The organism is Paenibacillus oryzisoli, from assembly GCF_001653565.1.
Classification (GTDB): Bacteria; Bacillota; Bacilli; order Paenibacillales; family NBRC-103111; genus Paenibacillus_E; species Paenibacillus_E oryzisoli.
The window spans coordinates 126,321-183,991 of the sequence record NZ_LYPB01000071.1 but is presented as its reverse complement, the minus strand read 5'-3'; the positions used below and the strand labels follow the sequence as shown (position 1 = coordinate 183,991).

Sequence of the window (57,671 nt, the reverse complement as noted above, 5' to 3'; positions counted from 1 at the left end):
CGACAGTGCGAAGTTCCGCGGCCATTGGCCCCGCGTCGACTGCCAGCCCACGACCGACAGCGTGCCGCTGTCTCGGTCGACCCCATAAACCGCGACACTGTCGTGTCCGCGGTTCGATGCATACAAGAAGCGGCCATCCTCTGCGAGGTGGATGTCCGCGCAATAGCTGACACCGCCGAAGTCCTCCGGCAGTGTCGACAAGCTTTGGACCGCGGCCATGCGGCCCGCGTCCGCCTCATAAGACAACACGGTGACCGTGTTGTCCAGCTCATTGATCGCGTACACGTACGTACTGTCCGCGTTAAACACCACATGGCGCGGGCCCGCGCCCGGCTTAACGTCCGCTCCGCCATGCGGCAGCAGGTCTCCGCTCTCCGCGTCAATGCGGCTAATGACTAGCCGATCTAGGCCGAGATCGGCCGATACAGCATAGCGATTATCCGGAGACGGGATAATCGAATGCGCATGCGGCGCCTCTTGGCGATCCGCTTGCGGTCCAAGCTCGCCTTCATGTTTGATCAGTTGCGAACGCTCACCCAAACCGTCGCCAGCCTCGATGGGAAACACCGTTACATCGCCGCTGAGGTAATTCGCCACATACACCATCCGGCCTGTCGCGTCCAAGCTAATGTAGCAAGGCGCAGAGCCATCTGCCGGCTGTTGGTTGATTTTGCTCAACCTCCCCGTACCCACTTCAATCGCATAAGCTGCTGCCGAACCCCCAAATCGTCCTTCGTATGAATCCGTTTCGCTTACAGCGTACAAGACGGTTTTCTCCTTGTTCACCGCTATAAACGAAGCATTCGGCAAATCGCTATACGTTTCAACCAGCGTCAACTCACCATTTTGCCTATTAAAACGATATAAAGAAATGCCCACGGGATGCTGTTCATCCGTATAGGAACCAACATACACATATGTCTGTGCATTTTCATTAGCACTTGCACTTGCACTTGCATTCACTCTTGCCTCTAACTCTTCACTTCCCATCCAATCCTACCTCCCATATTCCCCTATCATTTATCTACCACATTCCTTCGCTTCCCAAAAGCCGTCACACACATCGCAATAATCGCTCCATATAGGGCAAGTTCCATATCATGTTGGGCATCCCACGGATCCCCTTGCGCACCAACGAATAAAGTGCCGAGCTCAGGTGCTACGATCATGGCAACCCACATTTCGATAAGCTCATAGAATGCGCCCATAGCCAAAACGATAACACACGTCATCACATAAATCCATCTTCTACCAAGCGTTGTCAGGCACCTTAAACCTTCATAGATGGGATAGGCGCACAGCAATCCGAAACTGAAATGAACTAGCCGATCGAAGTGGTCCCGTTCAGACCCAAATACACTGCGCAGCCAGGGATCAAACCACGTCCCATTATATGAAAAGTGCGCCCCTACGCTATGCAACAACAGGAAACTGGCCAATAAGCCATATGTTAAATTTGAAAATGCAAAAAATCTATATGTTACGATACATCCAAGTAATGCTGCCCATGTCAACAGATTTTCTAGCACCCAATCCCCACGACTATGCGGCGCAATCGCCAACCATCCCCACACAACAAGCCAGACTACCAAGATCATATGCAATATCCAATTGGTTTGAAAAGATTTCTTACTCGCTTGACTATCCATCTGCGCAGCCCCCTTATCGCCTTGATAGACTAAGGGTACCGTTCAGTCACCACTTCCAAAAGTACTAACTTTCTCTAGTACCAGCCAACACATCCAACCCCCATCCTCAACTATAAGGGGCCTTTCATATATAAACTGCGAAACTCACTCGGTGTCATGCCTTCATGTTCATGAAATCGCTGATTGAAATAGCTTGCAGACGTATAACCCGCTTCTATGGCGATATCCTTGATCGGCCAATTTTCCTTCTCAATTAACCGCTGCTTAGCGAATTGGATTCGGCAAAGTGTGATGAACGATAGCGGTGTCATCGATGTGGCTTTTCGAAATATTTTGCAGAAATAATACGTACTGACCCCCGTCTGCTCCGCCCACTCCTCCAGATTAAATGGCTCGCAAGCTCTACGCTGCATCTCTGGAAGCAAGGCTAGAATCCGATCTACGGATTCCGTCCCTCGATTGACCGTTAAGGGTGAAGCATAGCTCATGAATTCGCACAAAATCATATACATCAACGTGCTCAATTGCGTCGGTCGAAGTATTTGATGTGCTTCCGCTTCTACGAGCAGTTCATTGAATGCTCTTTCAAGCTCAGCACTTCTTTTTAACGTCCATAGATTGCGTAGAAATCCTTTCTCCAACAGGAACTCCTTGATCTGATCCCCATAGAAATGTACCCAACGAACATCCCATGGATCATCTTTCGAACTATAATAACGCTGCTCTTGATAGGGCGGAAATAAGAAGGCATCCCCCTTTTGCAAGGTGTACAGTTGGCCCTCAATCTCCACATAACCTTTGCCCGAGATGACAAAATGCAAACTATACGTTGACCATAAACCCTCGGGACGTTCAACGTCATGTTGGGGCTCTTCGTTATACCAGCCGACGGATTCAGGGAATATGAAATACATAGATTGCTGTAATTTAGGTAACATAACATGTCGGCGCATCGAACGACCTCCATCTCTAATGACAATATTACGATAGTTGATTCAATATATTGTTATATTCATTTTAAATAACTCATTTTATAATAGCAATATAACGTTACACATTCCGTTAACAAAAAGGAGAAATACGATCATGACGAAACTACGTTGGGGAATTCTGGGCTGTGCGGGTATTGCAATCCGTGCCTGTATTCCGGGGATTCAGCAATCGCAAACAGGTGTTGTAAGCGCAATCGCAAGCCGCAATTTGGAAAAATCACAAGAAGTAGCCGCCAAACTTGATATCCCGACAGCTTATGGCAGCTATGAAGAATTGATTGCCGATCCGAATATTGATGCGATCTACATCCCACTCCCGAACCATTTACATAAAGAGTGGACGATTCGCGCAGCACAAGCAGGAAAGCATGTCCTATGTGAGAAGCCGGCTGCACTGACGGCAGCTGAAGTTGAAGAAATGGTTACCGTTAGTGAAGAAGCTGGCGTCCTGTTCGCTGAAGCTTTCATGTACCGTCATCACCCACGTTACGAGCGTGTGAAGGAAATCATGCAATCTGGCGAAATCGGAGATATTCGCGGTATTCACGGTACATTTACATTCAGTAATCCAAATGATAGCAAAAATGTTCGTTTCGTCCGCGAATGGGGCGGCGGTTCGGTCTATGACGTGGGTTGTTACCCACTAAGTGCTGCTAGATTTTTGCTGGATCGTGAACCTGAGGCTGTTACGACGCATGCATTCTTCTCACCTGAACATGACAATGTCGATATGATGATGTCCGGACTTGTTGAATTCAGTGGCAATGTAGCACTTACATTCGATTGCGGGATGTGGGCATCGTTCCGGAATACACTTGAGATTCTAGGTTCCAAAGGACGAATTGTGATCCCATCGGCATTCGTTACACCAACCGAAGAATCGGGTCATTTCCAAGTTTACGCTGGCAACGAGCAACGGGAAGAAAAAGTTCCTTTCCTTAACCAATATGCTCTGCAAGTTGACGATATGGCCTATGCGGCTTGGGGTGAGAAACCGCAACGCTTCCCTGCACGTGATGCGATTCTGAATTTGAAAATCATCGACGCTTGCTTGCAATCCGCAACAGAACGCGCGCGCGTTCAGCTGTAATCATTCATAACGAGAGGCTGGGGATGAACTATGAAGCATATTCAAATAAAAGGATTAGATAAACCCGTATCCAAATTGGTAATGGGATCTGACTTTTTCAGATTAGACAACCCGCATGAAGTCAGCGAAATCCTCCATCATTATTTGGCTATTGGTGGAAACACGATTGATACTGCTCATGTTTATTGTGGTGGGCAAAGCGAACAAGCCATTGGTATTTGGTTAGAAGAAACGGGCAAAAGGGACGAGATGGTGATATTCACCAAAGGTGCTCATCATGATAGCAAAGGACCTCGCGTGAATCCGGAAGCTATTCATCAGGACTTACAGACAAGTTTAGATCGGATGCGTACCGACTACATCGATTTGTACGGTTTGCACCGAGATGACCCGGCAACACCTGTTGGTGTCATCGTTGAAGCGCTGAATGAACATTTGGAAGCTGGCCGCATTCGTGCTTTCGGCGGATCCAACTGGACGCACCAGCGTTTGCAAGAAGCCAATGAATATGCCGCGAAGCATGGCTTAGTTGGCTTTAGCTTCAGCTCGCCTAATCTTAGTCTCGCTAAACCGAATGAGCCGTTCTGGGCTGGCTGCGTGTCAGTCGATACAGAGGCCTTGCGCTGGTACGAAGAGCAGCAGTTTCCACTGCTGTCGTGGTCTTCGCAAGCGCGCGGTTTCTTCACGGGCCGGTTCTCGCCAGAAATCCGCGATAACGCTGATCTCGTTCGCGTATTCTACAGCGACGAGAACTGGCTGCGGTTGCAGCGTGCACAGCAACTCGCACAAGAAAAAGGCGTGAGCGCCATCCAGATCGCTCTCGCCTATGTCATAAGTCAGCCGCTTCCTGCGTGCGCGCTGATCGGACCTCGCACCGAGGCCGAAATGGTCTCCTGCCGCGACGGCGCAGAGCTCGTATTGTCGGCAGAGGAACTTGCATGGCTTGATTTAACTGCGGCTGCAGTATAACTCTAGCAGGGTCAAGATTCGTTAGTACATTGTGAAACCTAACAATGGCGCATATGGTTTAAATAGGATATATCGTTTACGTGGTCGATAAAGCAGATGAAAAAGTTGCGGAACATTCATTCCGCAACTTTTTTTATTTACTATAAACAACTGGGAAATCTGCCCCAGTCAAAAGTTCACCTGGCTGAACATGGATATGCTTGTTCATAGGATGGTTGCCGATGGGCTCATAACGAATGTTGCCCGGCATATAATGAACTGCAATCGCACGCCGTTTCATCTGGGAGTTGTTAGGCAGAGATCCGTGCCAGGTCATACAGTGATGGTAGCCGACTTGACCTTTCTTGATCTCGAAGGGTACCGGTTTGATCTCCACACCTTGGGGCAACAATTCTGGACGCTTATGCTGCGGCATATGGTCTTGACCATGAAGCAGGTGCCTTTGATGATCTCCCCACCTATGACTACCAGGTACCATCCACATGGAACCGTTCTCAACAACTGCATCATCCAACGCCACCCAGGCGCTAATCAGATCCGCCGGTTTAATAATCGGCCATAAGGGATGATCTTGATGCCACTTCGTTGGCCCACCTGTGACAGGCGGTTTGTATTGAATTTGATCATGCCAAATACGTAAGGTATCTGTTCCCGCAAGTTGTGCAACATCCTCACATAAGGTGCGATTTGCTGCATGCTGTAAATAAAGATCACTAGCCATCCAAATGTTAACAACTTGAACGATGGTTTCATTCGCTTCCATGCTCATTCCATAGTCACTTTTATCTAATAAATTACGACTCAGCACTGGTTTCTTCACGGTTCCCCCTTCCAATACGAGATCCAGCTCATGGCGTAAAAGCTCAACCTCCTCGTCGTTTAGCACTACTTCACCTTTTACAAACCCATCACGTTCAAAAGCCTCTACTTGTTCCACTGTCAGCATGCTTAATCCCCCATCCACCATGTGTTGATAACCGTTATTGCTCTTTACACATGTAAGTCTAACAGGGCATCATTCTAAAGTCGTTGCAGGAAAGGGTAGAATTCGTTGCACTTTTCAAAGGTATTTAACCGGGGACAGAGAACTATTTAGGAACAGAAATCAATAAGGAGAACGACACACATGGAACAATGCCGCTCGCTCGGGCCGATGGGTTTATTACTTCCTGCAGTGAACTATGCGAACATTCAGAACGTTCCAGCACGTATCGTTTACGGGCCTCGCACCATTCCGGATTATCAGCTTGTCTATGTAGTGTCTGGACGCATGGATTTATTTATCGGCTCCGATGAATACGTGATACTTCCAGGTGAATGTGTTTATTTGGGAGCGGACACGCCACACAAGCTTGCCGTTCATGCGGATAAATCAGCCACTTTTATCTCTCTACACTTCGACTGGCATCGACTGTCTCCAGTGCCTATTCATCCAGGTCCTAAGATAATAAACCTTAGCGAGAATCCCCCATTTGAACGTGCGCACAGCGATACAGTTGAAGTGGAGGGTTATGGCAGCGTCGCCATCCCCATTCATTTCAGATTCATAGAAGGTGAGCGAATGCTTCATCAGATTGTCCAGGAATACAAGGAAGAGGAACATGGATACTCGTTCGTATTAAGGGGACTACTCATGCAAGTTATATCTGACATCATACGTCGTGAGTTAGATGTTTCAGCCGCACATAACTCTAAACGAAGCATGATTCGCAATGCCCTGCAGATGATCGTGGAGCACCCTGAACGTGCATGGCGTATAACCGAATTAGCTGAGAGCTGTGGTTATCATCACATCTACTTTTCCCAGTTATTTAAGGAAGTCATGGGTTTGTCTCCGAAGCCTTATATGATACATAAACGCATGCAATTAGCTAAAAAACTGCTGCTAAAAGAAGTAAAAGTAGAAGTTGTTGCTATCCAGCTTGGCTATACGTCTATTCATTACTTCAGTCGGCATTTCAAATCCATGACAGGGATGTCACCGTCTTCGTTTCGACTGTATGGTGCTGAAGATGATCCTAAGATCGAATAGCTTTTCTGATTTGAACAGCAAGTGTGTTACACTGGTTGGAAAATAGTGTTAGAGGTGATTCTATGCGCAAAATCGCAGTCATTACTGGCGGAGGGCAGGGTATTGGACGAGCCATTGCTCTTTCTTTTGCCAGAGAAGGTTATGGCATTTCTATAGCGGATATTCATCAAGATAAAGGTCTGGAGACCATTGAGCTCCTACGTGCCTTTACAGACGATGCACTTTTCATGCAAGTGGACGTCTCTCGGACAGAGGAAGTCGAGCAATGGCTGGCACATACCTCCCGTGTTTTGGGTAGTATTGATGTCTTAGTGAACAATGCAGGAGTCATGCATAATAAGGACGTGTTGGAACTGCGTTCAGATCAATTTATGCACGTTATTGCTGTCAACTTGGGTGGTACTTTTCATTGTTCACAAGCTGCAGCCCGCATCATGAAAGCGCAAGAGCGCGGCGGTGCCATCATTAATATCTCGTCAACTAGAGCCGTCATGTCAGAGCCTAATACCGAGGCTTACTCCGCTTCCAAAGGAGGTATCTCTGCGCTGACCCATGCGATGGCCATTAGTTTAGGCGGTTACGGCATTCGCGTTAACGCGATATCTCCAGGATGGATTGAAGTAAGGGACGATGGCAGCTATTCCCATTCGGAGGCGGACCGCAACCAGCACCCCGTAGGCCGAGTTGGCAGGCCCGAAGATATTGCCGCGGCTTGTCTTTATTTGGCTAGCGAAAAGGCAGGATTCCTGACAGGTCAGAACCTAACGATTGATGGCGGTATGAGCGTTAAAATGATATACGCAGAGGAATAATTACCGTTCGTATTGCATTCATTGATAAAGAGCCAGGGCCACACATGGCAGGCAATGGATAGCATATAAGATATAGGAAATCCTAATCCCTAATAAGAAAGGGGTGGGCAGCATGAACGATGAGACCAAAATTCCTCAGGAACAAGAGTCTGCACGCGGAGCTGAGCTTGAGTTTAATCACGATTACGATCTGATGCGTGCCTATGCTGAACAATTGAATGGCGTAGCCGAAACAGAAGAGTAACTGCTTGACGTGATCAGGAGTGCCGCAGATTATTGCGGCATTTTTTTGGGTTTCACTCCTATTTCTTCGTACTTTTTCCCACAATTAAAACCGATTTCTCCTCTCCCTCGTTACCTTTATTAGAGTACCTATGAAGGAGTGGACGCAATGAACAAATGGATGTATGCAAGCATCTTCGTGATCGTCATTCTCGCTGCTACAGGATGCAGCAAACAAGAAGCCCAACCCGTCGTCAGCTCACCATCCCCTACCGCTGTAAGTGTCGCAAGTTCACCAACGCCAGCTCCTGCAGCGACAGTAGCTCCAGCTACGCCGACTCCAGTGGCGACCGCAACAACTGCCGCAACAGTTGCACCGACGGCGTCGGTAAGCCCTGCGCCTTCAGCCGCCGAAGCGCCAAAGCCTCAAGCTACAGTGACAGCTGCAACGCCTGCGCCAGTTGCTACAGCAACACCGGTAGTCGCGACACCTGCTCCTACGCCTGCTCCAGTGGCAACACCTTCACCAGCGCCTACAGCCAAGCCGCAGGCAACGGTAAGTGCGGCTGACTCCAGCGAGCAAGCCCAGCAGCTGTACAAAAGCAACTGCCTATCCTGCCACGGCGCTGGCCTCAAAGGGGATTACGGACCGAATCTGACGAAGGTCGGTGCGCGTAGAACGAAAGAACAAATTACCGCGCAAATTATGAACGGTAAGGTCGAGATGCCCCCTTTCAAAGACAGCTTGAAAGCCGACGAAGTCGAAGCCTTAGCGGTTTGGCTGGCAGCCATGAAATAAGTCATGGACTAGTTAGCTCTTGGAGATTAACTGGATTTCCTACATCTATTTTCGAGGAAAACTAGCTTAATGGGAGTTTAGATGGATTTTCTGCATCTATTTTTGCCCAGAATTACCCGATGGCCGATTCTAGTCATAAATAACGGGAGGAAATCCAGTTATTTCACGAAATCACGGGATTTAACTTGAATTAGCTGTAGAAAATCCAGTTATTCGACGACACTACCGTCCTTTGGGGACATAATTTCACCCGTAGCGCGATACGCTGCCACTCAGCCCACCAAAAAGCGGGCATCCTCTCTTGAACCTAGAGGAATGCCCGCTTTTCTTCACTGCTTAAACCGACCCCAACACTTTCTTCCCTCGCGGTTGGCTGCCATTAGGATCCGGTTCCAACGTTACACCGATGGAATCGATATTCAGACTTTTGGCATGCACATCATAAGACAGTACGCCTACCCCTTTGTCATCCACGCGCAGTGTTCCGCAGTTGTACTTTTTCCCATTGTGATTCAACCATACTTGATAGGTCCAATCGCCACTCGTTTCATTCAGTCCCGACAAGTTCACGACAACTTTATGAACATCGCCGTACTGCACGACCCAGGCTGTTCCCGAGGCTGCTGGCATGGACGTATCTGCTGATTTCAAAGTGAAGGTATTAACAACCTTGGAAGGTTCACTCACTTCACTTCCTGTTTCCTTGGTATGAAAAACATCAGAGTTCCATACAGCACCTACAACGATACCAAGCAACACTACGGCAGTCGCACCATACAACCATACAAAGGAACGCCGCTTAGGAGTTGCATTTGTCCGTGTCTCTACTTTTTCGAATTTTTCTTTTTTTAATTTTTCTTTTTGGAATTCTACTTTTGGGATTTTGTTTTTATGATTCTCTTCTTTAGCAATCTCCTCTTTACGAATCCGTTCAATACCAATCTCCTCTTCGTGGATTGGCTCTCGACGAATGGCCTCCATCACTTGCTCCTTCAAATCCAGCGGAACTTCCACTTCTTCCATTTGGTAAGGGAGTGATTGCCAGACCGCCTGTAGATCAGGCAGTTCTTCACTGCAAGAGACACAAGTGCGCAGATGCCGTTCGAAAGCCGCACGCTCCCATTCGGTACATTCGCCTGTTAAATAATTGATCAGATAGCTGCAATCAACAGGTTGCTGCTCTTTCATGTGTCATCCCCCCCTCACTGCTGTCAGATGTTTGCGAAGTATTTTTAAACATTGATGAAGCCTGCTTTTCACAGTTCCTACCGGTTCATTCTTCTTTGAAGCAATTTCGCTTAGCGAGTAGCCTTCCCAATACATCATCTCTATCAATTCAATTTGATTCGTAGATAAGTGCACATAAGCTTCTTGTATCTGCTCGACGACCCATTTGCTGGACACAACCGACTCTGGATCGGGTTCTCCGGATACGAGCGATTGCTCCCACTCTCTAGGCTCAAATCGAACAATTTGGTTCTGTTTACGATTCTTGCGGACATAATCAATCGTAATATTACGGGTGACTGTAATCATCCAGTTGACGAATCCGCCTTTACTGGCATCATAGCCTGTTTCGGTTGTCCAGAGTCGCATAAATACCAATTGCACGATTTCCCTGGCTTCCTGCTCATTCTTCATAGATTTCATGGCAAACGAATACACGAGCTTGGCATAACGATCGTAGAGCTCTTCTAAGGCAGGATGCTCTTTGACCATAACCAGCTTCATGAGCTCCCCATCTGTTCGATTTCGCATAACGTGGCACTCCCCGAGTCGAAATAGAAGACAAATTCACTCTACCAACCATATCATATTTGGCGCTACAATGGACAAAACACTTCAACCTTTCTGCCTAAGCAGTCGGTTGAAGTGCAGTTTTATTTCACACATCTTCAATTCTTCACTTATCTGCTTTCCGTTTGAACTGGATTTAGGACGAACCATACTTTCCCAACATTTTGCCCCGTCGTCTCGCCAGGGTTCGCATCCTTAATCCAGTAGTACAACGGCCAGCCTTTGTACGTATTCTGCATCTTGCCATCGCTACGCGTAAACACGCCAAAATCATCCGCATTCAAATCGCTCGACACGGTTAGAGGCTCATCATAGTAGATCGGCCAATTGACCAAACATTGCCCCACACATGAATTGACATCCCCTTTATCCTTCGTGAATAGATAGAGCGCCATACCGTTACTATCAACGAGATACGTGCCGAGTTCATCGGATTTGCTCGTTTTCACCGAACTGTTAACCGCCTTCGTACCGCTGAATTTCACGGGATCCACCACGAACCAGACATTACCTACATTTTGTCCCAACGTATCGCCCATCTTCTTATCATCTACCCAATAATACAAAGGGAAGCCTTTATACGTCGTTTGTTTCTTCCCGTCAGCACGCACGATTGTCCTGAAATCAGCCGAATTCACTCCCGTTGGTGCAGCCACATGATCCGCATAGAACAACGGCCATTTTTCCAAACATTTTCCAGCACAGTTGCTTACGCCCTTCGTGTCTTTATCATAATAATACAGCGTCAGGCCATTCGTATCCGTCAAAAAGTTGCCAAGATCCGCCTTGGTCCCCAAAGCGATTCCCGCCGAAGGCTTAATGACATACCAAATCTTCCCTACCCCATCACCTAACGCATCGCCCGCCGCCTTATCACCTGCGAAATAGTATAACGGCCAACCTTTGTAAGTCAACTGCTTCTTGCCGTCCGCACGTACGAATGCGCTAAAATCAGCCGAGTTAAATCCCGCAGGCACGATTAATGTATCACTATAATAAATCGGCCATTTGGCCAAACAAGCATCCACGCAAGAATTCACATCTGCAGCATCCTTCGTGAAATAATAAAGCGTCATGCCTTTGGAATCACTCAGGTAGTTCCCTAGTGCCTCATTTTGCTTCAATTGCAGGGATGCATAAGTCAGCACGTTCAGCTTATCCACAGCAATGATCCCTTTTTCTGATAAAAAGGTGGCTAACGTTTTGCCCCCGCCCTTCAACTTGGCCTGCAAGCCTTCGATCGTTGCCGTCGCAATGTTCATGTTTACGACATGCTGAACGCTTGCGATTCTGGATAAGCCCTTCTGCCCTGCAAAATCAATCGCTTGAGCAAACTCGAAATCCACACCTTGCTTGTACCCTAAAGCCTCCAGCAAAACCTTGTAATATGCGCCAGCGGTAATACCAGCTGCCGGATCAAACAGATCGCCGCCTGTTCCTTGCCAACCGAGCTCAGGATGCGCTTTCAAATAAGCAAGTACGGACTGCCCTTCCTTGTACACAAGGCTCGCATCTATGAAATTATCCGTTCCACGATACGCTAGTGCCTCAGCTTCCAACCCTTTTAGACGAAGATACATAATGGCTGCTTGATATCTCGTTGTCGATTTCCCCAAATATTCAGGCGTGAGCCCGCTTCCCTCACCTTGGAGAATACCAAGATCACCGGCAATATCGGTTTCCGATTTGACCTGCACTTGCTCTGCTGCAAAGGCTGTCAAAGCTGTCAAACCCAAGACAACGCCTAAGAGCACAATAACTGAAAGTACGGCTACTTTTAATTTTCTCATTCTGGCTATACGCCTCCTTAGATGGGATGAAGCAATACCATTTCTGTTTGGAATGCTTTTCCTCTTAAGGTAACGAGCCTAGAATGAGTTCGGTTTGACCCCCTTCAAGATTTTTTTTAGAATTGCACACTTCAAGCAAAAATAATCACAAAAACGGTCGATATAAGCATCCCCAGATGGACGAGCATCATTGACCATGATAAAATAAAAGGAAGTAGCAAGCTTCCCAGATCGGGAGCTTTTAGGGGGTACACCATGGGAAAGACCGATGTTCGCCGAGATGCCATTATGCTTGCGATTAAAGATAAAGGCTCCATTGCTTTGACAGATATTGTGAAGCAATTCAATGTCTCTGAAGCAACAGCACGACGAGATCTAGAAATTCTCGAAGGAGAGAAACGTTGCATCCGCACCTTCGGCGGGGCCGTACTTGAAAGCTTGAAAGTGGAAGTCCCCTTCTTTAATAAAATGGACCTTTACACAGATGAAAAGAAAGAAATCGCGGACAAAGCCCTTCGTTACATCGAAGATGGCGATATTATTGGGCTGACAGGTGGTACGACAACGACCTTCATCGCCAAAAAATTAAACCAATTCAAAAATTTGACCGTCATTACGAATGCCGTGAATATTGCCTATGAGCTCATCGGTACGCCTGGGTTGCAGCTGATTCTTACGGGTGGTGTGATTCGCACACAAACCTTCGAACTATCTGGCCCACTGGCCAATGCGACACTTGAGAATCTTAGTATCCGCAAAACGTTCTTGGGGTGCGATGGGATTTCCCTCTCCCGCGGCATAATGATCTACAACGAGCTTGAAGCCGAGACGAATCGCCGAATGATGAGGCAATCCATGGAAACGTATCTTGTGGCCGATCATTCCAAGTTCAGCCGGAGCTCCTTGTTTGTGATTGGCGAGGTACAGGAAGCCGTCGGCATCATAAGCGACTCCTCCATTACACATGAAATGAAGCTGGCTTTTAAGGAGTCGGGAACGCCATTTCTTTAAATTGAAAAAGCGATATCACTGGCCACCAGGCCTAGGGATATCGCTTTTTTGCCTATTATTTCAGTTCACTGCTCGGCTGTGGAATTGGGGCGGACTTCATTTTCAAAGACGGCACCATAATCAAGACACCGATAACAAACAGTAACGCTGACGTTATATAGATGGATTCAAGGGAGAATGACGCTTTAATCGAACCCGCCAGACTCATCGTAATGACCATGGATCCCATAAAGAGCGGCGTTAGAATACCATTCACGCGCCCAACGAAAGATTCTTCGGTATTCCCTAGAATCAATGTACTAATTCCGATCTGGATAGCTGGCATCACAAGTCCTGAGATAAACTGCATCAGAAGTGCCAACCACACCAAATGTGTCATACCGATCATGGCAAACGTAACTGCGCTAACCGCCATGCCGACCGCGAGCATTGCTTGCGGGGATATTTTCTTAGCAAAAGCCATCGTTACGCCTCCGCCTATGATCATCGCAGCCCCGTTCGCCACCATGAACCACTGCAAGTTCGACTTCTCTAGTCCCAAGTGTTCGGTAACTAGAAAAATACCTAGTGGACTGATCAAACCAATCGCTAGACCCGCAACGGCAAAACAACCACCTAGAATAACTAACATACGGTTTCTCAATACATAACGGAAGCCTTGACCCATTTCCGTGAAGATATGCGTAGTGCGCGGCTCTGAGGAATCTTCCTTAAGATCCTTAGGCAAGAACGTAAGAACTAGAGCTGATAACAAGAAACATGCTCCCATGATCGCTACGGCTGTTTCGATCCCGAAACGATAATAAATGAAGGAGCCTAGCATGGGTCCCAAAATCATGAAAATCGCCATCATCGATTGAAACATTGACATGCCTAATTGCATTTGCGATGCAGGGACATGTACCTTGAAGAGCTTCATGTTGGAAGGTTGGGAGAATTGCGAGAGAATTGAAGATACCAGCGTAGCAAAGAAGATCGCTTTCCATGACCCCATATACAAGGTGATCAAGATAACAAAGACGGACGCCGCGCTTAGTAAATCACACCACACCATCGTCAGCTTCGGCCTCCAACGATCGGCGAATGCCCCGCCAATAAAGGAGAAGATAAATATCGGCGCAAACTCCGCTACGGAGATTAAGGAAAGTGAGTATGGATCATTATTCGTCATGTCCGTCACATAGAGCAGAATCGCAAAGTTACGTATCCAGATACCGATTTGAAGCAAAATGCCTGAAAGCATAATCGTCTGAACGAATCGATTGCTAAAAAAGGATCGCATCGTTGGCTCAGATTGAGCACTTGCTTGACTCATTTGAAAAAACACCCCTTTGAATTAGATCGCTGGTGAAATGCGTGAAATGTGCGCATTGTTCCTACGTAATAGGAAACGAAAAGTTTCACAAGCCTTTCTGATTTTACTAGGAGATGATACAAGTTGCTAGTGATAAATTCTGTATAGTTAATTTCGCCTAGTCCTGTCTCCAACCTATCGGATATTGCTCGGAAAGCGTCACAGGCAACCGCCCGACAGCTGCTTCACGACCAAGCAATACATTGGCTAGTGAAACCATCGCCAGAGGGCGATTCTCATAACAAGCATAATACGTTTTCACTTCAGGGAACTGGAGCAAATCATACGGATTACGTCCAGCAGCTACAATCAGATGCAGTCCATCCAATTTAGCCAACGCTTTGACCAACGCAGTTTGACCCATGGAGAAGGTCGCATTGTAGGTGACGATAACGACTTGCTCTGCGGTTCCACAAACCTTGATCATCTCTGCAATATCCTCATAGCTTGGTTGTAGCCCTATGTAAACTTCACGGACTGGCTGCCCAGTCATCTCAATCAATACGCCCCCCAGCGTTCCCTCTCGATCAACAACCTCATCGATTTCCGTCCCTGATTGGACTTCGGTCCAGATCACCAGCGTTTTATCATTCATTTGGAGGTTCTTATCGACTTCGTCCTTGACCTTCGTGATGCTTTTGCGACTCAGTTCTTTCGCTAGCGCCTGATGCTCAGGTGTCGAGATCGGCCCATCCGGAACTTGCGTTAGTGTTTCAAAACGAATATCACGCTTGTATTTATACGTCATAATGCGCAGTAGAGACTCATCAATGCGCGCTTCCGATACACGCCCACTTTCCACCGCGGCAACGACAGCTTCCATCGCTGCGACTTGACGCTCCAACTCATGGCTGACTAGCAAAATATCCGCGCCAGCTTCCAGTGCACGAACTGCCCCTTCCGCTACGCCAACCCCTTCGGAGATCGCCTTCATCTCTAAGCAATCCGTTACAATCAGCCCCTTGAAACCTAACTGACCGCGCAGCAATTCCGTCAATATTTTATGGGATAGCGTCGAGGGTACACTGCTGTCTTCTAAGGTTTCGAAGACCACATGTGCAGACATAATCGCATCAACGCCGCCTTCAATCGCTGTGATGAACGGAGCCAGCTCCAGTTCCATCAATCGCTCCATGCTATGCGGAACCACAGGTAAATCATGGTGCGAATCCGCTGTGGTATCCCCATGACCAGGGAAATGTTTCACAGTCGCGATTACGCCCATATCTTGCAGGCCTTTGACCGCATGAGTACCCATATCAGAGACAATCGCAGCTGTTTCACCATAAGAACGGACCCCAATAACCGGATTAAGCGGGTTGTTGTTAATATCTAAGCAAGGGGCTAAGTTCATGTTCACGCCCATTTGACGAAGCTCTTTGCCCATCACTTTCGCGCTGGCATAGACGCCAGATGGTGCAAAGGCAGCACCCAGCGCCATATTCCCCGGCAGCAATGTCGCCACTTTTTCCACGCGTGAAACCATTCCGCCTTCTTGATCTACAGAGATAAACAGCGGTTGCCCACCGCTTCTTAACGAAATAGCTTGCAAATCGGCAGACAGCTGAGCAAGCTGATGGGCGTCCTTCACGTTACGACGGAAATAAATAACACCGCCAATGCCGTACTCCTCGATTAATCGCGTAATATGAGGATTCGGTTCCAAGGCATCAAACCCACAAGCGAATAGTTGTCCTACCTTTTGACGTAACGTGAGTGGCTTGTTATTCGAGTTTCCTGCTGATGACATGTAGCGCACGCTCCTTGGGAGATTAATTAGGCTTTGATACTTTCGATGATACGTCTCTGAAGCAGAAGATACATGATAACCACCGGAATAATGCTGATCATAATCGCCGCGCATAACGAACCATAGTTCATATTCAATTGGTCATAGAAGGCCACCATACTCACAGGGAGCGTCCTCAGCTTCTCTTTGGTCAGAAATACATTAGCCATGATGAATTCGTTCCAACTCGTGAGAAAGTTCAACATGAACACACTAAATAGGGACGGCATTGAAATGGGCACGATGATCCGACACAACAATCCGTAAATGGAGAGTCCATCCATGATACCCGCTTCTTCCAGTTCATTCGGTATAGAGGTCAGGAAACTGCTTACCATGAATACGGTCCAAGGCAAACCCAATGTCACATATGGCAGTATCAAAGCGAAGGGTGTGTTATACAGATGCAAGCTCCTAAGCAGCATATACAAAGGGACAAGCAAGGAAGCGGCAGGCACTAGCAAGGCCCAGATCAGAATCCTTTTCAGAACAAGACTTAGCTTTGGAAAAGACATCCGAGTCAACGCGTAAGCGGTCGCAGTCCCTAGCGAAAGTGAAACAATAGCTGAAACCGTCGAATTGATCACACTATTCATAAAATAATGGCCTACATGTGCGCCCGTCCAAGCATTCCAATAATTCGTCAGCGAGAGCTCGCCTGGCAAAGACCAGGGGGATGTAATGATTTCTTTGTTCGATTTGAAGGATGAATTCAGCGTCCAACCCAGTGGAAATAGAATGAACCCGATGTAAATAAATAACACGGCATGTGGGACAACACGTCGCAGAAGGCTTCCTCTCATAAGCGCACCTCCTCCTGTTTGCTAGTGAACCAGCCGAAGATGGACGTCAAGATCGCTGTAAAAAGGAGGATCAGCACCGCAATACTGTTCGCGTAGCCATACTCACCGATCCGATAGGCTTTCTTGATCATATACGAAGCCATAACTTCCGTGCTCCCATAGGGATTACCGCCCGTCATGACAATCACAATGTCCATGGCTTTCATGCCGCCTGTAATGGATAAGAGCATCATAACAACAATCACTGGTCTTAACAGCGGCAGAATGATCGACCATGCTTGGCGGATGCCCCCTGCACCATCCATTTGAGCAGCTTCCACGAGATGTTTCGGAATGGCATAGATTGCCGATACCACGAGCACCACATAGAACCCCATCCATTGCCAAGCATTGGTGATCAAAATGGCGAGCATTGCTGTCGCTCCATCTGCCAACCAAGCATGCTGCCAACTGGTTAAACCGACAGCTTCTAAGACTTGGTTCAGCAGCCCCGCTTGTGGATGATAAATAAATTCCCATAGTACGCCAACGACCGCAGTCGATAGAATGGTTGGAAGGAAAATCAACGTTTTGTACATCGCAATCCAATGCTTTAGTTTACTCACTAGGAGCGCGATACCCAAGATTATGGGAATTTGAATCCCCATGGCAAAGCCAATAAAGGACATATTATTTCGCACAGCAATCCAGAAATAAGGATCTTGCAATGCTGCAACGAAATTGTCCAGCCCATTATATGTTGCTGGGGAGATGCCATTCCACGCAGTAAAACCGTACCGCAGCGACATCAGCATGGGATAGATGAAGAATATCGCAAATATGAGCATCGTCGGCAAAGTAAACAGCGTATAGGCCCATGCATGTCTTCCCATTCGGTTCATATGTCATCCTACACTATTTGGCATGGGTTTCTTCTTTATTCGAAGCCTCTTGCTGCTTCTGTAATTCGTTCATCAGCGAGGCGGGATCTGTTCTTCCACCAAGCAGCTCCTGCATCCCACGCTCCAGCTTCTCGCGCACCTTGGTTTGAATGCGGGAATCGAAGGCCGGGAAAGTTCCTTTACTATTCGCAAACACATGCAAGATCTCCGTAATCAAGGGGTTTACTTGACTCGTATCCTGCAGTTTCATTGCCGGTGGCATCCCTTCTTCAACGAGCTGCCGCTTCTGCATCGATTCCGTATACATTTGCTTAATGAATTCTTTAATCGCCAGCAATTGTTCAGGGGTTACCTTTTTGGAGAAACCATACGCATTAGACCAGCCCCCATTGATATACCCATCGCCTGGCCCGCCCATGGAAGGAAAGTTCATAAATCCGACGTCTTGGGCAATGACGGATTTCTCAGGATCGAGAAGCGGCGTATTCGCCCAACTGCCATCAAACATGAAAGCGGCGTTTCCACTGCTGAATGTATTCTGTTGTTCGGCATAGGCAAGCGCTAGGCTGCCTTCTTGGAAATAGTCTTTCTGAATGAGCGATCGATACTGTTCAAAAGCTTTCAATACCTCTGGGTCCGTCCAATGCTGACTCCCCTTCAGAAAGCCCTCGATCGAATCCGCGCCGGACGTGCGCACCCACATCGTATTAATCATCATATTAATAACCCAGGAGTCTTTCGCGGCCATGGCAAAAGGGGTGATTTTGGCAGCCTTCAGCTTCGCAGCTGCGGCTACAAGCTCGTCCCAAGTTTCGGGCAGCCTGATCCCCTGCTGGGTCAAAATCTTTTTGTTATAGTACAGGCCCTCCACGTAGCCGGCCATCGGGATCCCATAGATTTTGCCATTCACCGTAAACTCTTCGAAGCTATAGAACTTATCTGTTAACCCAAGCTCTTGTAGGATAGGGGTAAGGTCCAGCAGTCGATTCGCCTTCACATAATCCTTCGTATCCGTGCCTCCGAACAAGTCGAATACCTCTGGTGGATTCCCGGCAGCCATTTCTGCTCGCAGCTTCTCGAAGCGATTCACTTTATCCTCCACACCATCTAAGGTAATCGTCAATCCAGGCACCTTGGCTTCGGTCGCTTTGACTACTTCCTGCAGCATGACGAGTCGTTTCTTCTGCGTATCCTTTACCTGTGTATGCCGAATCGTGAGTAGAATGGGAGCATGTTGATCACCTTTCCCGCTAGACGTATCACGTCCTGGGTCCGATTTATCGGAAAATATACTGCAAGCCGACAGCATGAACGTGAGAGCCACGGCACCTGTGCTCACAATCAGTGTTCGTTTTCTCATCCGTTTGGTTCTCCTTTGAGCCTACCATTTAAGTATAATTGAACCCGTATGCATGCTAAAGACAGATAAATTCCTAATCTAGGGGCAAATTCCTCTAGTTCCCTTCCTTGCGTTTATCCCGATACTCGGAAGGAATTTCACCTGTAAACTTCTGAAATACCTTGGTAAAATAGCGCCGTTCGATATAGCCTACGCATTTCCCAATATCCGTTATACTTTTGTCACTATGAAGCAACAAAGACTTTGCCTGCTCCATCCGATGTTTCGTGACATGCTCGACAAAGGTTTCCCCGAAGTGTTGTTTGAATAACAAGCTAAAATAACTGGAGCTAATCCCTAAGGAACTAGCAATATCCTCAATGCCGAAATCCGTTGAATAGTGCGCTCGGATATATTCTTTGGCGGAAGCCATGAGCAGCTCGCTATTTTTCTTCTTGTTCGTACCTTCGAGCCCGTTCGATACAAGTTGTACCATAACCTGCAACAAATGCGGGATACTCTCGCTTTTATCCAGCTCACGCCAAATCTGTTCTTCTTCCTGGCTATCCAGCGCATTCATCTCACGCAGCTCGCGCAGCACATGCAGGATCAAATAGTGCAGCATCTGATAAGCGCGCGCGAATGAGCCCTCTGATAGACTCTCCAGCAATACTTTAAGGCGATTCAGTGCATCCTCCGTCTTCGGACGATTCAACTGCTTCATCCCTGTAACTATTTCCTCTACCAAAAACCAAAGCGAACTATTCGCGTCCAAAGATTCTTTGGCCTCTTTATAAGGCAGCACGGACTGCTGCTTATCTAGATTCAACTGCATGAATCTCTGCAGCTTTCGATACGTATCCGCTAACTGTTGCAGCCCTACAGGCCCTGGATAATAGCCCACGCTAATACCAAGCTTCACGGATTGGCTGACATTGCCTTGCAGTTTAGCGGCCAGCTCACATAGTTGTGTGCCTATGGAATCAGGGTCTGCCCCCTCCCACGCCATGAGCAGTGACCATTCCCCTTCCCGCATCTGGAGCACGGTGTGGTTGGATATCTCATCCGCCAAGGAATCCTGTAGAACATTCCGCACAGCGAAATTCCACAGCTTACGTTCTTGCTCGGTCCATAACATTGATTTCTGTGAATAATTATCCACATCAATAATCGCGAACACATAGCGCAGCGTCTCCAAATCCCCTTGATCAATCGGAAGCTGTGTACTGGCTGTAATATCCATATAGTCCATCATAATATCTTGCAAGATCTTCTCGTAAGCCAAACTTGTAATCTTTCCCCACTTCAGGAGTTCATCCTGCTGGCTCTGTTTCTTCGCACGAATGTCATCAGCGAACTTACGAATCGAACTCTCAAGCTCTTCATAATTAATCGGCTTTAATATATAATCACTAACCCCAACGCGCAGGAGCGAACGCACATAGTCGAAATCCTGATATCCCGTCACCATCAGCACCGTGCAGTTCTCATTGATTTCTCGGAGTTTATGGATGAACGTAATCCCGTCCATTTGCGGCATCCGAATATCACTCATCACGATATCGGGAATATGCGCAATACACAGTTCCAAGGCTTCAAGCCCATTCTTGGCAGTGCCTACAATATCAATCTCGAGCTCTTCCCAAGGAATGACCGCCTGTAAATTCCGTAAAATATTAGGCTCATCATCTGCCAATATCGCTTTTAACCTCACCTTTCATCCCTCTTCCCTTTCGGAATAATCACCTTCATCGTCGTACCATGACCCTCTTGGGAACAAATAAACATCCCATAGTGCTCGCCATATTGAATTCGAACGCGATCCGCCACATTACTTACACCAAGTCCTCTTCGCTCTTCATTTGATTCCAGAATTTCATGAAATGGCGTCTCCAGCTCGGTTTTATAGTGGAATTTCGCTAACTTGTCGTTACTAATACCAACACCGTTATCCGTCACATATAGCCCGATGCGATCCCCTTCATCCACAACCTTCACCGAAATCAACCCCATGTAATCAATCGGTTCAAAACCATGCTGTAAGCTATTCTCGACGAGTGGTTGCAGCGTTAACTTTAGAATTTGGTCATTGTGCAGCTCTGGCGGCGCTTCAATGGTGTATTGGAATTGATCCTCGAAGCGGAACTCCTGAATTTCCAAATAGCTGCGCAGATGCTCCAGCTCCTGCTTCAACGTGATCTCTTCGCGGTTTTCCATCCCGATTCTCAACAAATTCCCCAGACGGATCACCATCTGACTCACTTTCTTCCCTTGGTTTTGAATGGCTAGTACATTGATAGACTCGAGTGTATTAAAAAGAAAATGAGGCTTAATCTGCGCTTGCAGCAGCATAAGCTCGGCTTTGTTCTTGCGGTCCTGCTGACGCTTCACTTCCTCGAGCAGATCCTCGACCCTGACAACCAAAGAGTTAAAACCTCTTGCTAATGCTGTGGTTTCATCCTTGCCACTCACTTCCATGCGGGTAGACAGATCTCCACGCTCCACCTTTTTCATCGAGGACAGCATGCGGAGAATCAATTGAATAATACGTCTGACGAAGACGAGGTTATACACCAGGGCAAAGAATAAACATATAAACGTTATGCCTGCAACCAGCTTCATAATCGTCTCGATTTCACCGGCGACATACTTCCATGACGTGATCGACACGACGCTCCAGTCCTGAACGCCCATCCCATTGATATTCAAATGATAGAGAGATATGAGGCTTTTTTCATTTTGGAAATCTGCCTTGAAACTGTAATTGTTGTATCCCAGATCCAATTTCCCTTGCGTCAGTTGCAGGACATTAGCCCCTTCTAAGCTTTGTTTATTATCGTAGAAAATAAGTCCGGTTTTGTTGATCAATAGATACCTTTTGGAGTTTTGCTCGCTCGTATTGAAAGACTTGAATATGAGGTCCAGCTCATTAAATTTAAATTTCAACAGCATATAGCCTAGATTATCCATCGTCCAAAAATCTTTCACAATGCGCGCTTGATAGAATTCGCCGCGGCCTGACCCGAACTCCTTGAACTCAGAGGGTCCAATCCAGAGTGGACTGCCATTGAGTTCCTGAATGTGTTGGAAGGCCATGCTTTGCCCAATCGTTGGCCACGGAATCGAACTTCCGCTCGTTCGCCCGGCGCTAAAAGATTTACCGCTATTGTTGTAAATAACGACAGATTGAATAGGCGAATAGGTAAGAATCGAGCCGCGAAGCAGCGTATCGAATGTGTTCAGATCATACGAGGAAAGGGGATCCTCGTTCGGCTTCGCCGCGTCAATCGTACGATAGATGCCTTGAATGCTGTCTTTGACCATCCAGAAATCGGAGAAATAGTTCGCTTCCTTGAACATGTAGTAAATATTACGGGAAATCGCTTGCAGCGTGACTTCTGTTAGATCTCCATATTTCTTCTCAATCAGCTGCTGAGAGACCGTGTACACCGCTGACCCTAGGACGAATAAGGGGATGATGATGAAAAGCAAAAAACCGATAAATACCTTCTTATTCAGATTCATCGCTGTACTGCGCTCCTTCAAAATCGAATCGGACGATGGACTTTACCCCTCACCTTGAGTAGGAGTGTTTATGTACCCAAGATTTGTATCTCGGGCTCGACGCTTATATGTACATTCCCTCGTAGTGCTTTACTAATCATGCAAGTTTGTTCCGCACGGAATGCGGCTACTCTTATTTTATCCAGTTGAGCTTCGCTCCTATGTGGTGTTACACAAATACGAGGCTGATGAACAATCGCATTTACTTTCATCGTTGGACGGTTCTGGACATAAATGTGGGAATCGAGTTCAAGGGATACAATGCCTTCTCTTGCTAGCAACGTTCCTAGTGTGATAATGTAACAGGTTGCCGCGGCACCAAGCAGTAATTCTTCCGGGTTCGTTCCCACACCGGGACCATCAAATTGACTTGGGACGGAAATCGATGTCCGTAACCCATCTGCTTGGAGTTGGCCTATCCCATCCAGACCGCCTGTCCATGTGGCCTTCAGTTCAAATATGTGTTCTGGCAAGGGGGGACCCTCTTTCTATGTAGAGTGAGACGTTCTATACCTTTCATTAAGACAAGCTAACAATTCGCTTGGAAGATTCGGTAGAACTTCTGGAAATTTTTAAAACTTAAGAAACTTTAAAACTTGATAACCTTTAAACATTGAGAACCTTTAAAACTTGAGAACCTTTAAAACTTGAGAACCTTTAAAACTTGAGAACCATGCAACTTTGCAATCCTTGTATACTCTGCAAACCCTGCTTTCCATGCATACCTCGCACCATCTTGCAAACTCAGCTCACTTGGCAATTCTTGCTTACCTTGCATACCTTGCATACCTTGCAACTCTGCTCACTCCGCATTTCCTGTTTAACTCTCACATCATGCAAACTCTGCTTACTTGGCAATTCCTGCTTACTGTGCATACCTCGAGACTCTTCTCACTACGCAATTCCTGCTTACCTCGCACCATCTTGCAAACTCAGCTCACTTGGCAATTCCTACTTACCGTGCATACCTCGCACACCCTACATACCTCATATCAGACCGTTGGTTAGTTTGCTTTAATTGTAAAGGAAGAGAACAGGATTCACCAGCAAAGAACAACATAAAAAATCGTTCCCGCACCTAATCAGCACGAAAACGATTTATCTTACTTCAATTGATCTCTATGAAATTGCGTAATTCATGTGTTGGAATATCAAAACAATGAAAGCCCTACCTCTCTTCCATCCTTGCGGCTCCAATGACCGCGCCAGTGCGAATTGCGTTACAAACACTTACTGCCGAAACACTTACGTTGCCTCGGGTTTACCATAAATGAGCTGATGGATTGCGCATTGGGAGAAAAACAAACAAGGAGAGGGGGTTACTTTCTTCTCGCTAATCGTTCGTGTGGGGTAAATGAGGCTAAATATGAAGTGTTTATATGTTTTCATTTCAATCAACTCCAGTATTATATAACGGTAGTACAAATTTGTCAATACGATGGTGATATACATTGAGTGTGTGCTACAATATAGAAATAGTTGGTCGTAAAGCATACGCCGCTTTTCTACTTTCAGCCAAGGCTGATAGAGAGAAGCGGCTTTGTTTATTTTAAGGAGGCATCCACATGAAAATTGAATTTGAAGTTGCACATAACAGCTATATCGCGTACCACGCATCTACTCGAAAAGGTGACTCACTCCGCAGACTGTTAGAGGGTCACAGTCATGCTGAGAAACTATTTCTTTTGCATGTTTGGTGGCCAGCCTTTCAGCACTTCAACAATCTTTATCCTGAATATGAGGTGAAGGACTTTCGAGATGGAACTCGATTCCTTGATTTTGCTTTTATCAAACATACACTCAAACTTGCCATCGAAATCGACGGTTTCACCACACACGCCTCGCAAATTAGCCGCTCCCAATTCTCGGATCACCTCATTCGTCAGAATCACCTCATCATCGATGGTTGGAGAATCCTCCGTTTCTCCTACGACGATATCAAAGATCGCCCCCGCATGTGCCAACAAATCTTACAACAGTTTATGGGACGCTATCTGGGTATGAACGATGTTCCAGTCAAATCGATTAGCTACATGGAAAAGGAAATTTTGCGTTATGCGCTGCACAGCGAGAAACTCCTTACAACTCATGATGTTTGCCAGATTCTGTGCATTAAGGAACAGAAGGCGCGCAAACTGCTTAAGGTCATGCTTGAGAAAAAGCTACTTGAACCCGCTGGCAAAGGGACCGAACGAATCAGATCCTATCGAGCAACAGATGACATCCTTCTACAAATGTTGGGATAATCTAGAAACTCCGCGGGCTCGCACCAATTCAGCTCAGTTAGTGATGTTTTTCATCACTAACTGCAGCTCTTTCCGCGGGCTCGCACCAATTCAACTCCGTTAGTGATGTTTTTCATCACTAAACGGCAGCTCTTCCCGCGGGCTCGCACCAATTCAACTCCGTTAGTGATGTTTTTCATCACTAAACGGCAGCCCATTCCGAGGGCTCGCACCAATTCAACTCCGTTAGTGATGTTTTTCATCACTAAACGGCAGCTCTTCCCACGGCTCGCACCAATTCAACTCCGTTAGTGATGTTTTTCATCACTAATGGCAGCTCTTTCCGCCGGCTCGCACCAATTCAACCCCGTTAATGATGTTTTTCATCACTAAACGGCAGCTCTTCCCACGGCTCGCACCAATTCAATTCCGTTAGTGATGTTTTTCATCACTAATGGCATCGCTTCCCCAAGCTCGCCCCGCGCCAGCCCGCACCAACAACCAAAAACCCGCGGCACGCGCCCGCGGGTCCTCTTCTACACCTTAAATTTCTGCAGCGAAATTTGCAATTCTTCCGCAAGTCCAGCCAGCGACTTTGCGGAGTTCTCGATTTCCTCCGTGGTCGACATTTGCTGCTGGCTCGCAGCGGATGTCTCTTGGCTGACGGAGATTCCCGTCTCAGACACGGAGCTCACAATGCGCATCACCTGCTCGATGCGCAAGTTCGCATCGACGAGCTGGTGGATGTTCCGGTTCACATCTTCCACTTTCGTATTCACTTTCTCGACGGAAGTCTCGATGTGTACGAACGATTCTTGCGCTTCCTCCGAAATCGTCAAGCCCTCTTGCACTTTCCCTGCTCCTGCTTGCATGGAGCTTACAGCATGATTGATCTGCCGCTGGATCGTCGACACCAGGTGCGTAATATTTCGCGCCGAAGTGGACGACTGCTCCGCAAGTTTACGCACTTCCTCAGCAACAACAGCGAAGCCGCGCCCAGCTTCCCCAGCACGTGCTGCCTCAATCGCTGCATTCAGAGAAAGCAGATTCGTCTGCGTCGAAATCTCGTTAATCACATTAACGATTTCACCAATTTTGTGTGCATTTTTACCCAATGCTTCAATAACAACATTAACTTCACGAACCGCGTCTGAAATCTCAGACATCTGGCCCGCGATCGATACGACCGATTGCTTGCCATGCTGAGCGGCCTGAGTCGCTTGATTCACAAGCACTGCAACCACTTGCGCCGACTCATCAATTTGCTTCGTGCTCGACAACATAAGGCCAACCGCCTCATTCGCTTGATTCACACTAGCAAATTGCTTATCAAAATCCTCCGAAAGCTGCTGACTAGAAGAAGCAACTTGTCTTGCCGCTAGAGAGCTTTGTTCCGAGCTGGCGAGAAGCTCTTCCGAACTCGCTGAAAGCGTCAAAGCATTATCTGAGATTTGCATGACGAGCCCCCGCAAGCTTCCTGTCATCACATTAAAAGAATTCGTTACTTTACCTACCTCATCCTCATAAGGGTAGTCCCCTTTAACGGACAGGTCTCCACCAGCTGCCTTCTCCATGCTTTCTTGGAGTTTGCGAATCGGTGTAGAAATGATCGCATCGAGCGTCAATGCACCCAAAGTCATCACAATAATCGCTATAATAATCGTCAGTATGATGACCCAATGCGAAATTGCTGAATCCGAACTACTAGATTTCTGGAATTGTTCAGCTGCGGATTCTTTAAGTCCTACGAGCTTAACTAATGCTTCTACCGTTTTATCACCTTGCGGGGAGACTTCATTATTGTAAACCTGATAAGCAACTTGATTATTTTGCGTCGCTTGATCAATCGTTTTAGTGACAACATCACGATACTTCACATTCAGTTCCTCGAAGCTAGCGAAGGCACCAGTCTCTTCCTGATTAAGCGCAACTCCTGCAATTTTCGCGACTAATTCTTTATTAGTACTTGCGTTTTCATCCAACTTGGCTTTGAGCTTAGCCTTATACTTCACATCCGTGGATAGCATCATCTCTAACAAATTAGATTCGGTTTCATTGAAATTTGTTTGGAGTTGATTAATCCATTTGACAGAAAGCAGACTTTCCTCGTACATTCTAGTAGAGTTACTAGACATCTTGTCCATATAATGATAGCCCGTGATCCCTACAATTAATAAAAATAAAATGGCAATCGCATTCATGAACAGCAATTTAAAACGAAGTTTCAGATTACGAAGGATGGACAGGTTGACGTTGAGCTTTCCTGTGCCTTGCATGCTGTTCAATTTTGATTTGGATTTCAAAGTTACCCATTCTCCCCCCGAGTGTAAATCAACGATCAATCTGGCTTATGGCACTAAACCTAACATAAGTAAAAATTAATTTACCCATGGTTTATTTTACAAAACAGACTCCCTTATGTAAAGAAAAATTCGTATAAACCTTACTATACCAGGCATTTCATCTACCAAATACTACCACCTCAACGAAAAGATAAGGGGCAAATAGACATGGAATTAATCGGAATCATTGTGAACCCGCTTTCAGGCAATGGCAGAGGATCTCACATCTGGGGAGAAGTCCAAGCTTACCTCCAAGAGAATCACATCGCTTATCTAGCCAAATTAACAACTCACGCAGGTGAAGCGACGCAACTTGCCATCACACTGATTCAAACTCATCATGTACAGCGTATCATCATCATTGGCGGAGATGGCACCGTCCATGAAGCAGCTTGCGGAATTTGGCAGTATCAGAAGCACCAGAATAGCAACGACTCCTCCCCGGATTGCGCTATTGCCGTGATTCCAGCAGGAACAGGTAATGATTTTGCCAAAGCCTACGGCATTCCCAATCATCCACTTGAAGCACTGCACATTGCTCTACATGCTGCCTACACCTTGCAAATTGACCTTCTTCAAGCCAGTCAGATGCAACAAGTTGCGGTGAATAGCATTGGGGCGGGTTTTGATGGGATGGTTGCCAAGATCACGAATGAAGCCAGCTACAAAAAGTTCCTCAATCGTCTAGGACTAGGCAAGCTATCCTATTTCATTTCTATACTTCGTGTGTTTGCAACCTATCAACCTTCTACCGCATGGTTAGAAGTCGATGGACTTATAACGAAGCTACCGAACATGTGGCTAGCTGCCGTAGCCAATATTCCTTTTTACGGAGGCGCTATTCAAATTTGCCCCGTAGCTAGTCCAACAGATGGCATAGCTGATGTTGTTGTTATTCAGAGCAAAAGCCGGCTTCGCCTCCTGCCCGTACTTTTCACCGTGTATCAAGGCAAACACACCCAGCATCCTGCCGTATCCTTTTACAAGGGGAAATCGATTTCAATACAGACAGAGCATCCCTTGCTTGTCCAAGCAGACGGGGAGTTCGCTGGCTCCACGCCTCTTCAAATCGAACTCATCCCCGCCGCCATTACCGTCATCCGTGCAAAACCCACAGCCTAAGCTGTGGGTTTATCTTCATGATCTGCATCTTTGCGCACCCCATCACTCATCAATGCCCATTGTTTCATCGTTACATAATCAACCTTGCCACTCCCGAGTAGCGGCAGCTTCTCGATGTAACGAAATTCGGAAGGCATATAAATCGCCGGCTGCCCCTCTTGCCTCATCAACTCGCGAAGTGCTTCAAGCGGATTCACTTTACTTGTGTGATAGGCAATGATTCGCTCACCTTTTCGTCGATCCGGCACATGAACTGCTGCGCACACCGCAGGGGCCGCCAAACACCTAGATACGAGCTCCTCCACCATGAGAAGCGACACTTTTTCGCCACCGATTTTAGCAAAAGATTGCAAACGCGCTTGAATGAACAAGAATCCTTGATCATCCAATGTCACAATATCCCCGGTGCTATACCATTCCGATGCAGGGACGAACCCTCGACTATGAATCAAATACCCCTTCATCACGTTCGGACCTTTAACGAGCAAATGCCCGCCTGAAGGAATCCCATCCACCGCTTCTACGACAGCTTCGATGCCTGGCAGCAATTGACCGACAGATCCTTTCTTCGCATGCATCGGTGTGTTCAGTGAAATAACCGGCGTCGTCTCCGTCGTACCATAGCCCTCTAGAATGCGAATTCCGAATTTATCCTGCCAAAGTTGACGCACTTCCTCCTTCAGCCTTTCTGCACCAGCCACAACATAGCGTAAGGAATGGGCAAAATCATAAGGATGCGCCGTTCTTGCGTAAGCTCCAAGAAACGTGGACGTACCAAATAATATCGTAATATTCCGATCATAAACGAGCTCTGGAATGACTTTGTAATGCAAGGGATTGGGATATAACACCAGCTTCATCCCCGAGAGAATCGGCAGCATCGTCCCCGCTGTAAGACCGAATGAGTGAAACATCGGCATGCTGCCAAGCACACTATCTGAAGAATTGAAGGCAATAACTAGCCTCGCTTGCTGGATATTCGCGCTAATATTTCGGTGCGTTAGAACGACACCTTTGGGTTTACTCTCGCTACCTGAAGTGAATAATACTGCTTCGTTCTGCCCAGCACCAACTGGCCCTTTCTTCCGCTGCACCAAGTGGAGCAAACCATGCACCTTATCTTGTATAGTTAGCGCTTCCTTCACATCTTCCAGATACATAAGCGTGAATAGACCACTAGCACTCTGGATAAAATCCGATAGCCCCGCCTTCTCGATAAACACGCGAGATGTCAGCACAGTCCGAACTTCAGCTGTCTCACACGCATCCAGCATTGCCTGCTTGCCAGCAGAATAATTCAAGATAGCAGGCGTAACGCCTAATCGGAATAATGCAAATAGCGTGACCACATGCCCCGCGGCATTGGGCAGCAACAATCCAACCCGCTTCTCCTCAGCGACAAGCTTCCCCAACCGAACTGCCAGTGTATAGCTGCTCAACTGTAGTTTCCGATACGTCAATACAGAATTACTCATGGCATCTTCGCAAATGACCCTCGATTGCCCATGCCTCTGAGCAGCTGCCAGCAGTTCGTTGAATAAGTTAACCTCAGGCTGCAGCCGACTTTCCAGCAAATGACCTAACAGCTTAGCGCGGATCTCCTCTGTCGCCTGCTCTTTCTGGACTTTTCTTGTAAATCGCACATCGCCTGGCGGTACTTGAAAAGCTTCGCCAAACGCTATATTCACCCGTGGGAACCAGCGTTGCTTTATTTTTCCACGCAAATAGGATAGCTTCGAATACTCCAAACCCTCAATTGAAATCGGCACAATACGCGCTTGAGATCGAAGGGCAAGATACCCAATGCCGCCATATATTTTCATCATGCCACCTGTTGTCGTAATCCTTCCTTCTGGAAAAATGACGAGAGGTGTTCCACTTTGAATCGTTTTTAGCATCGTACGAACGGCATAAGGATTCGAAGTATCCACCGTAATATGAGCCCTGAAATGGAGGACCCACGGGAATCGCTTCGCAATGTTCGTATTCACCACAAATGCTACATCTGTAGGTAAAATTAATGCCAGCACTACGGCATCCAACAACGATACGTGGTTCGGAATAAGAACTGTTTTTCCCCTCATATCGAGCTTCTCCATGCCTGTCACTCCCACCTTAAAAGCAAGCAACACAAACAGACGCAAGCACGGAAGTAAAAGCCTTACTAGCGTAACGAACATCCATTTAAACATGGAAATTCCCCCTATTGGTATCTCATTCGAGTCTGTCAATAGTTCATTGTATGCGGGGAAAAGAAATAAGACCTCAGCATGTGTATGCCTCGGTCTATTTATTCTTGGTTATGGATTCGAATTATGAATTCGAGTTCAAATATGCTTTCAGCCTGCCAGGAAAATCTGTAATAATCCCCGTGACACCTGCATCAATCATCCGTTGATAGTCTGAGAGTTCATTCACTGTGTAGGGATAGACAGCTAACCCATCTGCGGTAGCCAAAGCGATATCTGACCCTTCAAAAGAGTGATGATGTGGATGCAGGGAATAGACTTCAACCTCGAGCAGTTTGGCATACGCCCCATGGTCAATAAGATTGGCTGCATACAGCAAGCCTACCTTCAACGCCGGTTCTGCCCGCTTCAAGCGCTGAATCACTTTATGGTCAAAAGAAGAAATAACGACATCTTCGTTCCGATCTACTCCTCGCAAAAATGCCAGTAGTGCACTCTCCATCCGACCTTCGTAGGCATATTTCACTTCCACATTGATGAGCGTTCCCTTCGGCACCAGATCAAAAACCTCGCTTAGAAGAGGAATGCGTTCACCCGCGAACTTGTCCGAAAACCAAGCCCCAGCGTCTAACTTCTGTATATCTGCCCATTGTTGTTGACAAATAAGTCCTGAACCATTCGTTGTGCGATCCAATGTTCCATCATGGCAAACGACGATTTCGCCATCCTTCGTGATATGTACATCCAGTTCAATCGCTTGTGCGCCTTGCTCCAGTGCTAATTCAAATGAAGCAAGTGTGTTCTCTGGAGCTTCGCCCGCCGCGCCGCGGTGACCAATGATAATCGGTTTCGGTGTATGCATCTTCAACGCTCCTTACATTTTGGCTATCATGAATTCATCTTCAAATTATATAAGCAGCCGATTCCGGGCGTCAATTCAAGTTTTAGTAAAACTAAAAGAGTCCCGTAGAGCGGCTCTTCAGCCAAACTCCCGGGACTTTTATCTAAAGGTATCGATATAACCGTTATTACACCTGTAACTTACTTACCAAGTTGATGAATTGGATGACCTAGTGCACCTTCAGCAGCATCCATAATCATTTCTGTCAATGTTGGATGTGCATGAATCGTAAGTGCGATATCTTCCAGATTGGCACCCATCTCAACCGCTAGAGCAAGCTCACCGATTAAGTTCGAAGCTTCTGGTCCTACGATTTGACCACCAAGCAATTGGCCTGTTTCTTTGTCGCCGACAAGCTTCACGAAGCCTTGCGCCGCGTTCAAGGAGTTTGCGCGCCCGTTAGCCGCATAAGGGAATTTACCAATGGTAACATTGATTCCTTGCGCTTTCGCTTCGGTTTCGCTTAGACCTACACCTGCAATCTCTGGATCGGAGAAGACGACAGCAGGCATTGCTTTGTAATCAACGATACTTGGTTGTCCAGCAATCGCTTCAGCCGCGACTTTGGCTTCATAAGAAGCTTTGTGTGCCAAGGATAAACCAGGGACCACATCACCGATTGCAAAAATATGAGGAATGCTTGTGCGACCTTGGTTATCGACTTCGATCAAACCGCGGTCCGTCATTTTCAAGTTAATAAGGTCTAGACCAAGCTCGCCATCCGTGTTCGGACGACGACCAACCGTTACAAGAACGTAATCAGCCGTGACTTGTTTCTCTTCACCTTTCACTGTGAAAGTAACCGTAACATCGTTGTCAGTTTTGGTACAGGATTGCGCCAACGCTTCCGTATGAACCTCTACGCCAACTTTGTCTAAACTCTTAGCTACCAGCTTCGTAAATTCTTTCTCGAAGCCTGGAAGTACGTGATCAGAGCCTTCCAAAACAGTTACTTTAGTACCGAATTTCGCGTACGTTTGACCAAGCTCGATCCCGATATAGCCACCGCCGATAACGATCATGCTCTTCGGAATTTCAGGCAAGTTCAAAGCTTCTGTCGAGGAGATAATTCTTCCCCCGTAAGGGAAAGCTTTCAACTCAATCGGACGGGAGCCTGTTGCGATAATGCAGTTTTTGAAACGGTAACGCGGCGCTTCTGCATCATTGAACACACGTGCTTCGTGCTCGTTGATAAACATCGCTTCACCTTGGAACGTCTGGATCTTGTTGCCTTTGAGCAATGCGCTAACGCCGCCAGTTTGTTTGGCAACGATGCTGTTTTTCCAAGCTTGTACCTTCGCAAAGTCCACTTTCACGTTCTCCACGGAGATCCCGATGCTGTCAGCATGCTGTGCATGCTCATATGTGTGCGCAGCTGAGATCAAAGCTTTGGACGGGATACAACCACGGTTCAAACACACGCCGCCCCAAGCATCCTTATCAACAATAAGAACACTTTGACCAAGCTGTGCTGCGCGAATCGCAGCCACGTAACCGCCAGGACCCGCACCAATAACCAACAAATCTATATCTAAAGAAGCATCTCCTACAACCATGATGTTACACCTCCAAGACGAGAAGCTCTGGATCAGCCAGAAGCTGTTTGATGTAGTTCAAGAAGCTTTGTGCTGTCGCTCCGTCAACGATACGGTGATCGAAACTCAAGGAAAGCGCCATAACATGTCCAACCGCGATTTCACCGTTTTTCACAACTGGTTTCTCTGTGATACGACCTGCACCTAGAATCGCAACTTCTGGGAAGTTGATGACCGGTGTGAAGAACATACCGCCAACAGAACCGATGTTCGTGATGGAAATCGTGCCGCCCTTCATTTCGTTCGGAGACAATTTGCCTTCACGACCGCGAACAGCCAAATCTTTGATGGAAGAAGCAATCGACCATACGTTTTTACGGTCAGCATCATGGATAACAGGAACGAGCAAGCCGTTGTCAGTATCTGTTGCGATCCCGATGTTGTAGTACTTTTTGTAGACGATTTCTTGCTTCTCTTCGTCGATCATTGCGTTCATGACCGGGAATTGACGGCAAGCTGCTACCAATGCTTTCACGATGAAAGGGAGGTACGTCAGTTTCACGCCTTTTTTCTCTGCTAGAGGCTTCGTGCGCTCACGAAGTGCAACTAGTGCTGACACGTCGATTTCATCCATCAATGTCACGTGCGGAGCCGTGTACACGGATTTAACCATCGCGTTCGCGATGATCTTACGGATGCCTTTGAACGGAATCCGTTCTTCGACGCGATCGCCAGCAGTAACTACCTGCGCTGCTGCTGCAGGTGCTGCTGCTGTTTCAGAAGCTGCTGAAGAAGCCGCTTCTGTTGCTGCTGGAGCTGCTGCAGAGCCCGCTCCTGTGAAGCCTTCCACGTCCTCGCGTGTTACGCGGCCGTGCTTCCCTGTAGGCGTCACCTCTGCGAGTGTGATGCCTTTCTCTCTTGCCAGCTTGCGCACGCTAGGCGTCGCAAGCACTTCGCGGGCCGCGCTGCCTGTAGGCGCGGCTGCTACTGGTGTAGCCGCAGCAGGCGCTGCTGCTGGTGCTGCTACTGCTGCTGGTGCAACCGCAGGTGGAGTTGCAACCGCCACGGCTGGTGCCGCGTGGCTGGAACCTTGATGCATCGAAGCCGCAGGCATCTCGCCAGTCACTTCAATCGTCATCACAAGCTCGCCGATTGTGCAGACTTGTCCATCTTTGACAGCAACGCTGACGATCTTGCCCTCAACCGGACAAGGAACTTCAACGACTGCTTTATCATTCTGTACTTCCATAAGAATCGTTTCGTCAGTTACGGTGTCACCCGCTTTAACTAACATTTTCACGATCTCGCCTTCATGTATGCCTTCACCAAGCTCTGGGAACTTGTATTCAAACAATGCCACGTGTATGACCTCCTGTTACCTTCGACTAGGTGAATTAAAATTCAAGAACTTTCTTAATCCCGGCAATAACGCTTGCTGGACTTGGCAACCAAGCATCTTCAATCTGTGCAAATGGATACACCGTATCTGGTGGTGAAATACGTAGAACAGGTGCTTCCAAATGTAGAATCGCTTTTTCATTAATTTGAGCAATAACCTCTGCGGCTACTCCGGAAGTTTTTTGCGCTTCTTGAACGATGATCGCACGGTTTGTTTTCTTAATCGAAGCTACAATTGTATCTATATCTAATGGAAGAAGTGTACGAAGGTCGATAACTTCGACTTTCACGCCTTTTGTTTTTTCGATTTCTTCAGCAGCTTTCATGGACGTGTGAACCATAGCGCCGTAAGTAATGATTGTAACGTCAGAACCTTCTTTGACAACATTCGCTTTACCAAGCTCGACTGTATATTCGCCTTCTGGTACTTCACCGCGGAAAGCACGGTATAAATTCAAATGCTCCATGAAGAAAACAGGGTCATTGTCACGAATAGCTGCGATTAGAAGACCTTTTGCATCGTAAGGATTGGAAGGAACAACAACTTTAATCCCTGGTGTTTGAACAAGAAGACCTTCAAGTGCATCCGTATGAAGCTCAGCTGCTTTCACCCCTCCGCCAAACGGCGTACGGAATACGATCGGGGAGTTATAACGGCCGCCAGAACGGTAACGCATACGAGCAGCTTGCACGCAAATTTGGTCAAGTGCTTCGTAGATGAATCCTACGAATTGGATTTCAGCGATTGGGCGGAAGCCTTGCACGCCTAAACCAACCGCAAGTCCACCGATTGCGGACTCAGCAAGCGGCGTATCGAATACACGCTCTTCGCCGAATTCTTTTTGTAAGCCTTCTGTTGCACGGAACACGCCACCAACATTACCAACGTCTTCACCGAACAAAATAACATTAGGATCTCTTTCTAATTCTACGCGCATCGCGTCTTTTATCGCTTGAATCATTGTCATTTGTGCCATGACTACTCTGTGCCTCCTAAAGTTAAAACTTGTTTCGTGCCTATGTGTTTACTCTATTTATACAATTCCTTTTGTTCTTCCAAATGGGAAGGTGTCACTTCGAACATGGAGTCGATCAAACCAGCGACTGTCATTTTCTCTGTTTCTTCCGCTTTTTTGATGTGCTCAGCAACAGTAGCTTTCGCTTCTTCTTTCACTTTCGCTTCTTCTTCTTCGCTCCAAAGACCTTTCTTCGTCAAGAACAAACGCATACGAGTAAGCGGATCTCTTGGTTCCCAATCGGACTCTTCGTCTTTGGTACGGTATTTCGTTGTATCATCAGCTAGGGAATGTGGACGGAAACGGTATGTCAATGCTTCGATCAACGTAGCGCCTTCGCCTCTGCGTCCTCTTTCAGCAGCTTCTGTAACAGCTTGAACAACAGCTAGAACATCCATTCCGTCTACTTGCACGCCTTTGATACCCGCAGCAACGGATTTATGTGCAACAGAAAGAGCTCCTGTTTGTTTCGAATAAGGTGTTGTAATGGCATAACCATTGTTTTGTACAAAATAAATGACAGGCAATTTAAATGCGCCTGCAAAGTTCATGCCTTCGTAGAAATCACCTTCAGAGCTTCCGCCGTCACCTGTATAAGTAATTGCTACACGCGGTTGGTTGCGCTTCTTGAAAGCCATCGCTACGCCTGTTGCATGAAGAATTTGAGCGCCGATAATGATTTGTGGCATAAGTACGTGAACATCTTGCGGAATTTGTCCGCCATGTTGATGACCGCGGGAATACAAGAATGCTTGATAAAGCGGAAGACCGTGCCATACCAATTGCGGCATATCGCGGTAACCTGGGCAGATGAAATCGTCTTTATTCAAGGCAAATTCACTACCAATCATGGATGCTTCTTGACCAGAAACCGGTGCATAGAAACCAAGACGGCCTTGACGACCTAGATTAACTGCTCTTTCATCCCATACGCGTGTAAATACCATTCTTCTCATTAATTCTTTCAATTGTTCATCGCTAAGCTTCGGCATTTTGTCGGGATTTACGACTGTGCCGTCTGGAGCAAGAACCTGCAATGGCTCAACCTTTTCTGTGGTCACTTCATAATTTGCTTGGCTGACAAGTGGCTTACTCATACCATTTCACCTCTTATATGATTTTGGTGCCTACTATCTGAACTTCTGTTATAGTATTATTATAATCCTGTTTTGGTGAATTGTACACCAGTAGTGGCGGGGTATCTCACCTTTTTTACTGTTAGTGAATAGTACAGTTTAACAAAATATATAATACAGTTTATAGGGAAACAACAACTGCTATAATACACCTACCCCAATAAGAAGGAGATCAACCATGTTAGACGACTCCCGTTTGTATAAGCGTACTATTGTCAAAGATGAAGTAACCTCGAGCCTACTCGGAGAAAATCGGCCCCTACGGATCTATCTCCCCCCTGGTTATAACGAACTGCTCTCCTATCCTGTTATTTACTGTCAAGATGGTGAACAGTTCTTTAATTTCGGCAGAATTGCTACAACCCTTACGCGATTAATCCTCGATGAGGATCTAGAACCTGCCATTGTTGTCGGAGTCGATGTGAATAACGCTATTCGGACATCCGAATATGCACCGGAGGGAGAGCGTCATGATACTTACTGTCAATTCTTCGCAGAGGAGCTTCTCCCATATGTAGAAAGTCGTTATCCCGTCCGTACGGAGAGATCTGAACGCATTCTTGCGGGAGATTCTCTTGGAGGAACAGTTTCCTTGCATCTCGCCTTAGATTATCCTAGCCTTTTTTGCCGAGTTATATCCTTGTCAGGCGCATTTTTCGACATAACACGCGAAAGAATCAAACAAGAGGACGACTTATCTTGGCTAGAGATTTATATGTTGATCGGTACAGATGAAACCGACGTTACAACAGAGCGCGGCACCTTCGATTTCGTCCGTGAAAACAGACTGACGCACACGTTTTTGCAAGACAAAAATGCCACGCTTCACTATATAGAGAAACCTGGCAAGCATATATGGGGCTTCTGGCAAGTCGAGATGCCAGCGGCGTTGCACTATTTTTTAGGTTGAAATGCCGTAGCGACCTTTCATTAAAGCAATCATGTCATGCACCTGGGATTCAGTGGGATAGCCGGCGATATCTCCGGCCTGGGTAAACTGGATCCCTGCGGTGTCCATCACCCGCCGGAGCTGCTCTACGAACATCTCCGCTGTTAACGGCAGCTGCAAGCACTCCGCTAAACTCGACATGCTTTCCTGCACAACCGTCGGATAATCATGCTTGGCAGCCGAGATTGCAGCCCTCTCATAAAATCCGCGAGCCAATGCAGCCTTTTCCTCGCCGCGCCCTTCGATGATTAGGAAAGCTTGTACAGAGATGGCAAGCTGCTGTCTGCGCTGTGCTATTCCACAGAATTTACGCCCACCAATGCTCAGATCGAATTCTCCCGGGCAAAAGGAACCAATAATTTCTCCTTGGTCAATTTGATCCGTAATGGAAGCCATTACGTCTCGAATCAAGCCGACCATCCCCTCAAAATCTTTGCGGTGCTCCATATCTCCTGCACCCTTCGGGAGCAGCAAAGATATATTAACGACTCCCCTATCCAAAGGTACTGCCGCTCCACCCGAATTGCGTACAGCAGTATCATAACCTTGACTTCGGAGCCATTCATCTGCTTGCGCAGCGCCTAGCAATCTGCTGTCTCTTAACCCCATAACGAACGCGCGTGGATGCCGCCAAATATGTAGAATGGGGGATGTTCCCTGCCCAATTGCACGGCATAAGAGTTCTTCTAAAGCAAAAGCATATAAAATCGATTGGGATTCTGTATTTTTTGAACGATCAAGCACTCGTAAGGTTGAAGGCAATTGGGTAAGCATAAGGTTAGATCTCCTGAATTTAGTATGTGTCATTGGCATGGGTAGCCAAATAGACTTAACCTCCATCATACCTGTTATTTGCTGTTTGACAACCCTTGACTCGCCAAAATGTCCATGATCCCCTTAAATAAAGGAATTGCCTTATTACTTTCAGTTGGGTCTGTGTTTTTGATGACGACAGATACGGCATATTGTGGCGTCTCCACAGGACCATAGCCAATAAACCATTGATTCACTTTTTCTTGCTTGCCATTTTGAATTTGTGCTGTTCCGGACTTCCCTGCCAGTTTCCACTTCGCCCCCTGTAGGCCTTGCCCTGTTCCTTCTGTAACAACTTCCCTCATCCAACTGAGCAAAGTGCGACTCGTTGTCGCTGATATGCTGCCAGCATCAGAATTTAATCTTTTAACAGGAAATGCCTCCATCTGACGCCCTGTTTGATACTGTATTTCCTGCACAACCCGAGGGGTAAAACCCTTCCCCTCATTCAACAGAGTTACAACCATATTCGACGCCTGTAGTGGCGTCATTCTAACATCCCTTTGACCGATCGCTGTTTGCATCAGAACCCCCTCATCCGTCTCTGGGGTATGCGCAGCAAATAATTGCCCTTTCTCCTCCGAGTCGAATTGTTCAAAAACATCTCTCATATCCGTTTTCCCTGTCCATCCTACCTCATTAAGCACGCCTAGCTTATTGGCATATGTCTCTAGTTGAGCGGCCGTTAGACGCTGCATCACGTTCGCAAACACGATATTACATGACTGGGCGTATCCTTCTTCTAGGGTTAAAGGTCCATGCCCATCCCTCCTCCAGCAAGTAAAGCCATACTTCCCAAGCGCACCTTCACAATTAAACGTTTCCGTAGGATTCACAAGTTTCTCATCCAACGCCGCCGCGGCTACAATGGTTTTGAAGATCGACCCTGGCGCCGTTGCCTTGATTGCGTAATTGCTCCAATTATTACTAGCTAAGTCCACTTGTAATGGACTATAATTCGGCCTGCTCGCCATGGCGAGCACATCGCCATCTGATGCTTCCTGTACAACGGCCGCTCCCTCACGAATATGCAGCTTGTCCATGAGCGCTTCTATTTGCTGCTGCACGTCGCTGTCTAACGTTGTTATTAGCTTCACAGGGTAGTACGAGTTATCCGGAGCGATCATCCGTGCATCCAACCCTGCAAGAGGCCTTTTTCCCGCATCTGTGAAATAAGAAATTGAGGTTTCACCCACACCGCGCAGCCACGAATCGAAAGACTTCTCAAGGCCTGCTCCACCAATCTTTGAAGTTAGGGCAACACGCCCTTTTTCCAAATCAGAACCGTAAATCTGCATCACCCGATCTGGATTTTGACCGATAAAACCAACTAACTGACGCGCAGTCATACCCGTAGGATAGCGGTCTTCCATTTCCACCACCTTAATGCTAGCGAGTCCTAACCCATCTATTTCCTTCACTTGTTGGGAGCTTAAGGAGACCGCCTTCCCCCCATCTTGCGTTCCCCATACTTGTGGCTCTTTCAAGTTACGTGCAAATGCGATCCAACTTTCCCTATTCGTTTTCAAGACGCGAGCTAACTGGCTCACTTCTCCCCCATTCATTGCAAATTCACTGTTGATTGGGAAGGCGACTAACGCGTTCACAATTTTGCCAGTCAAAGGCTGTAGATTGCGATCTAGTATCTCGCCTCTTCCACTCTCTAAGACAAGCGCGCGTTGCCTCTGGATCACCGAATTTTTCACCAAATTGATCCCTCGCGATGAATAACTTTCCGTTGCCGCTATTTGGATCCAGAACAACTTGCCGAATAGACATGCAAATATAAGCAGAATCAAAAAGAGCATCAAAAACATGCGTCTCTTCTCCATCGATGATAATTGATTCTCACTCATTGTACGATCCCCTTTGGTATGGTTCAGAATAACCTCATTACTTCCAGTATCGGCATTCTGACTTCTAGTCAAACCGGATCTTTTTCGTAAAAACGAGAAAAATCCACCCTCCTATTGGAGAGTGGACTCGTCTACTTGCACTTATACTTCGAATTTGGATAACGTATCGGTCAATGATTGCGATAGTTGATCCAGCTTGTCTGACAATTTCACCAAACCATCACTAATGCTCAGCTGTTCGGAACTTAGGGAAGCAACTTCCTCGGAAGTGGCCAACGACTCCTCAGCAACTGCACTGACATTCGTCATCGCATCAGACAGTACCACTTGGGATTGTTCTAGCGTAGATATAGAATCACTAACCGTGCTCAACTGAACAATAAAGCCGCCCATGTGATTCGTTACTTGTTTGAAAATCGTATCTGCTTCTTTAACAGCCATAATCTGCTCTTGGAAAATTGGGGTTGCTGTTGAAAGAACTTTAACAGTTTCATCGATTTCGCCTTGAATCGTTTCGGTAATTTGTCCAACAACATCGATCGATTGTTTGGACTGATCCGCAAGTTTACGAATTTCATCCGCAACGACCATGAAACCTTTGCCCGCTGTGCCTGCACGTGCCGCTTCAATCGTGGCATTCAAAGATAAGATGTTCGTTTGCTTCGAAATGTTATTCAAGAGATCCAAAATTTTACGGATCGAACGTGTACTTTCTTTCAGTTTATCCACTTTATCAACCATGGAACGAATCATTTCTTCCGTTAGGTTCGTTTTGGCAATCAACTCTGACATATACTTCGTTCCAAGTTCACTGGACGTTTGTACATCCGCTGCCGCAGTTCCCATTTCAAGATTGGCTTCAATTACTTGCTTCATTTGAATACCAATATGGTGTGTTAGCTCGTTGCCTTTCTCAGACTCCGTTGCTAAACCGCCTGCGCCATTAGAAATTTCATCCGTCGCCACAGCAATTTCTCTTGCCGCTGTTGCCGTTACTTTGGAGGAATTCGTCAATTCTTGCGCTGTTTCAAATACGGCTTGTGCAGACGTACTTGTTTGTTGTACCAATGTCGTGATCTGCTGCATCATGACGTCAAAGCTTGCACCTAGTTGGCCAATCTCATCCTTGGACTTGTAATTGGCACGAACGGTAAGTTTACCTTTGGCACCTTGCTGCATCAGGTTACGAAGATTAATGAGTGGGCTGCCAATCATTCTCGCTACGATGATACCGATAATAACCGCTGCAATCGCTGCAAATAAGGCAATCAGAAGCGTGTAGTTGTAAATCTTCTTCGCATCTTTCACTAACGCACTTACTGGTATATCACCGACCAAGTTCCAGCCTGATACGGCTGACTTGTAGAAGGCAACCAAGTGATCATCTTTCGTGATGAAGGAACCATGTTCCTCTTCAATCTGCTCTTTCGTGAGCTGAACAGATGATTCTTTGCCTATAGTCGTCATGTCTTTGGCAGCGATGTTCTTGTTCGCTGCATTCGTAATAATGACATTACTGTCATCCCCTAATGACATTCCGCTAAGCTCTTTCGTTAAAATTTCTGTGCCTAGTTCTAGAACTAGTACAGCTGTTGACGAATTCGTTAACGTATTACGCATCAGACGGCTGATCGCAAACGTGTTGTTGGAACTACTGGAATATCCTTTGGTTTGGCTATCCAACCATGTGACTTTGCCTGCATTTTCTACCGTTGCTTTAAACCAATCTGTTGAAGCTGAATTCTCAGCCACCGGAGCGCCGCCTGCACCCGTGATCACAATCAACTTACCATCTGGACGGTATAGATGTAATGTCTTAATTGATTTATTTGAGAAGGTAACGACGTTTAATTTCTCTGTTAATTGACGTGTAACATCTAGTGATTCATAAGAAGATGCCTCTAACTTAGGAATCTTATCAAGTAAATCTTGCAATTCTTTATTAAGCATAATTTGTAAGGATACATCATCGAAAGTCTGATACAGGAAATCTAACTTCTGACCTGCTTGTGTAACGGTTTGTAAACTGGATTCGGACACCTTATTCTTAATAACACTTTTGGAGACGGAATACGAAATCATCCCTACTACAAGAACGAAAAACAAAATACTAATAAAAAACATTAAAAATAACTTCATACCTACTGATTTCACAGGGTTTTCGAGCTTAATGTTGCCTGGACCTTTGAAAGCGTATGTACCATTCGGTGAAGAAGATCCACCACCTGCAGTGTCAACGTTTCGACCCCTTCGAACTTGACCTGTTGCTTGAACTACTTTGTTTACAATAGCGCGGATACCTTGGAGTTTTTTTGTCATTTCGTTCACCACCATTAGTTTCTAATTAACCTTCTTTGAATGCCTGCTCAATGAAAAGGTTTACATGCGTCGTTATACCTAAATTTCGACATTCATTTCCAATATCCTTTATAAAACGATACAAATAATTAAAAAAGCTTTCTCCACTATAACTTAGACTGGAGAAAGCTTCCATGGTACTATTTTCCTGTTTTTTTACGCATCATATCCCATTTTTTTACAGGTAATACAGTTTTTATCTGTACCAACTGCAGCGGATGTCGAGCAGCATTTAATTCTTGACCCACTTCATCTTGGATCATTCCAACTGTTTGTTTAAAATGTGTCCCTTCAGGGCCGAAGAATTCAATCTCTTGATGGGACTTGAAATGATTTCTTTGCTGAATTAGTGCAACACCAGTATCTGCGTTATAGTCCATAACTAAACCAACGAAATCAAAGCCAACAACCTTATCTTCCGGTTCAAAAATGTGGTCTTCATGACCTGGAGCTTCATAGAAGAATCCATCGTTTAGAGGTCGATTCGCCGCTTTATGAATCTCATCCTGCCAAACCGGATTGAGCTTGAAATGCTCAGGATCCTCGAAGTAAGCATCGATTGCCTGGCGATAGGCGTTCACGACTGTTGCCACATAATGGATGCTCTTCATTCTCCCTTCAATCTTGAAGCTATCCACACCCGATTCAATCATATCCGCGATATGATCAATCATGCTTAAATCCTTGGAGCCCATGGTGAAAGCATCATCATCCTCAGCAAACATAGGGAAATCCGTTGCGAGCGGATCATCCAGCGGTTGATCCTTGGTAAATAAATCATATTTCCATCGGCATGATTGCGAGCAGCCGCCGCGGTTCGAATCGCGATCCGTAAAATGATTCGATAACACACAACGCCCCGAATACGAACTGCACATGGCGCCATGAATAAAAGCTTCAATTTCGACATCTACATGCGCTTTGATTTCATCGATTTCCTGCATACTGACCTCACGCGCCAATACGACCCGCTCTATGCCTTGATCTTTCCAGAATTGTACCGTTTGCCAGTTCATGACGGACTGCTGCGTACTAACGTGAACTTCGAGTTCAGGTGCAACGCGGCGACACGTCTCCATAATGATCGGATCTGCGGCGATAATAGCCGAAATACCGACCTCCTGCAGTCCTCGCAAGTACTCATCTAAACCTTCAATGTCCTCATTATGTGCGTAGATATTCGTGGCCACGAATACTTTGGCCCCGTATTGCTTCGCAAATTCGACGCCTTCACGCATTTCCTCTTTGGAAAAATTATCCGCATTCGAACGCAAACCATATTTCTGTCCACCGATATATACAGCATCTGCGCCATAATGAATCGCAAATTTAAGCTTTTCCAAATTACCTGCTGGAGCTAGAAGCTCCGGCTTATCAAGTCTTACACGCTTGCCCCTGGCTCGTGCTTCTATGGCTGTCGTCATCTAGGAGAGCACCTTCTTTCTTCAATCAATATACCTGTTCTTTATAGAAAAATCCGAAACTGAGCTCACGCTCTGGATCCTGTAGCTCCACAATCGCATCCAGCCAGTCTTGCTGAAATTCGTAGCCTTCAGGGTTTGCACAATAAGCATCAATTGCAGCGCGATAGCTTCTCACGACTGTTTCATTGTATTGCGATGACTTGAGCAAACCTTCAATTTTCAAACTATCCACTTGTCCGTCGATAAGCTCTGGCAAATTTTCCAACATACAAAAGTCCTCGGAACTCATTATATGTGTGCCATTGCGATCCTCATAAACAGGATACCGTTGGTCACGTCGTTCATGTTCGATAAGAAATAGTCCTCGTCCTTTGGAACGATCCTCTTCGATCTTCGTCCCTTGATGTGCCATATAGTTCTTGACCAGCTCACGCTTGGAGTGATAAATATTCGTAATCCCATGCACTTGAACTTCAACAGCAATCTCTGACTTTGCTTTAAAATCCAGCACCTGCTCCATGTTCAACTCTCTCGCCAGAACAACGCGAACTGCGCCTTGCCTGCCCCAATAATTCGCTGTAGCATAATTCGTCGAGGTCATTTCCGCATTCCAATGAAGAGGCAGTGGCTCCGGTAATTGACGAACCGTCATGACGACTGCTGGATCTCCGAAAATGATGGCGTCAACTCCATATGTCTGAATAGCAGCTAAGTACTCTTTTAAACCACCGAGTGTTTGATTATCTAAGATATTATTAACCGCGACATACACTTTCGCATTCCGTTCGTGAGCCCATGCGACAGCTTCCTCGATCTCATTCAGCTGTACTTCGCCTGGCAAACGAAGACCATAGCGATCTTCTCCTATAATTACGGCATCTGCACCTGCGAGTATCATTTGTTTCAAATCAGCGATTGAACCACAGCTGATGACTAATTCTGGTTTATTCACGTGCTTACCTACCTTCTGTCAACTTAATTCGTGGCTTTTTTACTATTAGCTATATTCTTCTTGTGCTCTTCAAAGGTTTCCGCAAATAAATGACCCATGGTTCCATCCTTCTTCGTCACATAGAACAGATATTTCGTTTCTTCTGGATAAATCGCCGCCTTGATAGAAGCTAGGCTAGGGCTTGCGATCGGACCTGGTGGCAATCCTGTATTCAAGTACGTATTATATGGACTTTGAATTTGAAGGTCCTTTTCCAACAAACGATCCTTCGACTTATCGAATAAATACTGAACAGTGGCATCGATCTGAAGTGGCATATTCATTTTCAGACGATTCACGATGACCCCAGAAACCGTAGCACGCTCTGTATCAACAACAACCTCACGCTCGATTAACGAAGCAATGGTCAGCATTTGATGAATGGAGAGATTACGAGCCTTCAACTTGTCCTTCCAATCCGGCGGAAGCGTCGCAAGCATCTTCTCTAGTTGTTCTAAGGAACGTTCGACGAATTCCTTTTCAGTAGAGCCTTTCTTAAATTCGTACGTTTCGGGGAAAATATACCCCTCTAGTCGATGTCTGATATTTTTCGTATCTGGAATGGATGCTGTTGACTCATTAGGAAAGCCCGCAGGATCATCGACTATCCCCAGAAACGTTTCTTTCTTCCAAGTACTCTGTTCACTGACCTTAGTCGCAATTTGATCGATGGTATAACCTTCAGGAATCGTGATGCGAATCATTTCTTCTTTCACGACATCTCCTTTGTTGAGTTTATCAATCATCGCTTCAAATGTCATGCCTGGCTTCATCGTATATTCACCAGCTTGAAATTTGGAACCTTGCTTTTTAAACTTTAAATAGTACGTGAAAATGGAAGAATTCTTAATAAGTCCCTTCGTTTCTAGTTCATCTGCGATCTTGATCGAACTGGCGCCTTGTGGGATAGATACACGGACCTCTTGGTCAGAAGCGTCAACAGGCTGCAGCGCACTCGCAATAAACAATCCAATGCCGGCGGCTGTGCCGAGAAGAAGCAACAGGGCAATACCAAAGCTAAGCAATACCCACTTCAGCACTTTGCGCTTAGGCTTCTGTAATTCTTCTAGCTCATCATCCATATTCACAACGGTTCGATTCCTCCTAAGAATGTCCCTCATCTAGTCTTTGGCTGTAGCTTCCCTAACTAGCATTAACCATATGCACAACAAAACCGAGCGGATATCATCCGCTCGGTTATCTACTTCTTAAAAGTCATTCTGCTCAGGGAAAACCATTTCGTCGTACAGCTCCGAAACCGTCTCCCACTCATCGTCATCGTCTATGGTAACTAATTCATATTCACCATCTGCACCGGAAACGACACGAAAAAGGGCAACTTCATCTTCCTTCTTCAACGCTTCCGATTGCATAACAGCATACGTTTGGTTCTCATAGACGAATTCTTTCAGAAGTTGATATACCGTTGACTCACTTTGGTCGTCAGACAACAGGATATCATCCCCGTAAGTTTTGCGCAATACATCAGAAGGTGTTGTCGAACTCATGCTTCTTCTTCCTCATCGAACTCCGCCATTAGGGTGTTGAACGTTTCTTCCACAATGTTCCATTCTTCTTCGTCGTCAATGGTGAATAATTTCAGATCCTCGCCATCATCGTCTTCTTCGTAACGGAATGCATACACTTCGTCGGATTCTTCATCTCCGCCGTCTGTAGGCACAACCATCATATATTTCTTATCTGAACCGTCCACTTCGAATTTCATGATAACCTCGAACTCTTCTTCGTTGCCTTCATCGTCCGGGATGTAAATGATTTCTGGTTCTTCTTCACGCAATTCTTCTTTGGACACGTTCATTCACCTCTTCATATTGGCATCCATGTACCCTTGTAGAATAAGCTGTGCAGCCATCTTATCAATGACTAGCTTCCGTTTCTTACGGCTTACATCCGCTTCAAGAAGCGTCCGTGTCGCAGCTACGGTTGTTAATCGCTCATCCCATAGGTGTACTGGTACACTGATCTTTTGTTTTAATTCTTCTGAAAAAGCAATCGCAATCTCGCCGCGAGGCCCAATCGTATTATTCATATTCTTGGGTAACCCGACGACCACTTGCGATACGCCATATTCATTAACAATCTGGATAAGCCGTTCAATGTCTTCTCCCGGCTTATTGCGGCGAATCACTTCAAGCCCTTGGGCTGTCCATCCAAGCTCATCGCTTAATGCGACACCGATGGTTTTATCCCCATAATCCAAGCCCATCCATCTCATGTTGTTTCTCTTTTCTACTATTTGTGTTGACCCAGATAAGCACGAACTAATTCTTCAATCAGTTCATCCCGTTCCCGTTTACGAATGAGGCTTCTCGCATTATTGTGACGCGGAATGTAGGCAGGATCCCCCGAAAGCAAGTAACCAACAATCTGGTTAATCGGATTATACCCTTTTTCCTGAAGAGCATCATACACCGCCAGCAATACATCCTTCGGCGAAGTTTCGATCTCTTCCGCCTTCACATTGAACTTCATCGTTTTGTCCATGGAACTCATCAGGAGCACCCCACTTCCTTGTGACCTTTGTAAAATAATTGAAAAAACTTGCGTTATACATGTGATATATTCTCTATGGTTTTAAAAATTCCTGTCCATTCGAAAAAAAATTATAGTTCGGGTTCAAAAATTCCGGTTTTCAGCACCGAGAAGATTGATAGAAGCTAGGAAATGAGGAGCGGAGCGTAGTGATAGCTACGTGAGCACCGGAATTTTCGGCTGTAATCAATCTTCGATGTCGAATATGCTTCCTGAACTACTTCGTGATCAAAAGCGGACTTTTTGAACAACCTTTTATGCAAATTGTGAAAGTAGTCCCTCTACGCTAGCTAATGCCGCTTGCAATTTGGATGCATCCTTACCGCCTGCTTGTGCCATGTCTGGACGCCCGCCACCGCTGCCTCCAACTGCCACCGCGACTTCTTTAATAATTTTACCCGCGTGAAAGCCTTTGGAAACGAGATCAGGCGTTACCGCCGCAACCAGGTTGACTTTATCTTCAGCAGCAGCTCCTAGGACGATAACAGCCGAACCTAGCTTGCCCTTCATCTCATCAACGATGTTACGAAGCGAATCCATATCAGCCGCATTAACTTGCGCGGCTAGAACAGAAACGCCTGCTACTTGTTTCACTTGATCCGTAAGCGAACCTGCCTCAATACGACCTAGCTTACCACGCAGTGACTCATTCTCGCGCCCTAGCTCTTTCAATTGCTGCAAAGTTGCGTCTACACGTTTAGGCACATCGGTGATGTTCGATTTCAGCAAGCCAGCTGCTTCCTTCAACAATTGCAGCTGCCCATCTAAATATTCATAAGCACTACGACCCGATACAGCTTCAATCCGGCGTACGCCTGAGCCAATTCCTGATTCACTTACAATTTTAAACAAGCCAATCTGTCCTGTATTTTGAACGTGACAACCTCCACAAAGCTCTAATGAATAGTCACCAACTTGTACAACGCGAACGATATCGCCATACTTCTCACCGAACAGCGCCATAGCTCCCATGGCTTTCGCCTCTGCAATCGCTTTGAGGGAAATGTCCACGTTCGTACTATTCCAAATTTGTTGATTCACGCGTTGTTCCACGTCTTGCAGCTCTTCACTAGTAATCGAACCAAAATGTGAGAAGTCAAAACGCAAGCGATCTGGCTCTACCAAGGAACCTGCTTGATTGACGTGCGTGCCTAATACTTCCTTTAACGCTTTATGCAGCAAATGTGTTGCAGTATGGTTCTTGATAATATCTGTCCGAGGTGCAGAAGCCACTATCGCTTGTACAGTGTCACCTTTGCGAAGTACGCCAGACTCAACAATAACCTTGTGTACATGTTGGCCATGCGGCGCTTTCATGACGTCAATAACCTGCAAGATCACTTGATCATTACGAATCGTACCGCGATCACTAACTTGACCTCCGCTCTCTGCATAGAAAGGCGTACGATCTAGAACGACCTGACAAGTCTCACCAACACCAACTAGCTCCACGAGTTCATTCTCATGCACAATTGCTTCGATATTGCCACTTACTACCAACTCATTATATCCAACAAATTCGCTTTTAATCGTTAGTTCGGACAGTGGCCCACCTTGAACCTTCATTCCGCCTTCTTTGTTGCTCGCTGCACGGGCGCGATCGCGCTGTTCCTTCATAGAAGCATCAAAGCCTGCACGATCGACCGTCAGCCCCTTCTCCGATGCAAAATCCTCTGTCAAGTCAAACGGGAAGCCATACGTATCATAAAGTTTAAATGCATCTGGCCCGCTGATTTGGTTCGTGCCAGCTTGCTGCGTTTTCTGAACCATCTCGGCAAGAATAATTAACCCGTCGCTCAACGTCTCGTGGAAACGCTCCTCTTCGGTGCGGATCACTTTCTCGATGAACTCACGCTTATCTACAACCTCTGGATAATAAACACCCATAATATCGCCAACTGTAGGCACTAACTTGAATAAGAATGGTTTATCCAAGCCAAGCACTTTCCCATAGCGTACTGCCCGACGCAGCAAACGACGAATGATATAGCCGCGACCTTCATTAGAAGGAAGAACACCATCCCCAACGGAGAAAGCAACGGTACGGATATGGTCAGCGATAACTTTAAGCGCTACATCATGCTCTTCATTCACGTGGTAAGCAACACCTGTGAACTCACACGTTTTCTCAATGATTGGCAAGAACAGGTCGGTATCAAAGTTAGAATCAACATCTTGAAGAATGGAAGCGAAACGCTCCAAGCCTGCGCCTGTATCAATGTTCTTGTTAGGAAGCGGTGTATAGCTGCCATCGGAATTATGATTGAACTGTGTGAATACCAGGTTCCATACTTCTAGGAAGCGCTCATTTTCCCCACCTGGCCAGCACTCCGGATCCGACAAGTCACCATATTTATCACCGCGATCGTAGAAAATCTCCGTACAAGGGCCACATGGACCTTCACCAATATCCCAGAAATTATCTTCTTTGAGCTTATAAATACGTTCCTCAGGAATGCCTATTTGCTTGTTCCAGATGTCAAAAGCTTCCTCATCATCTTCGTGAACTGTTACTGAGATCCGATTCGGATCAAAACCGATCCATTGCGGATCTGTTAGAAACTCCCACGCCCAAGGAATAACTTCTTTCTTGAAATAATCTCCGATTGAGAAATTCCCTAACATTTCGAAAAAAGTATGGTGACGACGCGTTTTACCTACATTCTCAATATCATTGGTACGGATACATTTCTGAGCATTCGTAATCCGTGGATTCTCTGGGATTTCACGCCCATCCAGATATGGCTTTAACGGTGCAATCCCTGCATTAATCCATAATAGGGATGGATCATTGTGTGGAACTAACGAGGAGCTCGGCTCAACCTTATGCCCTTTACTTGCGAAAAATTGCAGCCATTTGGAACGAATTTCACTTGCTTTCATGTCTGTGAGCCTCCACATCTAGGATAAGTTTACAAAAAACAAAAAACGCCCCTGCAGCAAACAGGGACGAATCATCGCGGTACCACCCTGGTTATTGGTTTCTTGCTCCCTGTGCCTGCGGCATAGAGCGAATCCAATCTCCTTGTGCGGATTTGTAACGGGTCCAACCGGTGGAGTTCATCCACACTCCGAAACGAGCTTTGGGCCATCCTAGCACCGAAAGGTTCTTCCAGCCGATCTTCGCAGCTAACGCTGCCAAGCGGAACCTCTTCTCTGACGATGAGCTATGGCTTACTAAGTTTCATCAACGCTTTATTTCACATATAGATAAGGCAAATTATAACTTTATGGGGGTTGCCTGTCAATATGAGGGCATGATACGGTACAATAGAGTTATATGGAGGTGCTTCTCATGGACATTTCGTCCCTTACTTTGCTCGGACTCATTTTCCCCATCTTCGTCTTAATCATTTACATTATGGCGAAAACAATCATACGAAAGCAAATTCCTGATAGCCGTTACAATCCATTTGATTACATTACAGGGCAATCACATGTGGAATTTCAAGAACAGAAGGAACAAAAAGAGGAAGACGATAGCCAAGGAGAAGATAAAGACAAACATCTCAAGTAGTCAATTATTTCTCATTAAAATTAGTAGCAAAATCCCCATTGACAATGATTCTCAATAGAAGTATACTAGGTTTATTGATAATGATTTTCATTACCACTTAAGAAAGAATAAGTTTCAGGAACTGAAACCAGCTTTCTTAATGGCGATAAAATTTACCGTAAAACGCGGTCGTTCATCAATGAGTTACTTCGATAGAAATTTTTTCATCGAACAGAAAACTTACAGCTTGTTTATTACTCACTTATTCCGTAGTCCATTTCATGGTTTACGTATGGGCCACAACCTTTTCTAACTCCTCAACCCTCGTGCAAAACCCTTTGGACCATGATCCCGCAAGTCATGGCTCAAGGGGTTTTGTGCGTCTTCTGCTACCATCCTATTACATAAACTTAGGTTGTTGACTTATGAACGAAGTGAATAAAGACATGCTGGATGATAACTTTCAACACAGCGAAGAAGGGTACCGCCAAAATCAATCCAACCACCCCCGCTACTTCTCCACCCACAAGCAAGGCGAATATGATAAACAGCGGATGCATATGCAAAGTTTTGCCTACAACTTGAGGTGAGATCACATTCCCTTCGAGAATTTGCACCGTCAAATTGACAAGTGCAACGAATAACACCATTTTCAACGAGACGGTCGATGCCATGATAATAGCCGGAGCCGCGCCAAAAAAAGGCCCCATGTACGGGATAATATTGAAGATCGCAACAACACTAGCAAGCAATAGCGGGTACGGCATTCCGATCAGCCAATAGCCCACATAAGCGAGCACACCAATAATCAAGCACACAAGGAGTTGCCCTCGTATATAGTTACCAAGCGCTGAATCAATGTCCATGAGCAGAGAAACGGTTTTTTTACGATGCTTTAGGGGTACAACAGCCAGTGCAGTCTTCTCGATAATCTGGAAATCCTTCAAGATATAGAAGGCCAGAAACGGCACGATGAAAGCTATAAAGAGCATATTGATGGTTGATCCAATTTGGTTCATGTAATTCGCGACCGCCATGGAAATCTTCGTCTCCAGCTTCCCAATTGAATGATTGAATCCATTTCGAACACTATCCGGCAGCAATTGATTCTGATTAAAGCCATCTACAAGCGACTGTGCCTTCATCGCCATTTGCGGCATGTGTTCATTTAATTCCGCAGCCTGCTCCACAAACATCGGCGTCATATTCATAATAACGACTGTCGCAGATGTGATAAACACGCTATAGATCAGCAGTACGGCAATCGTTCTCGGCACTTTGCGTTTATTCAAGATCGTGACGACAGGGTTTAAAATATACGAGATGATGATCGCTATGAAGAAGGGCATCACGATGGCTTTGATGAATGTGAACAAGTGAAACAAGATCGGTTTAATCAGCACAAGCAAATATAGCCCGACTAAGATTAGCAAGGCATATATTATCCCAACAAACCATTTATTACTCCAAAATCGTTCCATACTGCCTCCACCTCTGTCATTTGAATTCGACGTGACGTTCATACAGTATGTGTACTAGCCCACCAAATTAATCCTGACTTGGCACCGAACAACAAAAAAAGCGCTATTGTTCAAGCGATTCCTCGCCTAATCAATAACGCTTCATAGTTAACTTTAGTTCACGTGCTCGTGGATATGAGAAACTTCTTCCTCAAAAAATAAATCATCCAGAGAACTTAATGTACCATCTTCCTCAACTTGATACACGGACATCTTATCTCCGTTTACACTTAATTCGATGAAACAACCCCAACAGTAAAATTGATGGGAACCGATCTTTCCAATATCTTTGGAGTTACAGTTTGGACAACGCATCATGCTCACCCTATTCTTCTTTGGATACGAAGAGTTCTTCTACTTCCTGAGCGCAATGTCCAGGCACGATGATCGCATCTTCCCCCATGGTTGCCGATTCTGGCATGGGAAGCCACTTTCGCCCTTCTTTTAAATCAGAAATAAACCCTTCGGACAATTCATAACCTACTATTTGTTTACCCCAATTCTGGTTTAAATAAACATCTTCTACCACGCCTAATTCGTGCCCTCCCACAGTGAGGACCGGGAGTCCCTTAATCTTGTCGCTTCCCTCGAGGAAAGCATGGCACTCATTCTTCTGCCCAAATTCGCAAATGACACTGTCGTTCGGTATGGTTATAGCATCCTCTCCGGCAGACACGATCCCCTCCCATGAAATGTAACGTAAGGATGAAAACCATGTCTTCGCTTCGAGTATAATGCCGCTTATGTTCCACGTTGGGTCAATCAATAAATCTTTCACTTCACCAACTTGCTTACCCGACTCAACGGTTACAACGGGAAGTCCTATTAATTCGTGCGCTCTGCGCAAACGTGACGCCTCCTAGAACCACCCAGTACTACTTATTACGCAACCGATGGATAATGGTTGCAACTTTATGGGCGGCCGTTTCGATTTGTTCTTTAGAATTCCCCATTCCAAAGCTAAATCGTACAGCGGAGTGAGTCACATTTTCTGGAAGTTTCATGGCTTGCAAGACATGTGAGACTTCAAGTGAGCCAGACGTGCATGCGGAGCCGCTTGCAGCAGCTACCCCTGCTAAATCAAGGTTCATTAAAAGTGTTTCTGTTGAAACACCTGGAAATGAAATATTTAAAATGTGCGGAACATGCCATGCTCTATGCCCGTTAATTGTAAAACCTTCACAGCCCAATTGCTGTTCTAAGACGGAAATCATCAGTTCGCGAAGCTCACTTGCCTGTGTGTAGTTGTGTTCTTGGAGCGGAAGAATGGTTTCAACTGCTTTAGCAAAGCCGGCAATCGCGGGAATATTCTCAGTCCCAGCCCTGCGCTTGCGTTCTTGTGAACCACCGAATACGTGAGGAAGCAGCTTCGTATGCTTTGAAACGTAGAGGGCACCTGCGCCTTTGGGGCCATAAATTTTGTGGGCAGACAGGCTCACGAGATCGACGGGCAGTTCTGCAAGATTCAGGGCAATCTTCCCTAAAGCTTGCACCGCATCAACATGAAAGGTAATGCCATATCTGTGTGCTAGACGGCCTACTTGCTCAATAGGTTGAATAGTTCCCACTTCATTATTCACATACATGATAGAGATGAGAGCTGTATCTGGACGAATAGCTGCTTCCACATCTTCTATTTGAATTAGTCCGTCTGAACCTACCGGCACGTATGTAACTTCATATCCTAGGCTTTCCAACCGTTCACAGGGATGGAGCACAGCATGATGTTCAATCGCACTCGTTACGATATGCTTTCTGCCTGCTTGATCCCCCTGCATAATCCCAAATATTGCCATATTATTACTTTCTGTCCCGCCGCTTGTAAAGATAAGCTCACTAGGCATACAACCCAAGGAGTTCGCCATCCCATCACGGAAGCGATTCAGCGCAGTTCTTGCCGCACGGCCGAAGCTATGTGTGCTCGAAGGATTACCATAATTTGCTGTATAGAACGGCAACATTGCCTCCCATACGTCGGCATGTACGGGCGTTGTTGCAGCATGATCAAGATAAATAGGTTCCATGTGTCACCTTAAATGTAAAACATGTAATTATCGTTTTTACCTTTATCCTCAAAAGAAATCAGGTTCGCCAACGTAGTGGAGTCTAGCACTTCTGCAATGCTATCACGAATCCGAATCCACAAGTCCCGTTTGGCGGGATCATCTTCTTCCGTAAAATCTACAGGGGATATTGGCCCTTCTAGTACACGAATAACTTCACCTGCAGTTACCTGCTCGGCAGATTTAGAAAGAATATAACCACCGTATGCTCCGCGTATACTTTTGACTAAACCCGCATTCCGCAAAGGAGCTACAAGTTGCTCAAGATAATGTTCAGAGAGCTGATGTCTCTCAGCAATGCTTTTTAGTGAAGTCGGCCCTTCACCCACTCGGTTGGCTAATTCCATCATGATCGTTAGTCCATAACGACCTTTTGTGGAGATCTTCAAAATTAACACCTCATTCAACATGATATGCCATCAAGGAGTCTGTATATATCGCTAAAACTTGAGATGCTTACCAAATCTGCTCCCACGCTTCAACACCAGGGTCGTCCCTATCTAGGTAAACAGCGTTTCCATTTTTCGCAAAAACATTCCAAAACATCCGTATATCGTATCTATGTTATCACAAAACCCTTGGAAAGTGGGGGAAAAACAATGACATTCTCATGAAATATTTTAAATTTAAGCCATTGGCATGTATAATGGTAGTGTTGAAAATGAACAGCTCTACCAAAGTCATTTGAAATAACCGACTACGCCGTCCTCCAAGGACGTATCACAGTGATTATCAAAAATAGAACCCAAGTATATGTGAAACATATGCCTGCTACTATTTCAAGATGGAAAAGAGGTTTACGTGATGGAAACAAAAAAACGTGTCATCTTAGGGATGTCCGGAGGTGTCGATTCTTCGGTTGCCGCGCTTCTGCTCAAAGAGCAAGGTTATGAAGTTATCGGCATTTTCATGAAAAACTGGGACGATACTGACGAATTTGGTCATTGTACGGCAGAAGAAGATGCAGAGGATGTCAGACGGGTCTGTGACCAGCTCGACATTCCTTTCTATACAGTCAATTTTGAGAAACAGTATTACGACAAAGTTTTTGCTTACTTTTTGGACGAGTACACCAAGGGTCGCACACCAAATCCAGACGTTATGTGTAACCGTGAAATTAAATTCGGTGAATTGCTGCAAAAAGTCCTTGATCTAGGCGGCGATTACATCGCCACTGGACATTACGCGCAAGTGAAGGAACAAGACGGCGAATTCGTTTTGTTGCGTGGAAATGATTCGAACAAGGATCAGACGTATTTCCTTAACGTCCTTAATCAAAGTCAACTTGCCAAAGCCATGTTCCCGATCGGTCACTTGCCCAAATCCAAAGTACGCGAAATTGCTGAAGGGGCTGGACTTGCAACGGCGAAGAAGAAAGATAGCACGGGGATCTGTTTCATTGGTGAGCGCGACTTCAAAACGTTCCTCAGCCAATACCTCCCTGCTCGCCCAGGCAATATGGTTGATGTTCGTAATGGTGAGATCAAAGGACGCCATGATGGGTTAATGTATTACACATTAGGCCAAAGACAAGGCCTTGGGATTGGCGGATCCGGCTCTGGTGAGCCATGGTTCGTTGTGGACAAAAATTTGGAAACCAATGAACTACTCGTTGTGCAAGGTGAAGGGCATCCTGGACTTTACTCCAAAGGCTTAACAGCTACTGACGTAAACTGGATTTCTGCTACGAAGCCTGTTGGTGCCTTCACGTGTACAGCCAAATTCCGTTATCGCCAAGCGGATCAAGGTGTAGTACTAACGATGCAACCCGATGGTAGCTGCGAAGTTGTTTTCGATAAGCCGCAAAAAGCAGTCACGCCAGGCCAATCTGTCGTCTTTTATGATGGGGAAATTTGTTTAGGTGGCGGTGTGATCGATAAGGTTCATAAGTGAGCGTGGTGCTAGTCACGTAGAGATTAACGATTAGAGCCACGAGTGACGCAAAGCGCAGAGCAGGACTAACATAAGGCAAGACATTCGTCAAAAAGATTAGTGTGGAGGAGAATGTATATGGCTATGAATGAGGTAACGATAAAAGCTGATACGTATGAAGATGTGAAAAGACTCGTTAAGGAGATTGGCCTTCTGCCCCTCTCTTCTTTCATCCCTGAGCATCCTTCTCTTGAATCCTTAACGGTCCATGAGCAATGGCATACAGGACTCGAAACAGATCCTTGGCTATGGCGCGATCGCCTGCCAGGTGACGGTCTTGCTGCTTATGGGCGGTTTTTCGCCAAGAAGCCCTTATTAATTTCTTCCGATCTATTTCCGTTAATCAAAAACTTACTGGAAGATCCCTACACGGTGGACGAGCGTTATTCGGATGGTGAGTTGTCCAAAGCGGCTGTCGATGTCTATCACGCTATCGCTGGGAATGAAGGTATCGATGTTAAGGCACTGCGCGCTGCAACCGATTTGAAATCGAAAGAATCGAAAGCCGAGTTCGACCGTGCTCTGATCGATTTGCAGAGTAAGACCGATATCGTGATTGCAGGGATAAGTGAGCGTCTGAACGCCAATGGTACGAAAAACGGCTGGAACAGCACCTGTTATATGACAGCTTCTCATTGGATGGAGCTGCATGGCATAGCAAAGAACATCCTTCCAACACCTGAAGCGAAAGCCCAGCTGCGAACATTGCTCCAAGAGCAGTACAGCGAGGCTGCTGGCAAGTATTTAGGAAAGATTTTTAAGCTGTAATGAGGAGAAGCACTTCGGTGCTTCTTTTTTGTTAGGTTTAGGCAGGGGGGTGGAGCTGCTGGGGTGACTGGTGGAGGAGTGGGTTAGATTTGGCTCATTGAGTTGGCTGGTGGAGGAGTGAGTTAGGTTTGGCTTATTGAGCTGGCTGGTGGTGGAGTGAGGTAGGTTTAGCTTATTGAGCTGGCTGGTGG

At 46.2% G+C, this 57,671-nt stretch carries 54 protein-coding genes (1 of these 54 only partly in view); 13 read left to right on the top strand and 41 right to left on the bottom strand.

Translation table 11 applies throughout. The features are described 5' to 3' along the window. The 3 genes from A8708_RS17400 to A8708_RS17390 all read right to left on the bottom strand — a co-directional run. On the bottom strand, positions 1 to 990 hold the 5' portion of the coding sequence (locus A8708_RS17400; protein WP_082927585.1) for a lactonase family protein. The gene continues 141 nt to the left of window position 1, outside the view; only the first 990 of its 1,131 coding nucleotides appear in the window; the start codon lies at positions 988 to 990; its stop codon lies off the left edge, out of view. A 26-nt stretch (positions 991 to 1,016) separates the two neighbouring features. Next, entirely contained in the window at positions 1,017 to 1,649 is a 633-nt protein-coding gene (locus A8708_RS17395) for a DUF2238 domain-containing protein (protein ID WP_068665639.1), read from the bottom strand. A gap of 110 nt (positions 1,650 to 1,759) precedes the next feature. Then, positions 1,760 to 2,602, bottom strand: a complete 843-nt coding sequence (locus A8708_RS17390; RefSeq protein WP_068665637.1) for a helix-turn-helix transcriptional regulator — start codon at positions 2,600 to 2,602, stop codon at positions 1,760 to 1,762. A gap of 133 nt (positions 2,603 to 2,735) precedes the next feature. Here A8708_RS17390 and A8708_RS17385 point away from each other — a divergent pair, with 133 nt between their 5' ends. Continuing rightward, positions 2,736 to 3,731 carry a Gfo/Idh/MocA family protein gene (locus A8708_RS17385; RefSeq protein ID WP_068665635.1) on the top strand — a complete coding sequence of 332 codons (996 nt, stop codon included), beginning with the start codon at positions 2,736 to 2,738 and terminating at the stop codon, positions 3,729 to 3,731. A gap of 30 nt (positions 3,732 to 3,761) precedes the next feature. Continuing rightward, a complete protein-coding gene (locus A8708_RS17380) occupies positions 3,762 to 4,700 on the top strand; it encodes an aldo/keto reductase (RefSeq protein WP_068665633.1) in 939 nt (312 codons plus the stop codon). Positions 4,701 to 4,833: 133 nt separating this feature from the next. Here the strand turns inward: A8708_RS17380 and A8708_RS17375 are convergent, their stop codons facing one another. Beyond that, a complete protein-coding gene (locus tag A8708_RS17375; RefSeq protein WP_068665631.1) occupies positions 4,834 to 5,646 on the bottom strand; it encodes a phytanoyl-CoA dioxygenase family protein in 813 nt (270 codons plus the stop codon). Between the two features lie 180 nt (positions 5,647 to 5,826). Between A8708_RS17375 and A8708_RS17370 the strand changes: the two genes are divergently transcribed. The 4 genes from A8708_RS17370 to A8708_RS17360 all read left to right on the top strand — a co-directional run bounded on the left by A8708_RS17370 (position 5,827) and on the right by A8708_RS17360 (position 8,565). Beyond that, entirely contained in the window at positions 5,827 to 6,732 is a 906-nt protein-coding gene (locus A8708_RS17370) for an AraC family transcriptional regulator (protein ID WP_068665629.1), read from the top strand. Between the two features lie 62 nt (positions 6,733 to 6,794). Then, positions 6,795 to 7,544, top strand: a complete 750-nt coding sequence (locus A8708_RS17365; protein WP_068665627.1) for an SDR family NAD(P)-dependent oxidoreductase — start codon at positions 6,795 to 6,797, stop codon at positions 7,542 to 7,544. Between the two features lie 112 nt (positions 7,545 to 7,656). Beyond that, positions 7,657 to 7,788, top strand: a complete 132-nt coding sequence (locus A8708_RS36855; RefSeq protein WP_275667906.1) for a hypothetical protein — start codon at positions 7,657 to 7,659, stop codon at positions 7,786 to 7,788. 147 nt (positions 7,789 to 7,935) lie between these two features. Then, positions 7,936 to 8,565 carry a c-type cytochrome gene (locus tag A8708_RS17360; protein ID WP_068665625.1) on the top strand — a complete coding sequence of 210 codons (630 nt, stop codon included), beginning with the start codon at positions 7,936 to 7,938 and terminating at the stop codon, positions 8,563 to 8,565. 336 nt (positions 8,566 to 8,901) lie between these two features. On the opposite strand, the gene A8708_RS17355 is transcribed toward A8708_RS17360, so the two are convergent. The 3 genes from A8708_RS17355 to A8708_RS17345 form a co-directional block, all read right to left on the bottom strand. Continuing rightward, positions 8,902 to 9,753 (bottom strand): anti-sigma factor, encoded by an 852-nt coding sequence (locus A8708_RS17355; protein WP_068665623.1) that lies wholly within the window; start codon positions 9,751 to 9,753, stop codon positions 8,902 to 8,904. Positions 9,754 to 9,756: 3 nt separating this feature from the next. Further along, on the bottom strand, positions 9,757 to 10,323 hold the full coding sequence (locus tag A8708_RS17350) for a sigma-70 family RNA polymerase sigma factor (protein ID WP_068665621.1): 567 nt from the start codon (positions 10,321 to 10,323) through the stop codon (positions 9,757 to 9,759). Between the two features lie 149 nt (positions 10,324 to 10,472). Next, the gene (locus A8708_RS17345) at positions 10,473 to 12,152 is read right to left on the bottom strand and encodes a hypothetical protein (RefSeq protein WP_068665620.1); all 1,680 of its coding nucleotides are present in this window, start codon (positions 12,150 to 12,152) and stop codon (positions 10,473 to 10,475) included. A 255-nt stretch (positions 12,153 to 12,407) separates the two neighbouring features. Between A8708_RS17345 and A8708_RS17340 the strand changes: the two genes are divergently transcribed. After that, entirely contained in the window at positions 12,408 to 13,163 is a 756-nt protein-coding gene (locus A8708_RS17340) for a DeoR/GlpR family DNA-binding transcription regulator (RefSeq protein ID WP_068665618.1), read from the top strand. A 55-nt stretch (positions 13,164 to 13,218) separates the two neighbouring features. On the opposite strand, the gene A8708_RS17335 is transcribed toward A8708_RS17340, so the two are convergent. From A8708_RS17335 to A8708_RS35505, 9 genes are all read right to left on the bottom strand, one after another. Then, positions 13,219 to 14,478 (bottom strand): MFS transporter, encoded by a 1,260-nt coding sequence (locus A8708_RS17335; RefSeq protein ID WP_068665616.1) that lies wholly within the window; start codon positions 14,476 to 14,478, stop codon positions 13,219 to 13,221. 157 nt (positions 14,479 to 14,635) lie between these two features. Next, a complete protein-coding gene (gene nagZ, locus A8708_RS17330) occupies positions 14,636 to 16,267 on the bottom strand; it encodes a beta-N-acetylhexosaminidase (protein ID WP_068665614.1) in 1,632 nt (543 codons plus the stop codon). 26 nt (positions 16,268 to 16,293) lie between these two features. Next, positions 16,294 to 17,109 (bottom strand): carbohydrate ABC transporter permease, encoded by an 816-nt coding sequence (locus A8708_RS17325; protein ID WP_068665612.1) that lies wholly within the window; start codon positions 17,107 to 17,109, stop codon positions 16,294 to 16,296. Beyond that, positions 17,106 to 17,981: a carbohydrate ABC transporter permease gene (locus A8708_RS17320; protein ID WP_338044208.1), complete on the bottom strand. Its 876-nt coding sequence runs from the start codon at positions 17,979 to 17,981 to the stop codon at positions 17,106 to 17,108. The genes A8708_RS17325 and A8708_RS17320 overlap by 4 nt, the downstream gene beginning before the upstream one ends. 22 nt (positions 17,982 to 18,003) lie before the next feature. Further along, entirely contained in the window at positions 18,004 to 19,350 is a 1,347-nt protein-coding gene (locus tag A8708_RS17315; protein ID WP_068665608.1) for an extracellular solute-binding protein, read from the bottom strand. Positions 19,351 to 19,444: 94 nt separating this feature from the next. After that, the gene (locus tag A8708_RS17310) at positions 19,445 to 21,043 is read right to left on the bottom strand and encodes a response regulator transcription factor (protein ID WP_068665606.1); all 1,599 of its coding nucleotides are present in this window, start codon (positions 21,041 to 21,043) and stop codon (positions 19,445 to 19,447) included. Next, positions 21,040 to 22,854: a sensor histidine kinase gene (locus A8708_RS17305; protein WP_068665604.1), complete on the bottom strand. Its 1,815-nt coding sequence runs from the start codon at positions 22,852 to 22,854 to the stop codon at positions 21,040 to 21,042. The genes A8708_RS17310 and A8708_RS17305 overlap by 4 nt, the downstream gene beginning before the upstream one ends. A 68-nt stretch (positions 22,855 to 22,922) precedes the next feature. Further along, entirely contained in the window at positions 22,923 to 23,366 is a 444-nt protein-coding gene (locus A8708_RS17300) for an OsmC family protein (protein WP_068665602.1), read from the bottom strand. A 167-nt stretch (positions 23,367 to 23,533) separates the two neighbouring features. Beyond that, positions 23,534 to 23,671, bottom strand: coding sequence for a hypothetical protein (locus A8708_RS35505; protein ID WP_204787575.1), 138 nt, complete (start codon positions 23,669 to 23,671; stop codon positions 23,534 to 23,536). A 787-nt stretch (positions 23,672 to 24,458) separates the two neighbouring features. Between A8708_RS35505 and A8708_RS17295 the strand changes: the two genes are divergently transcribed. Continuing rightward, the gene (locus tag A8708_RS17295; protein ID WP_239696739.1) at positions 24,459 to 25,139 is read left to right on the top strand and encodes an endonuclease domain-containing protein; all 681 of its coding nucleotides are present in this window, start codon (positions 24,459 to 24,461) and stop codon (positions 25,137 to 25,139) included. A 515-nt stretch (positions 25,140 to 25,654) separates the two neighbouring features. Here the strand turns inward: A8708_RS17295 and A8708_RS17290 are convergent. Then, positions 25,655 to 27,421, bottom strand: a complete 1,767-nt coding sequence (locus A8708_RS17290) for a methyl-accepting chemotaxis protein (RefSeq protein WP_068665600.1) — start codon at positions 27,419 to 27,421, stop codon at positions 25,655 to 25,657. Positions 27,422 to 27,628: 207 nt separating this feature from the next. Between A8708_RS17290 and A8708_RS17285 the strand changes: the two genes are divergently transcribed. Beyond that, positions 27,629 to 28,582 carry a diacylglycerol/lipid kinase family protein gene (locus A8708_RS17285; RefSeq protein ID WP_068665598.1) on the top strand — a complete coding sequence of 318 codons (954 nt, stop codon included), beginning with the start codon at positions 27,629 to 27,631 and terminating at the stop codon, positions 28,580 to 28,582. Here the strand turns inward: A8708_RS17285 and A8708_RS17280 are convergent. From A8708_RS17280 to pdhA, 6 genes are all read right to left on the bottom strand, one after another. Further along, on the bottom strand, positions 28,579 to 30,774 hold the full coding sequence (locus tag A8708_RS17280; RefSeq protein ID WP_239696738.1) for an AMP-binding protein: 2,196 nt from the start codon (positions 30,772 to 30,774) through the stop codon (positions 28,579 to 28,581). The genes A8708_RS17285 and A8708_RS17280 overlap by 4 nt on opposite strands. Before the next feature lie 121 nt (positions 30,775 to 30,895). Continuing rightward, a complete protein-coding gene (locus A8708_RS17275) occupies positions 30,896 to 31,633 on the bottom strand; it encodes a glycerophosphodiester phosphodiesterase (RefSeq protein WP_068665596.1) in 738 nt (245 codons plus the stop codon). Positions 31,634 to 31,812: 179 nt separating this feature from the next. Next, a complete protein-coding gene (gene lpdA / locus A8708_RS17270) occupies positions 31,813 to 33,228 on the bottom strand; it encodes a dihydrolipoyl dehydrogenase (RefSeq protein WP_068665594.1) in 1,416 nt (471 codons plus the stop codon). A 4-nt stretch (positions 33,229 to 33,232) separates the two neighbouring features. Further along, positions 33,233 to 34,567, bottom strand: coding sequence for a dihydrolipoamide acetyltransferase family protein (locus A8708_RS17265; RefSeq protein WP_068665592.1), 1,335 nt, complete (start codon positions 34,565 to 34,567; stop codon positions 33,233 to 33,235). A 34-nt stretch (positions 34,568 to 34,601) separates the two neighbouring features. Continuing rightward, on the bottom strand, positions 34,602 to 35,582 hold the full coding sequence (locus tag A8708_RS17260) for an alpha-ketoacid dehydrogenase subunit beta (RefSeq protein WP_068665590.1): 981 nt from the start codon (positions 35,580 to 35,582) through the stop codon (positions 34,602 to 34,604). A 53-nt stretch (positions 35,583 to 35,635) separates the two neighbouring features. Further along, the gene (gene pdhA, locus A8708_RS17255) at positions 35,636 to 36,718 is read right to left on the bottom strand and encodes a pyruvate dehydrogenase (acetyl-transferring) E1 component subunit alpha (protein WP_068665588.1); all 1,083 of its coding nucleotides are present in this window, start codon (positions 36,716 to 36,718) and stop codon (positions 35,636 to 35,638) included. Positions 36,719 to 36,935: 217 nt separating this feature from the next. On the opposite strand from pdhA, the gene A8708_RS17250 reads away from it, so the two are divergent. Continuing rightward, the gene (locus tag A8708_RS17250; protein ID WP_068665586.1) at positions 36,936 to 37,667 is read left to right on the top strand and encodes an alpha/beta hydrolase; all 732 of its coding nucleotides are present in this window, start codon (positions 36,936 to 36,938) and stop codon (positions 37,665 to 37,667) included. Here A8708_RS17250 and A8708_RS17245 read toward each other — a convergent pair. The 12 genes from A8708_RS17245 to A8708_RS35500 form a co-directional block, all read right to left on the bottom strand. Then, positions 37,659 to 38,480 (bottom strand): lipoate--protein ligase family protein, encoded by an 822-nt coding sequence (locus A8708_RS17245; protein ID WP_068665585.1) that lies wholly within the window; start codon positions 38,478 to 38,480, stop codon positions 37,659 to 37,661. The genes A8708_RS17250 and A8708_RS17245 overlap by 9 nt on opposite strands. Before the next feature lie 74 nt (positions 38,481 to 38,554). Then, the gene (locus A8708_RS17240; RefSeq protein WP_239696735.1) at positions 38,555 to 40,447 is read right to left on the bottom strand and encodes a peptidoglycan D,D-transpeptidase FtsI family protein; all 1,893 of its coding nucleotides are present in this window, start codon (positions 40,445 to 40,447) and stop codon (positions 38,555 to 38,557) included. Between the two features lie 69 nt (positions 40,448 to 40,516). Continuing rightward, on the bottom strand, positions 40,517 to 42,694 hold the full coding sequence (locus A8708_RS17235; protein ID WP_082927593.1) for a methyl-accepting chemotaxis protein: 2,178 nt from the start codon (positions 42,692 to 42,694) through the stop codon (positions 40,517 to 40,519). A 179-nt stretch (positions 42,695 to 42,873) separates the two neighbouring features. After that, positions 42,874 to 44,157, bottom strand: coding sequence for a peptidase U32 family protein (locus tag A8708_RS17230; RefSeq protein ID WP_068665581.1), 1,284 nt, complete (start codon positions 44,155 to 44,157; stop codon positions 42,874 to 42,876). A 25-nt stretch (positions 44,158 to 44,182) separates the two neighbouring features. Continuing rightward, positions 44,183 to 45,109 (bottom strand): peptidase U32 family protein, encoded by a 927-nt coding sequence (locus A8708_RS17225; RefSeq protein ID WP_239696734.1) that lies wholly within the window; start codon positions 45,107 to 45,109, stop codon positions 44,183 to 44,185. A 23-nt stretch (positions 45,110 to 45,132) separates the two neighbouring features. Continuing rightward, positions 45,133 to 46,230: an endolytic transglycosylase MltG gene (gene mltG / locus A8708_RS17220; protein WP_068665676.1), complete on the bottom strand. Its 1,098-nt coding sequence runs from the start codon at positions 46,228 to 46,230 to the stop codon at positions 45,133 to 45,135. A 126-nt stretch (positions 46,231 to 46,356) separates the two neighbouring features. Beyond that, positions 46,357 to 46,656: a DUF1292 domain-containing protein gene (locus A8708_RS17215; RefSeq protein WP_068665578.1), complete on the bottom strand. Its 300-nt coding sequence runs from the start codon at positions 46,654 to 46,656 to the stop codon at positions 46,357 to 46,359. Continuing rightward, entirely contained in the window at positions 46,653 to 46,967 is a 315-nt protein-coding gene (locus A8708_RS17210) for a DUF1292 domain-containing protein (protein WP_082927584.1), read from the bottom strand. The genes A8708_RS17215 and A8708_RS17210 overlap by 4 nt, the downstream gene beginning before the upstream one ends. Next, the gene (gene ruvX, locus A8708_RS17205) at positions 46,968 to 47,384 is read right to left on the bottom strand and encodes a Holliday junction resolvase RuvX (protein ID WP_068665576.1); all 417 of its coding nucleotides are present in this window, start codon (positions 47,382 to 47,384) and stop codon (positions 46,968 to 46,970) included. It abuts the gene before it with no gap. Between the two features lie 17 nt (positions 47,385 to 47,401). Beyond that, positions 47,402 to 47,662 carry an IreB family regulatory phosphoprotein gene (locus A8708_RS17200; RefSeq protein WP_028555746.1) on the bottom strand — a complete coding sequence of 87 codons (261 nt, stop codon included), beginning with the start codon at positions 47,660 to 47,662 and terminating at the stop codon, positions 47,402 to 47,404. Positions 47,663 to 47,956: 294 nt separating this feature from the next. Further along, a complete protein-coding gene (alaS, locus tag A8708_RS17195) occupies positions 47,957 to 50,584 on the bottom strand; it encodes an alanine--tRNA ligase (RefSeq protein ID WP_068665574.1) in 2,628 nt (875 codons plus the stop codon). A 91-nt stretch (positions 50,585 to 50,675) separates the two neighbouring features. Continuing rightward, complete coding sequence (locus tag A8708_RS35500; RefSeq protein WP_157264838.1) at positions 50,676 to 50,843, bottom strand: hypothetical protein; 168 nt, start codon at positions 50,841 to 50,843, stop codon at positions 50,676 to 50,678. A gap of 153 nt (positions 50,844 to 50,996) precedes the next feature. Here A8708_RS35500 and A8708_RS17190 point away from each other — a divergent pair, with 153 nt between their 5' ends. Continuing rightward, positions 50,997 to 51,218 carry a DUF3951 domain-containing protein gene (locus A8708_RS17190; protein WP_068665572.1) on the top strand — a complete coding sequence of 74 codons (222 nt, stop codon included), beginning with the start codon at positions 50,997 to 50,999 and terminating at the stop codon, positions 51,216 to 51,218. A 389-nt stretch (positions 51,219 to 51,607) separates the two neighbouring features. Here A8708_RS17190 and A8708_RS17185 read toward each other — a convergent pair whose 3' ends face one another. From A8708_RS17185 to cymR, 5 genes are all read right to left on the bottom strand, one after another. Then, a complete protein-coding gene (locus A8708_RS17185; RefSeq protein ID WP_068665570.1) occupies positions 51,608 to 52,678 on the bottom strand; it encodes an AI-2E family transporter in 1,071 nt (356 codons plus the stop codon). Between the two features lie 153 nt (positions 52,679 to 52,831). Beyond that, positions 52,832 to 53,035, bottom strand: coding sequence for a hypothetical protein (locus tag A8708_RS17180; RefSeq protein WP_028555750.1), 204 nt, complete (start codon positions 53,033 to 53,035; stop codon positions 52,832 to 52,834). A 7-nt stretch (positions 53,036 to 53,042) separates the two neighbouring features. Next, the gene (locus A8708_RS17175) at positions 53,043 to 53,564 is read right to left on the bottom strand and encodes a PRC-barrel domain-containing protein (protein ID WP_068665568.1); all 522 of its coding nucleotides are present in this window, start codon (positions 53,562 to 53,564) and stop codon (positions 53,043 to 53,045) included. A 28-nt stretch (positions 53,565 to 53,592) separates the two neighbouring features. Continuing rightward, positions 53,593 to 54,741, bottom strand: a complete 1,149-nt coding sequence (locus tag A8708_RS17170) for a cysteine desulfurase family protein (protein ID WP_068665566.1) — start codon at positions 54,739 to 54,741, stop codon at positions 53,593 to 53,595. Between the two features lie 8 nt (positions 54,742 to 54,749). Continuing rightward, positions 54,750 to 55,169, bottom strand: coding sequence for a cysteine metabolism transcriptional regulator CymR (gene cymR, locus A8708_RS17165; protein WP_057311968.1), 420 nt, complete (start codon positions 55,167 to 55,169; stop codon positions 54,750 to 54,752). 415 nt (positions 55,170 to 55,584) lie between these two features. Between cymR and mnmA the strand changes: the two genes are divergently transcribed. Together mnmA and A8708_RS17155 are read left to right on the top strand one after the other, a co-directional pair. Next, complete coding sequence (mnmA, locus tag A8708_RS17160; RefSeq protein WP_068665564.1) at positions 55,585 to 56,673, top strand: tRNA 2-thiouridine(34) synthase MnmA; 1,089 nt, start codon at positions 55,585 to 55,587, stop codon at positions 56,671 to 56,673. A 117-nt stretch (positions 56,674 to 56,790) separates the two neighbouring features. After that, positions 56,791 to 57,480 (top strand): AlkZ-related protein, encoded by a 690-nt coding sequence (locus A8708_RS17155; RefSeq protein ID WP_082927583.1) that lies wholly within the window; start codon positions 56,791 to 56,793, stop codon positions 57,478 to 57,480. On the opposite strand, the gene A8708_RS36155 is transcribed toward A8708_RS17155, so the two are convergent. Further along, positions 57,457 to 57,671: hypothetical protein (locus A8708_RS36155; protein WP_204787574.1), on the bottom strand; the 215-nt coding region annotated here is incomplete at its 5' end. The two genes, A8708_RS17155 and A8708_RS36155, sit on opposite strands and share 24 nt — an antisense overlap.

Excerpts from the sequence above, each read along its gene's own strand:
- A8708_RS17395 (WP_068665639.1), bottom strand. The coding sequence starts at position 1,649 with ATGGATAGTCAAGCGAGTAAGAAATCTTTTCAAACCAATTGGATATTG.
- A8708_RS17390 (WP_068665637.1), bottom strand. The coding sequence starts at position 2,602 with ATGCGCCGACATGTTATGTTACCTAAATTACAGCAATCTATGTATTTC.
- A8708_RS17385 (WP_068665635.1), top strand. The coding sequence starts at position 2,736 with ATGACGAAACTACGTTGGGGAATTCTGGGCTGTGCGGGTATTGCAATC.
- A8708_RS17380 (WP_068665633.1), top strand. The coding sequence starts at position 3,762 with ATGAAGCATATTCAAATAAAAGGATTAGATAAACCCGTATCCAAATTG.
- A8708_RS17375 (WP_068665631.1), bottom strand. The coding sequence starts at position 5,646 with ATGCTGACAGTGGAACAAGTAGAGGCTTTTGAACGTGATGGGTTTGTA.
- A8708_RS17370 (WP_068665629.1), top strand. The coding sequence starts at position 5,827 with ATGGAACAATGCCGCTCGCTCGGGCCGATGGGTTTATTACTTCCTGCA.
- A8708_RS17365 (WP_068665627.1), top strand. The coding sequence starts at position 6,795 with ATGCGCAAAATCGCAGTCATTACTGGCGGAGGGCAGGGTATTGGACGA.
- A8708_RS36855 (WP_275667906.1), top strand. The coding sequence starts at position 7,657 with ATGAACGATGAGACCAAAATTCCTCAGGAACAAGAGTCTGCACGCGGA.
- A8708_RS17360 (WP_068665625.1), top strand. The coding sequence starts at position 7,936 with ATGAACAAATGGATGTATGCAAGCATCTTCGTGATCGTCATTCTCGCT.
- A8708_RS17355 (WP_068665623.1), bottom strand. The coding sequence starts at position 9,753 with ATGAAAGAGCAGCAACCTGTTGATTGCAGCTATCTGATCAATTATTTA.
- A8708_RS17350 (WP_068665621.1), bottom strand. The coding sequence starts at position 10,323 with ATGCGAAATCGAACAGATGGGGAGCTCATGAAGCTGGTTATGGTCAAA.
- A8708_RS17345 (WP_068665620.1), bottom strand. The coding sequence starts at position 12,152 with ATGAGAAAATTAAAAGTAGCCGTACTTTCAGTTATTGTGCTCTTAGGC.
- A8708_RS17340 (WP_068665618.1), top strand. The coding sequence starts at position 12,408 with ATGGGAAAGACCGATGTTCGCCGAGATGCCATTATGCTTGCGATTAAA.
- A8708_RS17335 (WP_068665616.1), bottom strand. The coding sequence starts at position 14,478 with ATGAGTCAAGCAAGTGCTCAATCTGAGCCAACGATGCGATCCTTTTTT.
- nagZ (WP_068665614.1), bottom strand. The coding sequence starts at position 16,267 with ATGTCATCAGCAGGAAACTCGAATAACAAGCCACTCACGTTACGTCAA.
- A8708_RS17325 (WP_068665612.1), bottom strand. The coding sequence starts at position 17,109 with ATGAGAGGAAGCCTTCTGCGACGTGTTGTCCCACATGCCGTGTTATTT.
- A8708_RS17320 (WP_338044208.1), bottom strand. The coding sequence starts at position 17,981 with ATGGGAAGACATGCATGGGCCTATACGCTGTTTACTTTGCCGACGATG.
- A8708_RS17315 (WP_068665608.1), bottom strand. The coding sequence starts at position 19,350 with ATGAGAAAACGAACACTGATTGTGAGCACAGGTGCCGTGGCTCTCACG.
- A8708_RS17305 (WP_068665604.1), bottom strand. The coding sequence starts at position 22,854 with ATGAATCTGAATAAGAAGGTATTTATCGGTTTTTTGCTTTTCATCATC.
- A8708_RS35505 (WP_204787575.1), bottom strand. The coding sequence starts at position 23,671 with ATGCAAGGTAAGCAAGAATTGCCAAGTGAGCTGAGTTTGCAAGATGGT.
- A8708_RS17295 (WP_239696739.1), top strand. The coding sequence starts at position 24,459 with ATGAAAATTGAATTTGAAGTTGCACATAACAGCTATATCGCGTACCAC.
- A8708_RS17285 (WP_068665598.1), top strand. The coding sequence starts at position 27,629 with ATGGAATTAATCGGAATCATTGTGAACCCGCTTTCAGGCAATGGCAGA.
- A8708_RS17280 (WP_239696738.1), bottom strand. The coding sequence starts at position 30,774 with ATGTTTAAATGGATGTTCGTTACGCTAGTAAGGCTTTTACTTCCGTGC.
- A8708_RS17275 (WP_068665596.1), bottom strand. The coding sequence starts at position 31,633 with ATGCATACACCGAAACCGATTATCATTGGTCACCGCGGCGCGGCGGGC.
- lpdA (WP_068665594.1), bottom strand. The coding sequence starts at position 33,228 with ATGGTTGTAGGAGATGCTTCTTTAGATATAGATTTGTTGGTTATTGGT.
- A8708_RS17260 (WP_068665590.1), bottom strand. The coding sequence starts at position 35,582 with ATGGCACAAATGACAATGATTCAAGCGATAAAAGACGCGATGCGCGTA.
- pdhA (WP_068665588.1), bottom strand. The coding sequence starts at position 36,718 with ATGAGTAAGCCACTTGTCAGCCAAGCAAATTATGAAGTGACCACAGAA.
- A8708_RS17250 (WP_068665586.1), top strand. The coding sequence starts at position 36,936 with ATGTTAGACGACTCCCGTTTGTATAAGCGTACTATTGTCAAAGATGAA.
- A8708_RS17245 (WP_068665585.1), bottom strand. The coding sequence starts at position 38,480 with ATGCTTACCCAATTGCCTTCAACCTTACGAGTGCTTGATCGTTCAAAA.
- A8708_RS17235 (WP_082927593.1), bottom strand. The coding sequence starts at position 42,694 with ATGACAAAAAAACTCCAAGGTATCCGCGCTATTGTAAACAAAGTAGTT.
- A8708_RS17230 (WP_068665581.1), bottom strand. The coding sequence starts at position 44,157 with ATGACGACAGCCATAGAAGCACGAGCCAGGGGCAAGCGTGTAAGACTT.
- mltG (WP_068665676.1), bottom strand. The coding sequence starts at position 46,230 with ATGGATGATGAGCTAGAAGAATTACAGAAGCCTAAGCGCAAAGTGCTG.
- A8708_RS17215 (WP_068665578.1), bottom strand. The coding sequence starts at position 46,656 with ATGAGTTCGACAACACCTTCTGATGTATTGCGCAAAACTTACGGGGAT.
- A8708_RS17210 (WP_082927584.1), bottom strand. The coding sequence starts at position 46,967 with ATGAACGTGTCCAAAGAAGAATTGCGTGAAGAAGAACCAGAAATCATT.
- ruvX (WP_068665576.1), bottom strand. The coding sequence starts at position 47,384 with ATGAGATGGATGGGCTTGGATTATGGGGATAAAACCATCGGTGTCGCA.
- A8708_RS17200 (WP_028555746.1), bottom strand. The coding sequence starts at position 47,662 with ATGAGTTCCATGGACAAAACGATGAAGTTCAATGTGAAGGCGGAAGAG.
- alaS (WP_068665574.1), bottom strand. The coding sequence starts at position 50,584 with ATGAAAGCAAGTGAAATTCGTTCCAAATGGCTGCAATTTTTCGCAAGT.
- A8708_RS17190 (WP_068665572.1), top strand. The coding sequence starts at position 50,997 with ATGGACATTTCGTCCCTTACTTTGCTCGGACTCATTTTCCCCATCTTC.
- A8708_RS17185 (WP_068665570.1), bottom strand. The coding sequence starts at position 52,678 with ATGGAACGATTTTGGAGTAATAAATGGTTTGTTGGGATAATATATGCC.
- A8708_RS17180 (WP_028555750.1), bottom strand. The coding sequence starts at position 53,035 with ATGATGCGTTGTCCAAACTGTAACTCCAAAGATATTGGAAAGATCGGT.
- A8708_RS17170 (WP_068665566.1), bottom strand. The coding sequence starts at position 54,741 with ATGGAACCTATTTATCTTGATCATGCTGCAACAACGCCCGTACATGCC.
- mnmA (WP_068665564.1), top strand. The coding sequence starts at position 55,585 with ATGGAAACAAAAAAACGTGTCATCTTAGGGATGTCCGGAGGTGTCGAT.
- A8708_RS17155 (WP_082927583.1), top strand. The coding sequence starts at position 56,791 with ATGGCTATGAATGAGGTAACGATAAAAGCTGATACGTATGAAGATGTG.